Origin of the sequence: Pseudomonas sp. ANT_J12, from assembly GCF_008370045.1 — a bacterium.
Lineage (GTDB): Bacteria > Pseudomonadota > Gammaproteobacteria > Pseudomonadales > Pseudomonadaceae > Aquipseudomonas.
The window spans coordinates 1-44,409 of sequence record NZ_VOBN01000035.1 but is presented as its reverse complement, the minus strand read 5'-3'; the positions used below and the strand labels follow the sequence as shown (position 1 = coordinate 44,409).

General features: G+C 60.0%; 45 protein-coding genes and 1 pseudogene. 28 read left to right on the top strand and 18 right to left on the bottom strand.

Annotated elements, in window-relative coordinates:
* Window positions 1–755: 755 nt before the first annotated feature.
* Together FQ192_RS32990 and FQ192_RS32985 are read left to right on the top strand one after the other, a co-directional pair.
* Window positions 756–1,292 (top strand): sterol desaturase family protein, encoded by a 537-nt coding sequence (locus tag FQ192_RS32990; RefSeq protein WP_149662152.1) that lies wholly within the window; start codon window positions 756–758, stop codon window positions 1,290–1,292.
* A 121-nt stretch (window positions 1,293–1,413) separates the two neighbouring features.
* The gene (locus FQ192_RS32985; protein ID WP_149662151.1) at window positions 1,414–1,713 is read left to right on the top strand and encodes a hypothetical protein; all 300 of its coding nucleotides are present in this window, start codon (window positions 1,414–1,416) and stop codon (window positions 1,711–1,713) included.
* Between the two features lie 109 nt (window positions 1,714–1,822).
* Here the strand turns inward: FQ192_RS32985 and FQ192_RS32980 are convergent, their stop codons facing one another.
* Window positions 1,823–2,032: a hypothetical protein gene (locus FQ192_RS32980; RefSeq protein WP_149662150.1), complete on the bottom strand. Its 210-nt coding sequence runs from the start codon at window positions 2,030–2,032 to the stop codon at window positions 1,823–1,825.
* 142 nt (window positions 2,033–2,174) lie between these two features.
* Window positions 2,175–2,366 carry a hypothetical protein gene (locus FQ192_RS32975; RefSeq protein ID WP_149662149.1) on the bottom strand — a complete coding sequence of 64 codons (192 nt, stop codon included), beginning with the start codon at window positions 2,364–2,366 and terminating at the stop codon, window positions 2,175–2,177.
* 513 nt (window positions 2,367–2,879) lie between these two features.
* On the opposite strand from FQ192_RS32975, the gene FQ192_RS32965 reads away from it, so the two are divergent.
* A complete protein-coding gene (locus FQ192_RS32965) occupies window positions 2,880–3,077 on the top strand; it encodes a hypothetical protein (protein ID WP_149662147.1) in 198 nt (65 codons plus the stop codon).
* 58 nt (window positions 3,078–3,135) lie between these two features.
* Here the strand turns inward: FQ192_RS32965 and FQ192_RS32960 are convergent, their stop codons facing one another.
* Window positions 3,136–4,113 (bottom strand): acyltransferase, encoded by a 978-nt coding sequence (locus FQ192_RS32960; protein WP_149662146.1) that lies wholly within the window; start codon window positions 4,111–4,113, stop codon window positions 3,136–3,138.
* Window positions 4,114–4,305: 192 nt separating this feature from the next.
* On the opposite strand from FQ192_RS32960, the gene FQ192_RS32955 reads away from it, so the two are divergent.
* Window positions 4,306–4,515 carry a hypothetical protein gene (locus FQ192_RS32955; RefSeq protein WP_149662145.1) on the top strand — a complete coding sequence of 70 codons (210 nt, stop codon included), beginning with the start codon at window positions 4,306–4,308 and terminating at the stop codon, window positions 4,513–4,515.
* A gap of 123 nt (window positions 4,516–4,638) precedes the next feature.
* Here the strand turns inward: FQ192_RS32955 and FQ192_RS32950 are convergent, their stop codons facing one another.
* Together FQ192_RS32950 and FQ192_RS32945 are read right to left on the bottom strand one after the other, a co-directional pair.
* A complete protein-coding gene (locus FQ192_RS32950) occupies window positions 4,639–4,836 on the bottom strand; it encodes a YbdD/YjiX family protein (protein WP_054050768.1) in 198 nt (65 codons plus the stop codon).
* On the bottom strand, window positions 4,826–6,886 hold the full coding sequence (locus FQ192_RS32945; protein ID WP_149662144.1) for a carbon starvation CstA family protein: 2,061 nt from the start codon (window positions 6,884–6,886) through the stop codon (window positions 4,826–4,828). Before FQ192_RS32945 ends, FQ192_RS32950 begins: the two co-directional genes overlap by 11 nt.
* A gap of 278 nt (window positions 6,887–7,164) precedes the next feature.
* Here FQ192_RS32945 and FQ192_RS32940 point away from each other — a divergent pair, with 278 nt between their 5' ends.
* On the top strand, window positions 7,165–8,538 hold the full coding sequence (locus FQ192_RS32940) for a cache domain-containing protein (protein WP_149662143.1): 1,374 nt from the start codon (window positions 7,165–7,167) through the stop codon (window positions 8,536–8,538).
* Window positions 8,538–9,170 (top strand): response regulator transcription factor, encoded by a 633-nt coding sequence (locus FQ192_RS32935; RefSeq protein WP_149662142.1) that lies wholly within the window; start codon window positions 8,538–8,540, stop codon window positions 9,168–9,170. Before FQ192_RS32940 ends, FQ192_RS32935 begins: the two co-directional genes overlap by 1 nt.
* 62 nt (window positions 9,171–9,232) lie before the next feature.
* Here FQ192_RS32935 and FQ192_RS32930 read toward each other — a convergent pair whose 3' ends face one another.
* Window positions 9,233–9,448, bottom strand: coding sequence for a molybdopterin-binding protein (locus FQ192_RS32930; RefSeq protein ID WP_034150404.1), 216 nt, complete (start codon window positions 9,446–9,448; stop codon window positions 9,233–9,235).
* Between the two features lie 226 nt (window positions 9,449–9,674).
* Here FQ192_RS32930 and FQ192_RS32925 point away from each other — a divergent pair, with 226 nt between their 5' ends.
* The 3 genes from FQ192_RS32925 (at window position 9,675) to FQ192_RS32920 (ending at window position 11,569) form a co-directional block, all read left to right on the top strand.
* Window positions 9,675–10,628 (top strand): aliphatic sulfonate ABC transporter substrate-binding protein, encoded by a 954-nt coding sequence (locus tag FQ192_RS32925; RefSeq protein WP_149662141.1) that lies wholly within the window; start codon window positions 9,675–9,677, stop codon window positions 10,626–10,628.
* 135 nt (window positions 10,629–10,763) lie between these two features.
* The gene (locus FQ192_RS34155; protein WP_178129306.1) at window positions 10,764–10,925 is read left to right on the top strand and encodes a hypothetical protein; all 162 of its coding nucleotides are present in this window, start codon (window positions 10,764–10,766) and stop codon (window positions 10,923–10,925) included.
* On the top strand, window positions 10,922–11,569 hold the full coding sequence (locus tag FQ192_RS32920; RefSeq protein WP_149662140.1) for a helix-turn-helix domain-containing protein: 648 nt from the start codon (window positions 10,922–10,924) through the stop codon (window positions 11,567–11,569). Before FQ192_RS34155 ends, FQ192_RS32920 begins: the two co-directional genes overlap by 4 nt.
* Window positions 11,570–11,787: 218 nt before the next feature.
* Here the strand turns inward: FQ192_RS32920 and FQ192_RS34780 are convergent, their stop codons facing one another.
* From FQ192_RS34780 to FQ192_RS32900, 4 genes are all read right to left on the bottom strand, one after another.
* Window positions 11,788–12,297 carry a hypothetical protein gene (locus tag FQ192_RS34780; protein WP_256672434.1) on the bottom strand — a complete coding sequence of 170 codons (510 nt, stop codon included), beginning with the start codon at window positions 12,295–12,297 and terminating at the stop codon, window positions 11,788–11,790.
* Between the two features lie 276 nt (window positions 12,298–12,573).
* On the bottom strand, window positions 12,574–13,557 hold the full coding sequence (locus tag FQ192_RS32910) for an ABC transporter substrate-binding protein (protein WP_149662139.1): 984 nt from the start codon (window positions 13,555–13,557) through the stop codon (window positions 12,574–12,576).
* A complete protein-coding gene (locus tag FQ192_RS32905; RefSeq protein ID WP_149662138.1) occupies window positions 13,550–14,329 on the bottom strand; it encodes an ABC transporter ATP-binding protein in 780 nt (259 codons plus the stop codon). Before FQ192_RS32905 ends, FQ192_RS32910 begins: the two co-directional genes overlap by 8 nt.
* 1 nt (window position 14,330) lies before the next feature.
* Window positions 14,331–15,203, bottom strand: coding sequence for an ABC transporter permease (locus tag FQ192_RS32900; RefSeq protein WP_149662137.1), 873 nt, complete (start codon window positions 15,201–15,203; stop codon window positions 14,331–14,333).
* A gap of 363 nt (window positions 15,204–15,566) precedes the next feature.
* On the opposite strand from FQ192_RS32900, the gene FQ192_RS32895 reads away from it, so the two are divergent.
* From FQ192_RS32895 to FQ192_RS32885, 3 genes are all read left to right on the top strand, one after another.
* Window positions 15,567–16,655 (top strand): LLM class flavin-dependent oxidoreductase, encoded by a 1,089-nt coding sequence (locus FQ192_RS32895; protein ID WP_149662136.1) that lies wholly within the window; start codon window positions 15,567–15,569, stop codon window positions 16,653–16,655.
* A 115-nt stretch (window positions 16,656–16,770) separates the two neighbouring features.
* Window positions 16,771–17,097: a hypothetical protein gene (locus tag FQ192_RS32890; RefSeq protein ID WP_149662135.1), complete on the top strand. Its 327-nt coding sequence runs from the start codon at window positions 16,771–16,773 to the stop codon at window positions 17,095–17,097.
* 52 nt (window positions 17,098–17,149) lie between these two features.
* Entirely contained in the window at window positions 17,150–18,097 is a 948-nt protein-coding gene (locus tag FQ192_RS32885) for a Dyp-type peroxidase (RefSeq protein ID WP_149662134.1), read from the top strand.
* 67 nt (window positions 18,098–18,164) lie between these two features.
* On the opposite strand, the gene FQ192_RS32880 is transcribed toward FQ192_RS32885, so the two are convergent.
* Window positions 18,165–18,959 carry a class II aldolase/adducin family protein gene (locus FQ192_RS32880; protein ID WP_149662133.1) on the bottom strand — a complete coding sequence of 265 codons (795 nt, stop codon included), beginning with the start codon at window positions 18,957–18,959 and terminating at the stop codon, window positions 18,165–18,167.
* A 119-nt stretch (window positions 18,960–19,078) separates the two neighbouring features.
* Complete coding sequence (locus FQ192_RS32875) at window positions 19,079–19,984, bottom strand: LysR family transcriptional regulator (RefSeq protein ID WP_149662132.1); 906 nt, start codon at window positions 19,982–19,984, stop codon at window positions 19,079–19,081.
* 230 nt (window positions 19,985–20,214) lie between these two features.
* Here FQ192_RS32875 and FQ192_RS32870 point away from each other — a divergent pair, with 230 nt between their 5' ends.
* The 12 genes and pseudogenes from FQ192_RS32870 to FQ192_RS32805 all read left to right on the top strand — a co-directional run.
* Window positions 20,215–20,823, top strand: coding sequence for a cysteine dioxygenase (locus FQ192_RS32870; RefSeq protein WP_123508742.1), 609 nt, complete (start codon window positions 20,215–20,217; stop codon window positions 20,821–20,823).
* A complete protein-coding gene (locus FQ192_RS32865; protein ID WP_149662131.1) occupies window positions 20,820–22,403 on the top strand; it encodes a rhodanese-related sulfurtransferase in 1,584 nt (527 codons plus the stop codon). Before FQ192_RS32870 ends, FQ192_RS32865 begins: the two co-directional genes overlap by 4 nt.
* Before the next feature lie 98 nt (window positions 22,404–22,501).
* Entirely contained in the window at window positions 22,502–22,996 is a 495-nt protein-coding gene (locus FQ192_RS34775) for a TonB-dependent siderophore receptor (protein WP_256672433.1), read from the top strand.
* Window positions 22,997–23,017: 21 nt separating this feature from the next.
* A complete protein-coding gene (locus tag FQ192_RS34770; protein ID WP_256672432.1) occupies window positions 23,018–23,620 on the top strand; it encodes a hypothetical protein in 603 nt (200 codons plus the stop codon).
* 1,030 nt (window positions 23,621–24,650) lie between these two features.
* The gene (locus FQ192_RS32840; protein WP_149662130.1) at window positions 24,651–25,613 is read left to right on the top strand and encodes an ABC transporter substrate-binding protein; all 963 of its coding nucleotides are present in this window, start codon (window positions 24,651–24,653) and stop codon (window positions 25,611–25,613) included.
* Window positions 25,614–25,629: 16 nt separating this feature from the next.
* The gene (locus FQ192_RS32835; RefSeq protein WP_149662129.1) at window positions 25,630–26,976 is read left to right on the top strand and encodes an LLM class flavin-dependent oxidoreductase; all 1,347 of its coding nucleotides are present in this window, start codon (window positions 25,630–25,632) and stop codon (window positions 26,974–26,976) included.
* A complete protein-coding gene (locus FQ192_RS32830; RefSeq protein WP_149662128.1) occupies window positions 26,973–27,656 on the top strand; it encodes a peroxiredoxin-like family protein in 684 nt (227 codons plus the stop codon). Before FQ192_RS32835 ends, FQ192_RS32830 begins: the two co-directional genes overlap by 4 nt.
* A 13-nt stretch (window positions 27,657–27,669) precedes the next feature.
* Window positions 27,670–28,680 carry an ABC transporter substrate-binding protein gene (locus tag FQ192_RS32825; protein ID WP_149662127.1) on the top strand — a complete coding sequence of 337 codons (1,011 nt, stop codon included), beginning with the start codon at window positions 27,670–27,672 and terminating at the stop codon, window positions 28,678–28,680.
* 224 nt (window positions 28,681–28,904) lie between these two features.
* Window positions 28,905–30,092 carry an acyl-CoA dehydrogenase family protein gene (locus tag FQ192_RS32820; protein ID WP_149662126.1) on the top strand — a complete coding sequence of 396 codons (1,188 nt, stop codon included), beginning with the start codon at window positions 28,905–28,907 and terminating at the stop codon, window positions 30,090–30,092.
* A complete protein-coding gene (locus FQ192_RS32815; RefSeq protein WP_149662125.1) occupies window positions 30,089–31,048 on the top strand; it encodes a D-isomer specific 2-hydroxyacid dehydrogenase family protein in 960 nt (319 codons plus the stop codon). The genes FQ192_RS32820 and FQ192_RS32815 overlap by 4 nt, the downstream gene beginning before the upstream one ends.
* Before the next feature lie 43 nt (window positions 31,049–31,091).
* Complete coding sequence (locus FQ192_RS32810) at window positions 31,092–31,580, top strand: GFA family protein (RefSeq protein ID WP_149662124.1); 489 nt, start codon at window positions 31,092–31,094, stop codon at window positions 31,578–31,580.
* 391 nt (window positions 31,581–31,971) lie between these two features.
* Window positions 31,972–32,106: pseudogene (locus FQ192_RS32805) on the top strand (MipA/OmpV family protein); the annotation flags it as partial.
* Between the two features lie 153 nt (window positions 32,107–32,259).
* On the opposite strand, the gene FQ192_RS32800 reads toward FQ192_RS32805, so the two are convergent.
* The 3 genes from FQ192_RS32800 to FQ192_RS32790 form a co-directional block, all read right to left on the bottom strand.
* Window positions 32,260–33,546 (bottom strand): ATP-binding protein, encoded by a 1,287-nt coding sequence (locus FQ192_RS32800; RefSeq protein ID WP_149662122.1) that lies wholly within the window; start codon window positions 33,544–33,546, stop codon window positions 32,260–32,262.
* The gene (locus FQ192_RS32795) at window positions 33,547–34,254 is read right to left on the bottom strand and encodes a winged helix-turn-helix domain-containing protein (RefSeq protein WP_149662121.1); all 708 of its coding nucleotides are present in this window, start codon (window positions 34,252–34,254) and stop codon (window positions 33,547–33,549) included. It lies immediately after the preceding gene.
* 298 nt (window positions 34,255–34,552) lie between these two features.
* A complete protein-coding gene (locus FQ192_RS32790) occupies window positions 34,553–35,161 on the bottom strand; it encodes a tRNA-(ms[2]io[6]A)-hydroxylase (RefSeq protein ID WP_054047466.1) in 609 nt (202 codons plus the stop codon).
* A 159-nt stretch (window positions 35,162–35,320) separates the two neighbouring features.
* Between FQ192_RS32790 and FQ192_RS32785 the strand changes: the two genes are divergently transcribed.
* On the top strand, window positions 35,321–36,184 hold the full coding sequence (locus tag FQ192_RS32785) for a universal stress protein (protein ID WP_149662120.1): 864 nt from the start codon (window positions 35,321–35,323) through the stop codon (window positions 36,182–36,184).
* Window positions 36,185–36,311: 127 nt separating this feature from the next.
* On the opposite strand, the gene FQ192_RS32780 is transcribed toward FQ192_RS32785, so the two are convergent.
* Window positions 36,312–36,782, bottom strand: a complete 471-nt coding sequence (locus tag FQ192_RS32780; protein WP_149662119.1) for a DUF1289 domain-containing protein — start codon at window positions 36,780–36,782, stop codon at window positions 36,312–36,314.
* A 408-nt stretch (window positions 36,783–37,190) separates the two neighbouring features.
* Between FQ192_RS32780 and acnB the strand changes: the two genes are divergently transcribed.
* Window positions 37,191–39,800: a bifunctional aconitate hydratase 2/2-methylisocitrate dehydratase gene (gene acnB / locus FQ192_RS32775; RefSeq protein ID WP_149662153.1), complete on the top strand. Its 2,610-nt coding sequence runs from the start codon at window positions 37,191–37,193 to the stop codon at window positions 39,798–39,800.
* 59 nt (window positions 39,801–39,859) lie between these two features.
* Here acnB and FQ192_RS32770 read toward each other — a convergent pair whose 3' ends face one another.
* Window positions 39,860–41,539: a SulP family inorganic anion transporter gene (locus tag FQ192_RS32770; RefSeq protein ID WP_149662118.1), complete on the bottom strand. Its 1,680-nt coding sequence runs from the start codon at window positions 41,537–41,539 to the stop codon at window positions 39,860–39,862.
* Window positions 41,540–41,779: 240 nt separating this feature from the next.
* On the bottom strand, window positions 41,780–43,060 hold the full coding sequence (locus FQ192_RS32765) for a serine/threonine transporter (RefSeq protein ID WP_149662117.1): 1,281 nt from the start codon (window positions 43,058–43,060) through the stop codon (window positions 41,780–41,782).
* Window positions 43,061–43,328: 268 nt separating this feature from the next.
* Between FQ192_RS32765 and FQ192_RS32760 the strand changes: the two genes are divergently transcribed.
* Window positions 43,329–43,712: a tautomerase family protein gene (locus tag FQ192_RS32760; protein ID WP_149662116.1), complete on the top strand. Its 384-nt coding sequence runs from the start codon at window positions 43,329–43,331 to the stop codon at window positions 43,710–43,712.
* Between the two features lie 33 nt (window positions 43,713–43,745).
* Window positions 43,746–44,363 (top strand): TetR/AcrR family transcriptional regulator, encoded by a 618-nt coding sequence (locus FQ192_RS32755; protein ID WP_149662115.1) that lies wholly within the window; start codon window positions 43,746–43,748, stop codon window positions 44,361–44,363.
* Window positions 44,364–44,409: the final 46 nt, after the last annotated feature.

Below are 44,409 nucleotides of genomic sequence, written 5' to 3'. Positions count from 1 at the left end.
AGAGGTACACTTTTTCAACGCTGGCATTGGGACGCATCATGGTGATGGACTCCTGATGGAAATCGGGAGCACAGCATCAGCCGTCAGCTATCCGCTTGGAATGTGGGGTTCATGGAGCGGATACGTTCAACGAGCCCCCCACCAGAAAGACAGCCAGCCAGCCCGACGTCGATCTGGCGCGTGTATTCGAATTGAATGATGAAAAACGGCTGACAATAATAAAGTTCGGACCCGGACTGATGACCGCCATGATGTAAATCAGTGCAGCTGTAACCATGAATACTCCAAATTGCAAACAAGCAGCCGCGCAGCGGCAGTCCTTTTGTTACAGCAATAATGAAAAGCGATGATGTTTACCCACCCGGATTAATGACGGATGAACGTTATCGAAGCCCTCACCGCATAGCGCTAGTCAGGCCAGGGCAACTGCACGCTATATCTCAGGCCGCGAGGTGCAAGTATCGGGTTCAAAGGTGTCGTTAGTGGCAGAAGGCATGCTGTTTGTAATCGGGAGCGTTGCTGTTGTGCATTGACAACCTAGCAGTAAAACCGACCGGTATCGCAGACCATTAAAGAACAGGCTTATAACTTTTATTGGATCCAATCATTAAGCAGCACATGGGATTAATACTCGCGCAGCCAAGAAAGTGAGCTGTCGAAATATGCAATCCAAGGCGCTTATGTTAGCTTTGCCGCGCTTTACCTCATCGACTCACAAATTGATGCCCATCGGGCACACCAAGGAATCCTTGCGCATGGCTGCGTCCAACAAATGGCTGATGTCATCGGCTGCGTATTACCTCGACTTCTTCACCGTTCCGCTGTTTGTCGTCCTTGCCCTGTGCATCGCTCCCTTTCATCTCGGTCAGGCACTCGCCGGTCTGCTGGCCTGGTCGTTGGTTGAGTATCTGGTGCACCGTTTCCTGTTTCATTCGCTGTATCGCCGGGAGCACTGGACCCATCATCTCGATGTGCTGGCTTTCATCGGCATTTCCAGCTGGAAGACCAGTTCAGCCTATGCCGGTCTTTTGGTGCTCGCTTGGTTGACTGGCCTGACGTCGGTTTTCATCGGTGTGATCGTCGGCTACTTCTTCTACATCTCGCTGCACTACGTGATGCACCGTCCGGAACACTGGGCCTACCGTTTTGTTTCCGGGTTGGCGACCAATCATGACCTGCATCACCGCAAGGGCATCGAGAAGAATTTCGGCGTGTCCTCGCCGCTCTGGGATCACGTGTTCGGCACCTATGTCCGGGTCCAGGCGCTCAACACGGTCGAGGAGAACACCTGAAACAAGTCACGGCGGGCAAGCCTCAACCCCCCACCTGACCACCACTCGTCCGCTCCTCAGCACCTTTGCAATTCCCATTCTTCCAATATTGTGTCAATCACTTTTACGGAAGACTGGGACCATGAAAAACACATTTGCAGTGCTCACCCTCGCCGGCCTGTTATCCACCTGCTCGCTTTATGGCCTGGCTGCCGAGAAGACGACCGAAGGCTCTGCCCTTCCGCCGGGTACCGCGCAGCCGCAAGGTAATGAAACGAACAGCGTCGGGACGGGCACGGACGGTGGCAAGTCGGCCACGGGCATTGATGGCACGACGGGCTCCATGTCCAATGGCGCCGACGCAGGCACCACCGATAACGGCCCTACTCCTGCTGGAGGTTCAAAAGGGGGTGGTGAGGGTAAAGGGGGTAGCGGTTCTTGAAGCTGAACCCGGTCTAGTGCCTGATGCAGTCATCAGGCCTGACACCAAACCTGTGGCGAGAGAGCTTGCTCCTTCGCCACACGTTAAACACCGCTCACTCATCTCTTGACTAACTGGCATCGGCCGGATCGGCGCCATCGCGATTGTTGATAAACGTATTCCAATGTACATAGGCATCGTGCTGGCGCTTGACGGCCTCCTCCCATGCCGGCCCTGAAACCGAACGTGCGGAAACCAGCTGCATCATTTGCGCGGTGGCTGCATCGAGATCCATCAGCAGTGCGTGGGACTTGATTCTGAAATCGTCGACTGACGTCATTGCATTCACCTTCATTGACCCGGCCAAAAAAAAGAAGCAACGGCTTCAGGATCATTGAGCCGGCATTCGGCGAATGATTCACGCCAGCCGATCACCGGTATCTCGTGCCAATGAAAAGCCCAGCGCGATGGCTGGGCTCTGGTTATTTGCGGTGTTCGAGCATTTTGTCGGCGAGTGCCTTGGCCCGTTCAACCAGCAGGTTCTGCCGGTCTTCGTGGGTGGTCTCTCCCACAATCGGTGCTGTCAGATGGCTCTCTGCAATCAACGCAGCGCAGAAGTACCGATCCCAGACTCTTTGCTCCGACGTTTGCTTGCTCACTTGGTCGGCGTCCATGTGCGGCTCCTCTTTAAGAAGTGCATGGCCAATTTACGCCCCCATTTCACACGCTAGCCGGGGATATTAAGGAAGGCGTTCCAGCGTTCGTACGCGTCGTGGTGTCTTTTCGTGGCCGCGTCCCATTCCGGCCCTGAAACGCGTTTTGATGTCACCAACGTCATCATCCCCATCGTAGCGGCATCCAGCTCGATCAAGAGCGCGTGTGATTGGGTTCTGAAATCTTCGAACGATGTCATTAAGTTGCCTCAGCGCGGAGTTCACCACCATCGAGGAACAATTGCCCCTCGATCAATGGAGTCCGGGCATGGCCGATAATTCAAGCTGGCTGACGGTCGGTGTGCTTCCAGCAGGCCCCAGGGTTCACCATTCGTCGCCTATAAAAACTGGCGCGTAATGCCCGAGTCTGTCTGGCGTGAGGATTGCAAAGGCCCGTCTAGCAGCCCCAGAACGACGTAATTCTGACGCGGCAGCAATCACAATCAGCTTGGTCAGTCACCCCGGAGATGTAACGTGTCAACTCTCAATGAAATCGCAGCGAACCACGCGAGAATGGCTATGGCAAAGGCAGAAGAGTCGACCGGACTGAGTGAGCGACATCTCCAGATAATGGGGCATTTCGAAGTCTCCTGCGTCGAGGTACTGCCAAACGTGCCGGCGCACCTGCTCACCGCCGCGCAAGACAATCAGCTCGGCCAGGCCTGCGTCTGACCCACCCCACTTGCCGCCCGCTGGATGACTCGACATTCAGCATGCGGCAAGCCTCGCCTCAAACAGTGCTTGCACGACCCACTCCAAATTTCGCGCCCTTGCGCAGCGCGTGACGGAGTTTCAACGCCGGTCGTTCGACAAAGTAGTACGACACGCCGCTCAGCAAAAACGAGAGCAACAGCATCGTCGTGACCGTGAAGGTAAACGGCCAGAATCCCCGCAGGAAATAGATCACCGCAAAGTGGTTCAGAAACACGCCATAGCTGATATTGCCCAGCAACTCATCGATGCGGTGGTATTTCAGCCGGCTCAGCAGGAAGACGGCCGGCACGCCCAGGGCAATGCCGGCGGTCACCTCGGCGTTGAAGGGGCGTCGAGGAATCATCCCCACGGCAATGGCCACGAACATCAGCCCGGCAAAGATCGCGGTGGCGGCAATCACCATCGCGGCCCTGGCCCGCATCCGGTACATGTAGCTGCCGCACAGAAAGATAAACAGCACGCCCGGCAGCAGTCGGTAACCGTAGACGTCAGTATTGATGTAACCCAGGGAAGCGACCATGAACACCGCCACCGACAGCACAAATGCCAGGCCCCGCAGCTTGTACACGATCAGGAATGGAATCAGCAGGTAGAAACACATTTCGAGCCCCAGCGACCAGGCGGCCGGCAGGACCTCGGGAATGGTGAAGCCGAACATGTAGAGATCCAGCGGAACGATCGTCAGGCTCAGGGCGATGTTCTTGACCGTCAGCGCCGCCGCTTGCGGCGTACCGGGCAACAGGCAGTAAATCACCACGCAGGAGGCGGTGAAGTAGAGCAGAAACTGCGGGTAGAGCCTCAACAGCCGATCCACGTAAAACAATGGAAATTGCTCCGGGGCGTTGTAGTTCCTTTCGATCAGGGACGTCATCACAAAGCCGCTGATGAGCAAAAAGGAAATCACCGCAACCACGCCGGGATTGAGCCCCGCAAACGTCACGCCCATATGTGAAATCGCCACCAGCACCGCCAGCAGCAGTCGAAAAGCCCCCACGCGCATCTTCCTTAAACGTCTAATTATTTTGCGCGCTAAGTTACGTGGCTTTTGGCTAGCAGGACAGTGCTTTCAGATCGTGGCCAGGAATCAGCCGGATCGATGCTGGCAACAACCCGTTTCCTCAACTAGTGTTTCTACCTCATCGAACAGCGCCCACCTCACGGCGGGTGCCTAATCAAGGAGAGATAGATGACCCCCGTTCGTATAACCGAGCAAACCTATCGCGCCTGGTCCAGCCCAATTCTGCTTGAACTCAAGGAGCGTGAGCATCAACTGGATCCGACGGCACGCCAGGCGCTTCAGAATGTTCTGCTGGAAAGAAGGCTTGTGAACCTCGGCAACCCCGATGGCCCGGAACGGCGCAACGCAGATCCGGCGAAAGGCGACAAACTCTGGTAACGGGGGGAGCGATGGATTGCCGCGATTGCCGGATGTGGCCTATCACCTGTTGTGTAGAAGCAAGACTTGCCCGCGATGGCGTCCGAAAGATCGCCATCGCGGGCAAGCCATGCTCCTACAAGTTCAACAACACTTCGGCCCAGCCTTACTCCCGTAACGCGCCTCCTGACGCTCCCGGAAGAACATCTCGTAATCCATCACCGGTTTGTCCGGGTGCTTGGTTTGCATATGCTCGACGTAGTTGTCGTAGTCGGGCATGCCGACCATCAGGCGCGCGGCCTGACCGAGGTATTTACCGAGGCGACTCAGGTCATTGAACATTGGGCACAGCCTGGAACGGCGATTCTTTATCCGTACGCTCTTTTGTACCCCAGGCGGCGATGCCGACCTTGAGCGCATAAAACAGGATGCTGAACACCACGAACAGGAACAGCCCGGTCAACGTAGCGTTGGTGTACGCGTTCCAGATCACGTGCTGCATCTGGTCGATGCTCTTGGCCGGGGCGAGGATCTGACCGTTGGCCAACGCGTCGCTGTATTTCTTGGCCAGGGACAGGAAGCCGATCGCAGGATTCGCGTCGAACAGCTTGATGAAGCCCGCCGTCGTGGTGCAGATCAACAGCCACACGGCTGGCAGCATGGTCACCCAGATGTAGCGTTGGCGTTTCATTTTGATCAGCACCACCGTGGCGAGCATCAGCGCGATACCGGCGAGCATCTGGTTGGAGATGCCGAACAGCGGCCACAAGGTGTTGATGCCACCAAGCGGATCGATCACCCCTTGATAGAGCAAGTAACCCCACATCGCCACGCAACCGGCGGTGGCGATCAGGTTGGCGGTCCAGGATTCCGTGCGTTTGAGCGCCGGGACGAAAGAGCCGAGCAAGTCCTGAAGCATGAAACGTCCGGCCCGGGTGCCAGCATCGACGGCGGTCAGGATGAACAGCGCTTCGAACAGGATCGCGAAGTGGTACCAGAACGCCATGGTGTTTTCACCTGGCAGGACACTGTGCAGGATTTGCGCAATGCCGACCGCCAACGTTGGCGCACCGCCGGCACGGGCCAGCACGGTGGTTTCACCAATGTCATGGGCCACTGCTTGCAGGGCTTCCGGGGTAATTGCAAAACCCCAGCTGCTGACGGTTTGTGCCACTTGAATCACGTCACCACCGACCACGGCAGCTGGGCTGTTCATGGCGAAGTAGACGCCTGGCTCGATCACCGAAGCGGCGACCATCGCCATGATGGCAACAAAGGATTCCATCAGCATGCCGCCGTAACCGATGTAACGGGCATGGCCTTCACTGGCGAGCAGTTTCGGCGTGGTGCCGGAAGCGATCAGCGCGTGGAAACCCGAAACCGCGCCGCAAGCGATGGTAATGAAGAGGAACGGGAACAAGCCGCCCTTCCACACCGGCCCGGTGCCGTCGATGAACTGGGTCAGCGCCGGCATTTTCAGCTCGGGCATGGTGATCAGGATGCCGACCGCCAACGCCAGGATGGTGCCGATTTTCAGGAAGGTGGAGAGGTAATCGCGCGGCGCCAGGATCAGCCACACCGGCAATACCGCCGCGACAAAACCGTAGCCGATCAGCATCCAGGTGATTTGCACACCGGTAAAGCTGAAGACCTTGGCCCAAGCCGGATCAGCCGCAATCTGCCCGCCGACGAAGATCGAACCGAGCAGCAACGCCACGCCGATCACCGAGATTTCGCCAATGCGGCCCGGGCGGATGTAGCGCATGTACACGCCCATGAACATCGCGATCGGAATGGTCGCCATCACGGTGAACATGCCCCACGGGCTATCGGCCAGGGCTTTGACCACGATCAGCGCCAGCACCGCGAGGATGATGATCATGATCAGGAAGCAGCCGAACAGCGCGATGGTGCCCGGGATGCGGCCCATTTCTTCACGGACCATGTCGCCCAGGGAGCGGCCATTACGGCGGGTGGACATGAACAGGACCATGAAGTCCTGCACCGCGCCGGCGAACACGACGCCGGCAATCAGCCACAGCGTACCGGGCAGGTAGCCCATCTGTGCCGCCAGCACCGGACCGACCAGAGGCCCCGCGCCAGCAATGGCCGCGAAGTGGTGACCGAAGAGGATGTGTTTGTTGGTCGGCACATAGTCCAGACCATCATTGTTGAGTACGGCGGGAGTGGCTCGGTTGGGATCGAGTTGCATCACCCTGTTGGCGATGAACAGGCTGTAATAGCGGTAGGCAACGAGGTAGATGGCGATGGCGGCGACGACGATCCAGAGGGCGTTGATCGCTTCGCCGCGGCGCAGGGCCACGACACTCAGCGCAATCGCTCCAATGACAGCCACGACAAACCAGGCGAGGTGTTTAACCAGACGGGTCATTGCGTGTCTCCTGCCGGCAGTCCGATAGGCCGCGGCGATAATTTTTATAATGGTGCCCGTTATGCGAGCCCGCCTAATATCCGCGCATGTCGCCGACAGCGGAATCCGCAGTACTACGTAAGGCCCGTCTACGTAGTACTACGCAGACCGCTTTCATCCATTAGTCCGACGCCGCTTTGCGCTGGCGAAGTGCAGGTCTTTTTGGCCTATCATGCCCCCACCACGACACCCGCCAACGGCCCTGCCGCACCGTCGCCCGGTCTGGACAGGAGTAGAACATGCAGCTCAAACACAAAATCGTTGCCCTGGGCATCCTGCCGCTGATCCTGGCGATTGCAGTGATTTGCGCCCTGGTGATGTTCCAGAACCGACAACTGGGCGAGCAGCAGGCGCAGTTGATCGAAGACAGCATTCTCGCCAGCAAACGCGCGGAGCTGAAAAACTACGTGGAAATGGCCAAGAGCCTGATCGAGCCGTTGTATGACGATGGCCACGGCGACGCCGTGGCCCAGCAGCGGGTGCTCGAAGAACTGCGAAAACTCAGCTTTGGCGTCGACGGCTATTTCTTCGTCTACGACCGCCAGGGCCGCAGCCTGATGCATGCGCGGCAATCCGAACTGGTGGGCAAATACCTGTGGGACATGACCGACCCTCACGGCCTGCCGGTGATTCAGGCTTTGCTGAAAAGCGCCGAATCCGGCGCCGGTTTCCAGCGCTACGCCTGGAAAAAACCTTCCACCGGCGCGATCACCGACAAGCTCGCCTACGTGGTGATGCTGGATCGCTGGGGCTGGATGCTCGGCACCGGCATCTACCTCGAAGACGTTGAACAGGCCACGCAACAAGCCCGGGATGAAGTCGCCCACGGCATCCACGGCACCATGCTCGCGATTGCGGCGGTGGCGTTGATTGCCGTGCTGCTGGTGTTTATCAGCGGCATGACCCTGAACGTCAGCGAACATCGCCTGGCCGACAAAAAACTCCAGCGCCTGAACCAGCGCATTGTCAGCTTGCAGGAAGAGGAGCGCTCACGGGTTTCCCGGGAATTGCATGACGGCATCAGCCAGTTGCTGGTGTCGATCAAGTTTCAGTTCGAACTGGCCAGCCATTTGATCGAGGCCGGGCGCGACAATGGCCTGAACATTTTGCGCGAAGCCACCGAGCGCCTCGGCAGTGCCATCGGCGAGGTGCGGAGCATTTCCCATGACTTGCGCTCATCGCTGCTCGACACCCTGGGCCTGCCCGCCGCCATCGGCCAGTTGGCTGCCGAGTTCCAGCAGCGCAGTGGTTTGCAGGTCAATTATGAAAGCAACCTGACCGACTGCGATCTGGTGGACGGTGCGGCGGTGGCGGTGTTCCGTATCGCCCAGGAAGGGTTGACTAATATTGAACGTCACGCCCAGGCCAGCACGGTGTCGATCACCTTGCAGGGTTCGCCGCAGGCATTGCGCCTGATCGTCGTTGATGATGGCATCGGCTTTAACGTCAATCGGGTCGACCGCCTGAACGCCGGTATCGGCTTGCGCAATATCCGTGAACGAGTCGAGCATTTCGGTGGCCGACTCGAACTGCATTCAACGCCGGGTCGCAGCGAGCTGAATGTGCTGCTGCCCTTGAGCGAGACAGCCCACACAATAAGAGAAATGACTTGATGAGCCTGCCCGTCCCGATCCGTGTCGCCCTGGTCGACGATCATTCCCTGGTGCGCGACGGCATTCGCGCCTTGCTGGCGGTGGTGGATTTTCTTGCCATCGTCGGCGAGGCGGACAGCGGTGCGAGCGCGATTGAAATGGTCGCCCGGACCCAGCCCGATTTGCTGCTGGTGGACATTGGCCTCAAGGACATGAACGGCCTGGAACTGACCCGCGTGCTGCGGCGTGACCACCCGGCGATCAAGATCCTGATCCTCAGCATGTACGACAACAACGAGTACGTCAGCGAGTCAGTACGCTCGGGCGCCAGCGGCTACGTGCTGAAGAACTCCCCCTCCCGTGAAATCATCGCGGCCATCGAGGCGATTGCCAGTGGCGGGACGTTCTACAGCGCCGAAATCGCCCGCAAGCTAGCGGCTGACCGGCCGACCGACAACGAGCTCACCCCGCGTGAGAGCGAGGTGCTGTGCAAAATGGTGCTGGGACTGAACAACAAGGAAATGGCGCGCGAACTGGACATCAGCGTGCGCACGGTGGAAACCCATCGGCTGAGCATTCGCCGCAAACTCAACATCGACAAACCGGCGGCGCTGCTTAACTACGCGATTGAGCGTGGGTTGATCTCACGCTGATCTCGCAAACCTTGCGAGAAACCTGTGGCAAGCCCCCTCGCCACAGGGAACGGCGACCCCATTCAGAGCTTGGCAATCGACACTTCAGTCGACTTCACGAACGCAATCACTTCACTGCCAATCTTCAATTCCAGATCGCGCACGGAACGGGTAGTGATCACCGATGTGACGATGCCGGACGCGGTTTGCACGTCGATTTCCGAAACCACTTCGCCTTCCAGGATTTCCTTGATAACGCCTTTGAACTGGTTACGAACGTTGATCGCTTTGATGGTCATATTGAGGCTTCCTGTCTGATGTGAGGCAAAACCGCACTGAGGTGCAGGCCTTCAAAATGCACCGGCGCAAGCGATAACAAAAGGAATAAATAACGATTTATATATTCCTTAAATGCATATGCAAACACCTTAAGCTAAGACCTAAACATTATTTAAAGAATAATTCTTAGAACTCTATGCTCATGACAGATAGCCACCTTCTCCTTCGCTTACTGTCGAGTTCGCCATGTCAAAACCCATCAAAAACGCAGTCGTTACCAGCCTGATTGTCGCACTGGCCTTGTCCTTCACACTGACGGCGCAGGCCCGGGAGACCGTACGTATCGGCTACCAGAAGTCATCGACCCTCATCACCCTGCTGAAAACCCAAGGCACCCTGGAAAAGACCCTCGCGCAGAACAACATCGACGTCACCTGGCATGAGTTCTCCAGTGGCCTGCCGCTGCTGGAGGCGTTAAATGTCGGCAACGTCGATATCAGCGCCGATGTGGCCGATACCGTGCCGATCTTCGCCCAGGCCGCGCAAGCCAAACTGACCTACTTTGCCGAGGAAGCGCCCTCGCCTTCGGCCCAGGCGATTGTCGTGCGCAAGGATTCACCGTTGCAGCAACTGGCGGATCTGAAAGGCAAGAAAGTCGCGGTGACCAAAGCCGCCGGTTCGCACTACCTGCTGATTGCCGCGCTGAACAAGGCCGGCTTGAAGTTTTCCGACATTGAGCCGGCCTACCTGTCACCGGCCGATGGCCGCGCCGCCTTCGAGAACAACAAGGTCGACGCCTGGGTCACCTGGGAACCCTTCCTCAGCGGCGTGCAACGCCAACTGCCGACCCGCACCCTGGCGGACGGCACCGGCCTGGCCAGTTACAAGCGCTACTACCTGACCAGCAACACCTACGCCAAAGAGCACCCGCAAGTCCTGAAACTGGTTTACGAGCAACTGCACAAGGCCGGCGCCTGGGTAAAGCACAACCCGCGTGACGCCGCACAAGTACTCGGCCCGTTGTGGGGCAACCTGGATGTGGAAACCGTCGAGACGGCCAATGCTCATCGCAGTTACCAGGTGCAACCGGTCAAAGCCGATCAGTTGGGCGAACAGCAAAAAATCGCCGATGCTTTTTTTGCCGAGGGTTTGTTGCCCAAAGCGGTGGATGCCAAGGACGTCGAGATCTGGAAACCCTAGTGCCCGCTGCCTCTCTTTCAGTCAGCCACAAAAGAACCAAAACGAATTACCAAATACAAAATCAGTATTTATAGTTATAAAAAATTCCGAGTATTGTCAGCTCATCCCGTCATTCATTACACAGTGAAGTGCCCCATGAATCCGACTAATAACGTCATCGACTTCGCCAGCTACCGTAAACGCAAACAGGCTCAGCAACGGGCACGGGCCATGTGGGAAATGTACGCACGCAATGCCGGCTTGCAGGCCTACCAATGGGTGCAAGCGGTCAAGTCTTCCGAGACGCGTCACGCGTGAACGTGCAGCAACCCTCGCGCTTTCTGGCGAGCGCCGACGAACCTGGGCTGGATTTGAATAACCTGGAATCCCTGGAAGAAGACCCGATCTGCGAGCGTGTCGCGCAGAACCTGCAACGCCTGCGTGGCAAGCGGCATCTGTCCCTCGATGCCCTCGCCCGTCAGTGCGGTGTGAGCCGGGCGATGCTGGCGCAGATCGAATCCGGGCGCAGCGTGCCGTCGATCAAAGTGCTGTGCAAAATCGCCAAGGGTTTGAAGGTCTCGGTGGCCGCGTTTCTTGAGCATCGGGCCTTCGAAGGCGTGGCGGTGCTGTCGGCAAGCCAGAGCAAACGTCTGGTCAGTGCCAGCGGTGCGTTTGTCAGCCGTGCACTGTTTCCATTCGACGTGGCGCGCCAATCGGAGTTTTACGAACTGCGCCTGAGCCCATTGGGCGAGGACATTTCCGAGGGTCATGGTCCCGGCGTGCAGGAGAACCTGGTGGTGTCGCAAGGCGTGCTGGAAATCAGCGTCAATGACGAACGCTATCTGTTGTCGACCGGCGATTCGATCCTGTTCTATGCCGACCAGCCGCACCGCTATCGCAACCCCACCGACAGCGAGGCGGTGGCGTATCTGGTGGTCACTTACCCCGAACGCCTGGACTGACAAATACCGAACCTGGTCTGACAAACACCGAATCTGCTTTGACAAACACCGAACCTGTAGGAGCCAGGCTTGCCGGCGAAGGGGCCCTCAAGTACGCCTTCGCCGGCAAGCCTGGCTCCTACGAAAGGCAAAGGCAAAGGCAAAGGCAAAGGCACAGCAAAAGCACACAAAAAAGCCCGGCCAATTCGCATTAGCCGGGCTTTTTCAATGGCAATGGATCAGCAGGTGCGGCACATCAACGGCATGCCGTTGCAGCTCATCATCATTGGCATGCTGCAGTCGTTCATCATTTTCATCATCAGGTTGCAGCAGTTTTTCATCATGTCCATGTTCATGCCGGCCATCGGCATGATTTTGCACATCATGCTGTCGTCCATCATCGTGCATTCCATCACGCACTTCATCGATGGCATCGGCATGCCCATCATCGGCATTGGCATCATCATGTTCATCATCGGCATGGCCATGGCCGACTGGGACATGCACATCATGCTCATGTTGCCGCAATGCATCATCATCGGCATGCCGCAGTTCATCATCATCTGCATCATTTCAGCGCTGTTCTTGAACATCGCCATGTCCATGCCAGCGGCCGGCATCATCTCGCACATCATGCCGTCGTCCATCATGTCGCAGGTCATGGTCGCCATCATCATCGGCATGCCCATCATCGGCATCATTGGCATATTGGCGTTCATCGGCATTTGCATCTGCATGGCGTTCATCATGGTGGTGTTCCCTAAAGGTTCGATAGGTGGACGAAGCTGATGGGGAGGATTCTAAGGATTGACCAACACGCAGCAAGATGGCGATCAAACAGCCGGAATGCATGCTCAAGCGACTTTAAACAGGTGGATGGAACGGGATTATCTGCTGCTGCGAACCTTCAGCTTTCATTGCAGATGCGATGCAGACTGGAGCGCGTTTCTGTCGGTTATCGATATGCGATGCAAGACTATATAAATAACCGAAAGAAATAATCGATCTAACGCTGGCGCAGATTCTTACTGACTGGAAAACACCTGCGCATCGGTGAACTTCTCCACGTCGACGCGATGGGGAAAGATCTTCTTCTCCACGAATAAATCATCAACCTGCTGCAACGCCTGAACGTCACGCGCCTCGATCGGCAATAGCGACTCATCACCCCAGCTGCGCAGCCGCTGCGAGACGTCCAGCGACACATCGTTGGCCTTGGCGAACACCCGCGCGTATTCATCGGGATTCTGCCGCGCCCACTCGAAGGCCTTGGCGAAACGCTGCAACACATCGCTGAGGGCCTGGCGCTTGAGCTTGTCGGTCAGCACTTCATCGGAGGCAGTGATAAAGGTCAGCCCGGTGTTAATCCCTTCGCCGCTGATCAGCACCCGGGCGCCCTGCTGCTCGGCAAATGCCTGGTAGATGCCGAACGTGGCCCAGGCTTCGATCTTGCCGGCATTGAACGCCGCCAGGGCGTCGGTAGGCAGGACGAAGCCGACGTTGACGTCCTTCTCATCGACCCCGGCATTGGCCAGTGCGCGAATCAGCAAGTACTGGGAGATGCTGCCCCGGGCCGACGACACCACCACGTTGCGCCCTTTCAAATCGGCGACGCTGTGAATCGGTGAGTCGTGCGGGACGAGAATCGCGATCCCCCGGGATTGGCTGCGCCGCACCGCGACAATGCGCAACGGCGTGCCACCGGTTGCTGCAGCGAGCACCGGCGTATCACCCGCCGGCCCCAAATCCACAGCCCCGGCGCGCAAGGCTTCGAACAGCGGCGCGGCGCCCTGAAAGTTGGCCCACTGCACCTTGTACGCAATGCCCTCCAGCGCATTGGCGGCCTCGACCACCGTGCGCAGGCCCTTGGCTTGATCACCGAGGATCAGCGTGACACTGGACAGATCCGCCTGGGCTTTTGACTCGATGGCATCACCGCAGCCGCTGAGCAACAGCGCAGCACCTGAAAGCAACACCATCGCCGATTGCCATAGACGTCGATCACGCATGGGCAAACCGCCGGATCGCAGACTGACGCTCAACCACCGCCGCCGTTTCCACTTCGACACCCAACAGGCTCAGCAGCCGTGCGCGAATCGCCTGGAAACCGTCCTGCCCGGTGTCGCGGCTGCGGGGCAAGTCGATGGTCAGTTGCTCGGCAATCTTGCCGTTGGCCAGCACGATCACCCGGTCGGCGAGCAGGATCGCTTCGTCCACGTCGTGGGTCACCAGCAGCACCGCCGGCGTGTGTTTGCGCCACAACTCGATGATCAGCCGATGCATCTTGATTCGGGTCAGGGCATCGAGGGCGGCGAAGGGTTCGTCGAGCAGCAACAGCTTGGGTTCGCGCACCAGGCCACGGGCCAGGGCTACCCGCTGGGCTTCGCCGCCGGAGAGGGTCGCCGGGTAGGCTTCCAGCCGATGGGCCAGTCCGACTTCGGTCAGGGCTTGCACGGCGCGGGCCTTGGCGTCGGGGATGTGCAGGCCGAGGACCACGTTTTTCCAGGCGCGTTTCCACGGCATCAAGCGCGGCTCCTGAAACACCGCCGCCCGGGCCTTGGGTACGCGCAACTGGCCGCTGTCGATGCTGTCGAGCCCGGCCAGGCTGCGCAACAACGTGGTCTTGCCGGAACCGCTGGCCCCGAGCAGCGCGACGAATTCGCCGGGTGCGATGTCCAGGTCCAGGCCATCGATGACCCGTTGCTGACCGAACTGGCGCACCACGTTTCGCAGTTGCACCGGTGCTTCTGATTGCAGGTTTTTTGCCGTGAGCGTCGACATGTCAATTCCTCACAAAAGATGGGCGCCAGGCCAGGGCGAAACGCTCCAGCGTGCGGATCAGTCCGTCGATCAACAAACCGAGGACGCTGTAAATCAACAGGCAGATCACGATCACGTCAGTGCGCATAAAGTCCCGGGCATCACTGGCCAGAAAGCCGATGCCGGCGGTGGTGTTGATCTGCTCGACGAACACCAGGGCCAGCCAGGAAATGCCCAGGGAATAACGCAGGCCGACGAAGAACGAAGGCAAGGAACCCGGCAGGATCACGTGCCAGATCAGCTCGCGACGATTCAGGCCCAGGGTGTTGGCGGCCTCGATCAGCTTGGGGTCGATGTTGCGGATACCGGAGAACAAATTGAGGTACACCGGGAAGGTGGTGCCGGTGACGATCAGCGCGATCTTGGTGAACTCGCCGATGCCGAACCAGAGGATGAACAGCGGCACCAGCGCCAGGGAAGGAATGGTGCGCAGCATCTGCATCGGTGAGTCGAGGATCACCTCGCCGCGCTTCGACAGCCCGGTGATCAACGCCGCGACGACACCGATACTGACGCCGATGCTCAAGCCCAGCAGCGCGCGTTGCAGGGAAACCAATAGATGTTTGCCCAACTCACCGGAGATGATCATCGCCCAGAGCGTGCCGCCAATCTGCGACGGTGCGGCGATGATGCGTTGCGGGATCAAGCCAAATTGTGAGGCCAGTTCCCACAACAACAGCAAGGCGATCGGGCTGAGCAGGCGCAGCAGGACTTCGGGGGTTCGCCAGTTGCGCAGCCAGTTGGGGAGCAGCCTTGAAGCCTCGGGGCGATCAACCGCCTTACTGACTGAAAACGAGCTGCTGGCGCTCTGTGTATCGAAGGTCTTTTCGGTCATCAGGCTTCCTTCCTCATCAAGAACATGGCTTCGGATTTATGCTATTCGTATAAGAAACGCCAGTGAAAGGCTTTTTCGGAATAACCTAATATGATTAAAAATCAGATAGAAGATCATCCAGATAAATTATTTGCATAATTAAAGGGCTCAGGCCGCAGCCTCTGCGGCGCCTGCCTATTCCCCCGCTATAAAATGCGTATTACTGATATCTACAATTTCATATGATTCATTAAATTAATAATTAACTTAGAACAAATCGGCATTTCACAGCCCTGCCCTGCTGCGCCTACTTTCGACACCACGGACCGACCCCCTGCCCGGTGGAGGCTTGAATCACGCCTATCCAAAGACAAGGAACTCAGCATGAGCATCGAATTTATCGGCTACATCGGCGGCCATCATTCTTCGGAAATCCACCCGCGCAGCGGCCCGGTGTTGCAACCCGACTATGTAGAAACTGTCGCCCGCGCCCATGACGAGGCCGGGTTCGACCGCGCCCTGGTGGCGTTCCACTCCAACAGCCCGGACAGCACGCTGATCGCCTCCCACGCCGCCAGCGTGACGAAAAACCTGAAGTTCCTGATTGCCCATCGCCCGGGTTTCGCCGCACCGACGCTCGCCGCGCGGCAATTCACCACCCTGGATGTATTCAATGGCGGGCGCACCGCCGTGCACATCATCACCGGCGGCGATGACCGTGAACTGCGCGCCGATGGCAGCTACATCGGCAAGGACGAGCGCTATGCCCGCACCGATGAATACCTCGACGTGCTGCGCCAGGAGTGGACCCGCGAAAAGCCCTTTGACTATCAGGGCAAGTACTATCAGGTCGAGGGTGCGCACTCGTCGGTGAAGTCACCGCAGCAACCGCACATCCCGCTGTATTTTGGCGGCTCATCGGCGGCGGCCATTGAGGTGGCGGGCAAGCATGCGGACGTCTACGCGCTGTGGGGTGAAACCTATGAACAGGTGCGCGAAGTGGTGAACCAGGTGCGCGCCGAGGCCGCCAAGCATGGGCGCAGCATTCGCTTCAGCTTGTCGTTGCGCCCGATTCTGGCGGAGACCGAAGCGCAAGCCTGGGAGCGTGCCGAACGGATTCTGCAACAGGCCACGGCGCTGGCGGAACAGAATGGCTTTGTGCGGCGCGAACCACCGAATGAAGGTTCACGACGTCTGCTGGCGGCGGCGGCCCAAGGCACGCGGCTGGATAAGCGACTGTGGACCGGCATCGCCGGGCTGCTGGGTGCACAGGGCAATTCGACCTCGCTGGTTGGCACGCCGGAACAGGTGGCGGAAGCGTTGCTCGATTACTACGACCTGGGTATTACCACGTTCCTGATTCGTGGTTTTGATCCGCTGAATGACGCCATCGATTACGGCAAGCGCCTGATCCCGCTGACCCGGCAACTGGTGGCCGAGCGGGAGCGGCAGGCGGCGGAAAAAGTCGCCTGATGCCGGCGCACACGACAAAGGGGCTTACCTTGCGGCAAGCCCCTGTTTTTTTGTCGTGACACTCAACCTGTGGCGAGTGGGACCTTTGCTGACGCAATCCCAGGACCCCGCCGCAATGATGGACGCCTACACGGCCGCCTTCCGCGCGGCACTGGAAAACGACAATCGCATGTGCCTGTGCGGGATCCTCGCCGCCGAGCATCACGATCTTCCGGCCGAAGTGCGGGTCGAGGTGGACGGATTCACCGACGCCAATGTGCGGTGGCTGGGCAAGGTGCTGGCGCTGAAACAACCCGAGGCTCAACCAGAGTCGCTGCAACGCCAGGCGCTATCGGTGTTTGCCGCCATTCAAGGGGCGCAACTGGTGTCCCGTGGGCGCAACGACATCACGATCTATGACCAAATGATCGAGTCCTACCGAGCGGCGGGCTTGATCCCCTGAGGGCGGAATCTGCTACTGTCTTGGCACTTTTTATCAATGACGATCTACGCCCATGACCCAGCCAACGCCTGATCCTCAAGCCGTCTGCGCCCCGATCACCAAAAGCGCGATTTTCATTGTCGCCACCGTGGCGCCCGGCAGCGATGCCGCAGAAAAAGTCCGCGGCTGGTGCGGTGACATCGCCGCCCTCACCCGCTCCGTCGGCAAGCGTGTGCCGACCGGTTACCTGTCCTGCGTCTGCGGTTTTGGCTCCAGTGCCTGGGACACGCTGTTCGGCGGCCCGCGCCCGGCGTCACTGCACGCCTTCCGCGAATTAGGCGATGAAGGTCGCCGAGCGCCGGCAACGCCGGGGGACATTCTGCTGCACATTCGTGCGGACCAGATGGACCTGTGTTTCGAACTGGCCACACAGTTGCTCTCGGCCCTGGGCGATGCGGTAGCGGTAGTCGATGAGGTCCAGGGTTTCCGTTATTTCGACATGCGCAGCATCATCGGTTTTGTCGACGGCACGGAGAATCCGGATGATCGGCACATGGCCAGGTTCACGCTCATTGGTGATGAAGACCCGGCGTTTGCCGGCGGCAGCTACGTGCTGGTCCAGAAGTATCTGCACAAGATGGACGCGTGGAACGGGCTGTCCGTCGAGGCTCAGGAACGCGTTATCGGCCGTACGAAACTGTCCGATATCGAACTGGGTGACGCGGTGAAACCGACCAATTCCCACAGTTCTTTGACCACCATCACCAAAGACGGCGAGGAGGTAAAAATCCTCCGCGACAACATGCCGTTCGGGCGGCCAGGCGCTGGCGAATTCGGCACCTACTTCATCGGCTATGCCCGTTCGCCGGAACCGATTGAACTGATGCTGGAGAACATGTTTGTCGGCAGGCCGGCGGGCAACTATGACCGCTTGCTGGATTTCAGCACGGCGGTCACGGGTGGGTTGTTCTTTGTGCCTTCGGCGGATTTGCTTGAAGAATTGGCGGATCGCGCGCCTTAAGCAAGGCCTTAAAAAGGGGACACCCATTAGCCTTGACTGGAGACCGGCTAATGGGTGTCCCCTTTTTTCATTCTTTGTACGCCGTATCCGTGCGCTCCAACTGCCGGATCAACGCATTCCAATGCCGCGCCACACCCGGCCCGTCGCCACTTTTGAACACTTCGGCCTGTTTCTCGACCTTGGCCACCACCTCGGCCGGCGGGAAGATCAGCTCGGCATTGCCGCCGGCCTGAGCGGCGATCTGGATATTGCACGCCCGCTCCAGGCCGTGCAGTTGCTGGAATGCGTGCTCAACGCTGACGCCGGCGGTCAGCAGACCGTGGTTACGCAGGATCAGTACACTCTTGTCCCCGAGGTCCGCCACCAACCGTTCCCGCTCGTCCAGGTCCAGGGCGACGCCTTCGTAACCGTGGTAAGCCACGCGCCCGGAGAAACCGATGGAATGCTGGGAGATCGGCAGCAACCCGTCACGCTGGGCCGACACCGCGATGCCGTCGCGAGTATGGGTATGCAGCACCGCTTGCAGATCCGGCCGCGCGCCGTGGATGGCACTGTGGATGACGTAGCCTGCATAGTTGATGCCCAGGCCTGTCGGGTCGTCGACGATTGTGCCGTCGAGGTCGACCTTGACCAGGTTGGAGGCGCTGATTTCATCAAACAACAGGCCGAAGGCATTGATCAGGAAATGCTCATCGGGCCCCGGCACCCGGGCGGAAAAGTGCGTGTAGATGTGGTCGGTCCACTTGAACAGCGCTGCCAACCGATAGGCCGCCGCCAGCTTGACCCGCACATCCCATTCTTCGGGGGTGACGCGCTGGCGAACATTTTTCGAGACGCTGGATAACGGGCTGACGCTGCTCATGGCAAAACTTCCTGGATGGCCTTAAGAATTGCAGCCAGCCTAGGGGAAGCGAAAAAATAATAAAAAGCACATTTTAATCTAAGCTAATTATCATTTTTTTTTATGTCTTGAGACGTTCCTCATGCCGCACTCTTGATCTTCTGCAGCGACCCGGCGACCAGTTTGCCAAAGGCATCCACCGGCCCTTGCAGGTTGCCGAGAAAGTGCGGGTAGATCAGCCACAGGTCCATCACCGGTTTGAAGTCCTTGAGCGGCACCACCGCCAACTGCTCGAAATGCGCGCTGCGCTCCAACAACGGGCGCGGCACCAGTCCGAGGCCCAAACCATCGGCGACCAGCCCCAGTTGCAACTCGGTGCCGAAGGTTTCCAGGTTGACCCGCAGCGCCAGTCCTTGATCCGACAAGGTGCGTTGCAACCCGGCGCGGAAACCACAACCGTCGGGATTGAGAATCCAGCCACTCTGGTAGACGTCGGCAAGTTTGCACGGGCGCTTCGGCACTTGTGCCTTGGCACAGACCACCACCAATTCCATTTTGCCGATGGACTGGCCGACGATGTTGTCCGGGAAAATCTTCCCCGCCGGGAATAGTGCGGCGGCCGCGTCCAGTTCACCGCGCTCGATCTTGCCCACCAATTGGCTGCCCCAACCCGTTGCCACCTGGGCGCGCAACTCGGGGTATTCAACGCGCAGATGCTTGAGGGCATCGAGCAACACCACATCGCCGATGGTTTGCGGCACGCCCAGGCGCAGCAGGCCGGTGGGCGGCGCGTCGGTCGCCACCAGCTCGCGCAGCGCGTCCATTTCCCGAAGGATCAAACGGCACTGTTCATACACCCGGGTTCCGATCAAAGTAGGCTTGAGCGGTTTGGTATTGCGGTCGAACAATTCCACGCCCAGGGCTTGCTCAAAGTTCTGCACGCGCCGGGTAATGGCGGGTTGGGTCAGCTGCAACGACTCGGCTGCGTGACTGATGGACTGGCAACGAATCACTTCGACGAAGGCATCGATATCATCAATTTTCATTTGGCCCGCACATAGAGAACAGTCAATAAGATGTCTGAAAAGCATAGTTCTATTGCTGAAATCTGGATAGCCCGAAGCTTGAAGCGTCCAGATCGATAACGATTAACGCTATTCAATCGAGTTCTAAATTCCCTTCAGCTATAAGCTAATCATTTAAAAATTGCATATTAAGCCAAATCATTATGCTTAGATAACCCACATCAACCTTCGAAACCAACGATGGAATCGCCATGACCCAGGCCCGACACCCGGAGAGACTCAGAGCATTCATAGGCGCCCTGGCGGAATTGATCGACAGCAACCCGCGCGAGGGAGACCTGCTGCATCGCGGCGGCAAGCTGCTCGGGCAGTTGGTCAGCCATGACGACTGGCTGCCGGAAGACTTCGCCCGCCCCGACCCCGAGCGTTATCAGCAATTCCTGCTGCATGCCGATTCCCGGCAACGCTTCAGTGTGGTCAGTTTTGTCTGGGGGCCGGGGCAACGCACGCCGATCCACGATCATCGGGTCTGGGGCCTGATCGGCATGTTGCGCGGCGCGGAATATTCCCAAGGGTTCGCCCGCCACACCGATGGCACGCTGGTGCCCGAGGGCAACCGGATTCAACTGCAACCCGGCCAGGTCGAGGCCGTGTCGCCGAAGATTGGCGACATCCATCAAGTCAGCAACGCGTTTGACGACCAAGTGTCCATCAGCATTCATGTGTACGGCGCCAACATCGGTGCCGTGCGCCGCGCGGTGTATCAGCCCGACGGCAGCGAGAAACTGTTTATCTCCGGTTATTCCAACGCCTTTCTCCCCAACATCTGGGATCTGTCCAAAGAGAGCCAAGCCCTATGAGTATCGAACTGACCCGCTCCTTCGCTGATATTCGAAAGGCCCTGCTGAACAAGGAAGAACTGGCCCTGGTGGATGTGCGTGAAGAAGCGCCATTCGCTGAGGCGCATCCTTTGTTCGCGGCCAACATCCCCTTGTCGAAACTGGAACTGGAGGTGTATTCGCGGATTCCACGGCTCGATACCCCCCTGACCGTCTACGACAACGGCGAAGGCCTGGCACAGATTGCTGCGCAGCGCTTGCAGGGCCTGGGCTATGTGAATGTGGCCCTGTTGGAAGGTGGCCTGGACGGATGGCGCCGCGCCGGCGGCGAGTTGTTTATCGACGTCAATGTGCCGAGCAAGGCCTTTGGCGAACTGGTGGAAAGCCAGCGCCACACGCCATCCCTGGCGGCGGAAGAAGTCCAGGCGTTGCTCGACAGCGAGGCCGACGTGGTGGTGCTCGATGCCCGGCGTTTCGATGAATACCAGACCATGAGCATTCCCACCGGGATCAGCGTTCCGGGCGCCGAGCTGGTCTTGCGCGCCCGGGAACTGGCGCCGGACCCGACGACGCGGATCATCGTCAACTGCGCCGGGCGCACCCGCAGCATCATCGGCACGCAGTCGCTGATCAACTCCGGCATTCCGAACCCGGTTTCCGCCTTGCGCAACGGCACCATCGGCTGGACCCTCGCCGGTCAGAAACTGCAACATGGCCAGTCGCGCCGATTTGCGCCGACCAGCGAAGAGCATCGGCACATCGCGGCCAAGGATGCCCGTCGGGTCGCCGATAAGGCGCTGGTAGGGCGCGCCACTCTGGCTGATCTTCAGCGCTGGCAGCAGGAATCGACGCGCAGTACTTATCTGTTCGATGTGCGTACGCCGGAAGAATTTGAACAAGGTCACCTGCCCACCGCCCGCTCGACCCCCGGCGGCCAACTGGTGCAGGAAACCGATCACTTCGCCAGTGTGCGCGGTGCACGTTTGGTGCTGGTGGATGACGACGGCGTGCGCGCCAATATGTCGGCGTCCTGGCTCTCGCAACTCGGTTGGGAGGTGCATGTGCTGGATGACGTGCAGCCTGCGCATTTCAGCGAAACGGGGACTTGGCAGGCGCCGGTGCCTGCGTCGCAGCAAGCCGAGGAAATCAGCCCCGAAACCCTGGCCGAATGGCTGGCTCATGGCGACAGTGTGGTGCTGGATTTCACCAGCAGCGCCAACTACGTCAAACGCCACATCCCCGGTGCCTGGTGGACGCTGCGCGGGCAATTAAGCGAAGCGCTGAACAACGTACCGACCGCGCAACGCTATGTGCTGACCTGCGGCAGCAGCCAATTGGCGCGGCTGGCGGTCGCCGAAGTCGAGGCCTTGACCGGCAAACCGGTGTTCCTGCTCAAGGGCGGCACGGCCAGTTGGGTCGCCGCGCAACTGCCGCTGGAGGATGGCGAAACACACCTCGCGTCGCCGCGCATCGACCGCTATCGCCGCCCCTATGAAGGCACCGACAGCCCGCGTGAAGCCATGCAGGCGTATCTGGATTGGGAATATGGTTTGGTCGCGCAACTGGCCCGCGATGCTACCCATGGCTTCTTCGTGATCTGAATAATCCGCGCTCCTGGCCTTGCAGGCATAGGGGCAAACCCACCGACATCCGACCCCTCTCCAGGTGGAGGCTGCACCCACCTGGAGAGGATTTACCCATGCCCGCCGCCTTGCGCACCGACGCCTATTACGCCGCAGCAGCCCTGAGCCTGCTCGCCATCAGCCTCCACGCCCACGCCGAAAACACTGAGCCGGATAAAACACTCAGCACCGTGGTCGTCACCGGCAACCGTGGCAATCAACCGCGCACCACCACCGACAGCCCCTCGCCCATCGATGTGATCAGCGCCGAGCAATTGCAGGCCAGTGGCAAGGTCGGGCTCAAGGAATTGCTCTCGCGCCTGCTGCCTTCCTTCAACCTGCCGGCGATCAACGGCGGCGGGACGTCCTGGTCGGTGCGCGACGTGACCATGCGCGGGCTGTCCGGGGATCAGGTGCTGGTGCTGGTCAACGGCAAGCGCCGGCACAACACCACGCTGATCAACAACCTGGCACGCATCGGCACGGCGGCGGTGCCGGTCAACCTTGACCTGATTCCGGTCTCGGCGATCGATCACATCGAAGTGCTGCGCGACGGTGCCTCGGCGCAATAAGGCTCGGACGCCATCGCCGGGATGATCAACATCATCCTCAAGGAAAACGACAGCGGCGGCAGCGCTGAAACATCGTTCGGACGCTACGGCAGTGGCGACGGCGACACCGTGCACCAGACGTTCAACTACGGCCTGGCACTGCCCAATGACGGCTTCGCCAACCTGGCGCTGGACAGCAAGGAACAGGAACCCTTCGCCCGCACCGGCAGCGCCACGGGCAACCTGTATTCTTCACCCGGTTTCCCTGACAGCCGCGACCAGACCGTCAACCGCCACGGCTGGAACCCCAGCTATGGACTGGGCCGGGAAAAGGTCACCAACGCCAGCTACAACCTCGAACTGCCGATTCAGGATGACCTGACGTTCTATTCCTTTTCCACCGCCAGCTACATGGAAACCACCAAGGTCACCGGCAACTATCGACCCAACGACATCACCTCCCTGGCTGGCGACCCGGACACGCCCTACCCCGACGGCGTACACGCCCAGCGCCGCAACCGCACCATCGACTTCCAGTTCGCCGGTGGTTTCAAGGGCGAGGTCGGTGGCTACAAATACGGGCAGTTTTCGCCGTTCGGCTTTGGCGGGGCGTATTACTACACGCGGTTGGCGTACAACTTCTGATCCCCGCATGATCGTTCCCACGCGGGGCATGGGAACGACCATGCACACCACCAACCTGTAGGAGCGAGGCTTGCCCGCGAAGAACGATGACACGGCATACCTGAAAAATCGCGCCGTCTGCTTCGCGTGCAAGCCTCGCTCCTACAGGTTATCGATCGTTCCCACGCTCTGCGTGGGAATGCCTCAACGGACGCTCCGCGTTCGGCTCTGAATGGGACGCGGAGCGTCCCGGGGTGCATTCGCACGCGGGGCATGGGAACGATCATGCACACCACCAACCTGTAGGAGCGAGGCTTGCCCGCGAAGAACGATGACACGGCATACCTGAAAAATCGCGCCGTCTGCTTCGCGGGCAAGCCTCGCTCCTACAGGTTATTGATCGTTCCTACGCTCTGCGTGGGAATGCCTCAACGGACGCTCCGCGTTCGGCTCTGAATGGAACGCGGAGCGTCCCGGGCTGCATTCCCACGCGGAGCATGGGAACGATCATGTACACCACCGACCTGTAGGAGCGAGGCTTGCCCGCGAAGAACGATGACGCGGCATACCTGAAAAATCGCGCCGTCTGCTTCGCGGGCAAGCCTCGCTCCTACAGGTTATTGATCGTTCCTACGCTCTGCGTGGGAATGCCTCAACGGACGCTCCGCGCTCGGCTTTGGAAGGGACGCGGAGCGTCCCGGGCTGCATTCCCACGCGGAGCATGGGAACGATCATGCACACCACCAAGCCTCGCTCCTACAGGTTATTGATCGTTCCTACGCTCTGCGTGGGAATGCCTCAACGGACGCTCCGCGTTCGGCTCTGAATGGGAGGCGGAGCGTCCCGGGCTGCATTCGCACGCGGAGCGTGGGAACGATCAGCGCACGACTTAAATGCATTTATTTCATATTGAACATCGTGATAATCAGCTTACTTAATAATTAGCATATAACCATAAAGACTTTCCCAACGGCTTTTTATAGAGATAACGTCAACCCCAGACCGACCCCTTCTCCAGGCGGAGGCCACACGAACCCGCCTGGAGCTTGTCATGTCACTCAAACCGCTGTTGTTGAGCCTCTTCTGCACCCTGGGCTTCACCGCCATCAGCCATGCCGCCGACCTGCAACCCTTGCTGGTAGCCAATCAAAAATCTTCGATCAAGGTGCTACTGGACGTCTCCGGCGAATTGAAGGATGTGCCTTACGAGATCCAGTTCTCCGAATTCCCCGCCGCCGCGCCGCTGGGCGAAGCGCTGAACGCTGGCGCCGTGGACATCGGCGCCCTCGGTGATGCGCCTTACGTCTTCGCCCTCGGCGCCGGTGCGCCGCTCAAAGTCGTCAGCATCATCCATGCCGAGGGTCGCTACACCACGGCCATTCTCGCGCTCAAGGATTCGCCGCTGAACAACGCCAGCGACCTCAAGGGCAAGCGCATCGTCACCACCCGCGGTTCCATCGGCCATTTCCTGGCGATCAAGGCCCTGCGCAGCGTCGGCCTGAGCACCCACGACGTGCAGTTCATCTACCTGATGCCCAGCGAATCGAGAATCCTGCTGGACAACGGCAGCGCCGACGCCTGGTCGACCTGGGACCCTTACACCACGATTTCCACCACCCAAAGCCAGGCCAAGGTCCTGGCCAGCGGCGACACCCTGCTGACCAACCATTTGTACCTGGCCGCCACCAGCCAGGCGATCGCCGGCAAGCGCCAGCAACTGGACGATTTCGTCGCCCGGGTCGACCGCGCCTACCGCTGGACCAACGCCCACCCCGAGGAATACGCCGCCGCCCAGGCCAAGGTCACCGGCCTGCCGCTGGCTGTGCATGTCGCGGTGAATAAAGGCACGCACATGCAACCGGTGACGATTGACGACACGGTGATCAGCGGCCTGCAAACCACCGCCGACATCTATCAGGAAGAAGGCATTCTCACTAAACACATCGACGTCTCCCAAGGCTTCGACAAGCGCTTCAACGCCCAGCGTGCCCCGATCAGCCAGGCATCGCGCTAATTCAGGAGTAAGAACCATGAGCAAACAACGTCAACTGAAACTCGGTGCGATGGTCCATGGCGTCGGCCACGGCTGGGGCGAATGGCGCCACCCGCAGGCTCAGCCCAACGCCAGCGTGAATTTCGACTTTTACAAGCAGCAGACCCAACTGGCCGAAGGGGCGAAATTCGACTTCGTGTTTATCGCCGACAGCCTGCACATCCACGAAAAATCCAGCCCGCACTACCTCAATCGCTTCGAGCCGCTGACCATCCTTTCGGCGCTGGCGGCGACCACACAACATATCGGCCTCGTGGCGACCGTCACCGTCAGCTACACCGAACCGTTCCAGGTCGCGCGTCAGTTTGCGTCCCTGGACCACATCAGCGGCGGTCGCGCCGGTTGGAACGTGGTGACCTCCTGGCTCAGCGGCACCGCCGATAACTTCGGCAAGGCCGAACACCCGCCCCACGCCGTGCGCTACCGCATCGCCAAGGAACACGTGGAAGTGGTCAAGGGTTTGTGGGATTCCTGGGAAGACGACGCCTTCGCCTACAACAAGCACAGCGGCGAGTTTTTCACCCCCGGCAAACTGCATGCGCTGGAGCACAAGGGTGAGTTTTTCTCAGTCAAAGGGCCGCTGAATATCGCTCGTTCACAGCAAGGCCAACCGGTGATTTTCCAGGCTGGCACCTCGGAGGCCGGGCGCAATTTCGCGGCCGAGAACTCCGATGCGATTTTCGTCAGCCCCGAAACCTTCGATGAAGCCAAAGCCTACTACCAAGACCTGAAACAACGGGCCAGCGGCTTCGGCCGGGATGCGCAGAAGCTGTCGATCCTGCCGGGCATCCGCCCCATCGTGGGCCGCGACGAAGCGGAAGTGGAAAGTCGTTATCAGCAAGCGGTGGAACTGGTCAGCATCGAAGACGCGATTGTCGCCCTCGGCCGGCCATTCAATGACCATGATTTCAGCCAGTACCCGCTGGATGCGCCGTTCCCCGAATTGGGTGATTTGGGCGCCAACAGCCAGAAAGGCGGGTCCGACCGGATCAAGCAACTGGCCAAGGACGAAGGCCTGACCTTGCGTCAGGTGGCCCTGCGTTTCTCCCGGCCACGCCGGGATTTCGTCGGCACGCCCGAGCAGGTTGCCGACGCCCTGCAAACCTGGTTCGAGGCCGGTGCCGCCGACGGTTTCATCATCAATTCCTTGCTGCCCGATGGCTTGCAGTACTTCACCGAGCTGGTGGTGCCGCTGTTGCAACAACGGGGCCTGTTTCGCGAGGAGTACAGCGGCAACACCCTGCGCGACAACCTGGGTCTGGACGTCCCTGCCAACCGTCACGCCGCCCTTCAAACCGAAGAGAAAAGCGAGGCCGTGGCATGAGCGAATCCCTCAATCAATTGCTCGCGGATCTGCACGCCGAACGCCTGGCGACCTGGGAGCCGGCGGCCCTGCAAGTCAATATCGATCAGCGTCAACGCCTGGTCGATGAGGCTCGAACCGAGGACTTCGTCAAGGTCGGCGACACCCTTGAGCCTTTCACGCTGTTGAAGGTTGAAGGCGGCGAACTGAGCCGCGACGAATTACTCGCCAACGGTCCGGCGGTGCTGATTTTCTTCCGCTTCGCCGGTTGCCCGGCCTGCAATATCGCCCTGCCCTGGTACCAGCGGCGGCTCTATCCGCAACTGCACGCGCTAGGGGTTCCGTTGGTGGCGGTCAGCCCGCAGGTGCCGGAACGCCTGGTCGAGATCAAGACCCGGCACAGCCTGGAACTGCAAGTGGCCAGCGACCCGGACAACCAGCTCGGCCGGCGCCTGGGCATTCTCTACAGCTTCGATGAAGCCTCGCGCAGAGCCTCGCTGGCCAGGGGCGCCGGCATCGGTGAAATCACTGGCACCGGCACCTGGGAATTACCGCAACCGACTGTGGTGGTGATCACACAGGACGGCACCGTGGCCTTCGCCGAAGTCAGCCCGGACTGGCTGGTACGCACCGAAGCCGACCCGGTGTTGCGCGCCGTTGAACAACTGCTCGGGCAACTCCCCGCGCGAATCGCTATCTGACCAGAGCCTGACCATGACGAAAAACATTCAACAGGGACAGTTCAATCGTCGCGGCTTCCTGACGGCCAGTTCGATTGCCGTAGGTGCGTTGGGGCTGTCTTCCCTGGGCCTGGGCGCCCGCGCCTTCGCGCAAAACACCTCGCTGTCGGACCTGACGCTGGGCGTCGCCACCTACCGTGGCCAGGAGTCGTACTTCACCGAAGACGCCGGTACCGCCAACCGCCCATATAAGGTCGATTACGCGGAGTTCGCCGGCGGCAACCTGATCGTCGAAGCGCTGGCCTCGGGCAGCCTGGACATCGGTTCCATGAGCGAGATCCCGCCGATCTTCTCGATCCAGAGCCATCGCCAGCCGAAGCTGATCGCGGTGATTCAAGGCGATGTGAACAACCAGGTGTTCCTGATCCCCAAGAACTCGACCCTCGAATCCGTCGGGCAATTGAAGGGCAAACGGGTCGGCTATGTGCGTTCCACCACCTCGCACTACTTTCTGATCAAGGCCTTGAAGGAACAGGGCCTGACCATGAAGGACATCACCGCTGTGGCCCTCACACCGCAGGACGGCTTCAGCGCTTTCCAGAGCGGCCAGCTCGATGCCTGGGTGATTTATGGCGTGTTTATCCAGTTGGCGAAGTTTCGCAGCGGCGCCCGGGTCCTGAAGACGGCCCAGGGCTATTTGTCCGGCAACTATTTGATGGCGGCACGCCCCGCCGCCCTGGAAGACCCGCTGCGCAAACAGGCGATTCAGGATTACTTGCAGCGCACCGCGCGCACCCTGGAATGGATCAACAACAACCCCGAGCCTTGGGCCACCAAATCGGCGCAGTTGCTGGGCGTTGATAAAGCCGTGTTCCTCGACATGTACAACAGCCGCAGCCAGCCGTGGAAAGTCCTCGAAGTCGACGACCAAGCGATCGCCTCGCAGCAGGAAGTGGCGGATCTGTTCTTTGATGCGGGGGTGTTGAGTGAGCGGCTGGATGTGGGGCCGTTGTGGGACAGGCAGTTCAGGTTGTTGCCGTTATGAATTTCATGGCCGAACACCCACCCCCTGTGGCGAGGGGGCTTGCTTGTGGCGAGGGAGCTTGCTCCCGCTGGGTCGCGAAGCGGCCCCCGCTTATCCCTGAAAAGCAGGGGACTGCTGCGCAGTCCGGCGGGAGCAAGCTCCCTCGCCACAGGCAAGCCCCCTCACCACATTTGACCTCATTGAAGCAGCTACCGGCTCTCACCTTTTGATCGAGTGAACCCACCATGAGTCTTTCCTCTCAACACGCTTCAACCCTGCGCTCCATCGAAGCAGCCAATGTCGAAGCGCTGCTGGAAACCCTCGGCGCACAACTGGCCGCCACGGCCCACGTCTATGACGAAAGCGGTGCGTTCCCTCAGGACAATTTCAACGTGCTGCACGAGCACGGCCTGGTCGCGCTCACCGTGCCCAAAGCCCTTGGCGGTGGCGGCGCGAACCTGAGCCAGGCGCGCAAGGCGATCAGCGCGATTGCCAAGGGCGAACCCTCGACGGCGTTGATCCTGGTGATGCAATACCTCCAGCACGCACGTCTGCAAGACAGTAAATCCTGGCCCGAGGCCCTGCGTCTGCAAGTGGCCCGGGACGCGGTCGAGCACGGCGCATTGATCAACGCCCTGCGGGTCGAGCCCGACCTTGGCACTCCGGCCCGTGGCGGTTTGCCGGCCACCGTTGCCCGACGCACTGCCGCCGGTTGGCGCATCAGCGGGCGCAAGATCTATTCCACCGGCAGCCATGGCCTGACCTGGTTCAGCGTCTGGGCGCGCAGCACCGATGAAGATCCGCTGGTCGGTGCCTGGCTGGTGCACAAGGACACGCCGGGCATCAGCATCATTGAGGACTGGGATCACCTGGGCATGCGCGCCACGTGTAGCCATGAAGTGGTGTTCGACAATGTGCTGGTGCCGCTGGATCACGCGGTCAGCGTCAGCCCTTGGAGCGCACCGCAACCCGAGCTGGATGGCGATGGGTTCCTGTGGATGTCGGTGTTGTTGTCATCGGTCTACGACGGCGTCGCCCAAGCGGCCCGCGACTGGTTGGTCGGTTGGCTGGAACAACGCAAGCCGTCCAACCTCGGCGCGGCACTGTCGACCCTGCCCCGGTTTCAGGAAACGGTCGGCCACATCGACACGCTGTTGTTCGCCAACCGCAGCCTGCTGGATGCCGCCGCCGAAGGGCGCACGCCATCGAGCAACGCCGCGCAACTGAAATACCTGGTGACCGGCAACGCCATCCGCGCCGTCGAGCTGGCCATTGAAGCCTCCGGCAACCCCGGCCTGTCACGCCACAATCCGCTGCAGCGGCACTACCGCGATGTGCTCTGCAGTCGCGTCCATACACCGCAAAACGACGCCGTGCTGCAAGGCGTCGGCAAAGCCGTTTTCGCCCAGCGCCAACCGAAGGAACGCCCATGAGCCAGCTCGTGATTGCCAGTCAACTGGATGAAGACTTCAACGATGTGATCCGCCAGCGCCTCGCGCACACCCACCCCGGCGCCGAGGTCCTGGACGTGCCAATTGGCGTGCCCAGCGACCTGCCCGCCGAAGTCAGTATTTTGCTGGCGCGTCCGATCAATGTGCGCGGCTACCTGGCGCCGGACACGCCGCCACCGGGCTGGCCTTATGGCTTGAAGTGGATTCAAGTGGTGTCGTCCGGTATCGACTTCTACCCCACATGGCTGTTCGACGGCCCTCCGGTGAGCACGTCCCGGGGCAGCGCCGCCGAGAACATCGCCGAGTTTGCCTTGGCCGCGATCTTCGCCGCCGCCAAGCATCTGCCGGATATCTGGGTGCATGACTCACACTGGAATTTCACCGCGCTGACACCGCTCAAGGGCACGACGTTGGGGATTCTCGGCTTCGGTGCGATTGGCCGCAGCCTGGCGGCGAAGGCCCACGCCCTGGGCATGCATGTCGTGGCGCTACGACAGAGCCAGGCGCCCTTCGAGGTTGAAGGCGTCGAGGCCGCGCGGGATATCCACGAGTTGTTTACCCTGTCCGATCATTTGGTGCTGGCCGCGCCGTTGACCGCTGCGACCCGGCACATCGTCAATAGCGCGGTGCTGGCCAGCGCCAAACCCGGTCTGCACCTGATCAACATTGCCCGGGGTGGTTTGCTCGATCACGGGGCGTTGCTGGAAGCGCTGGACAGCGGCGCGATTGGCCTGGCTTCGCTGGACGTGACAGAGCCCGAGCCGCTACCTGATGGGCATCCACTCTACGCCCATCCAAGGGTGCGTCTGTCGCCGCATACGTCGGCGATTTCCAGTAACAGCCGGCATGAGATTGCCGACAGTTTCCTGGCCAATCTTGAGCGTTTCCTGAATGGCTTGGCGCCGGAGAACCTGGCGAACGTACAGCGCGGGTATTGATCTAGGCTGTCTTGAACCCATTCAAGAACAGCCGGAGGTTGTCATGCAGCTCGAAGGTTCCTGCCATTGCGGCGCGGTGTCGTTCAGTCTGACCAGCGCCCACCCCTACCCTTATCAGCGCTGCTACTGCTCGATCTGCCGAAAGACCCAGGGCGGGGGCGGTTATGCGATCAACCTCAGTGGCGATGCGGACAGCCTGAAGGTCAACGGGCGCAAGCACATCGCGATCTACCATGCGCGGCTCAAGGAGGAAGGCGACAAACGCGCCCACCGCAGCACCGCCGAACGGCATTTCTGTTCGGTGTGCGGCTCGGGGTTATGGCTGTTCAGTCCTGAATGGCCGGAGCTGATTCACCCGTTTGCCTCGGTTATCGACACGCCGTTGCCGGTGCCGCCGCGGAACACGCATTTGATGCTGGGTTCGAAAGCGTCGTGGGTGGAGGTCGAGCTGAAGCCTAAGGATCAGGAGTTCGAGGTCTATCCCGAAGAGTCCATCGCTGATTGGCATAAACGCCTCGGTTTGGAAAAGTGAACAGATCTGCAGTGGTGAGGAAACTCAATTGTGGCGAGAGGGCTTGTCGGAATACCGCATCACCCCGTTCGGTTGCGCAGCAGTCGTAATTCCTGCTCGCGTGGTGTGACAGGAGGAATGCCGGGGCCGCTTCGCGACCCAACGGGGGCAAGCCCCTTCGCCACAACGAACGCCTTGCCACCGGTTATTCGCCGCACCACAGAACCCCTTCACAGTCTTTGACAGTTTCCCGACAAAGCTCTCAAAGATCGCTGGCCACCCGCCGCCTAGCATGGGCGCATCCAAATTCCCTCGGGTGCTCCCATGTTTCGTTCCATGTGTTTATCGCTGACTTCGCTGTGCCTGCTCGTGTACATCGGCGCGAGTGATGTGCGCAAGGACCGCAAGACCGTTGCCGATTGATGAGCGCTGGCGTTTGACCACGGTGCTGGCGGTGCAGTATCTGGCGAGCGAGGCGGCGGACAGCCCGATTGTCGAGCGACGGTTGCAGACGTCGTTGGCTGGGCAGGTGGTTTATGCCTTCTAAGATCGTTCCCACGCTCTGCGTGGGAATGCAGCCCGGGACGCTCTGCGTCCCATTGGAACGCGGAGCGTCCCTTGAAGCATTTCCCACGCTCTGCGTGGGAACGATCATCCGTAGGAGCGAGGCTTGCCCGCGAAGGCGTCCTCAAGAACGACACTAATCCAAATGCGCCCACGTCATGCGAAACGACGCCCCACCCCACGGCGAATCCGCCACTTCCACCTGCCCACCGTGGGACTGCGAAACCCGCCGCACCAACGCCAGGCCCAAGCCAAACCCACCGGTACGCCGATCCCGACTGGCGTCCAGCCGCGAGAACGGTTCGAAGATCTTTTCCCGCCCGTCCATCGGCACGCCCGGCCCGTCATCGTTGACCTGCACTTCGTAGCGATCATCGTTGCGCACCAGCGACACCTCGACGCGCCTGTCGGCATAACGAATGGCATTGCGCAGGAGGTTGATCACCGCCCGGGCCATGAAGCGCGGTTCGATCCGCACCTCATCAATCTGGCACTCGACAATCAGCAACTGCACCCCCGCCGCTTCCGCCTCCAGCGCCACACTGCCGACCACGCTGTCGAGCCAACTGCTGGCCTGGATATTCTCGCGGTTGATCACCGTGGCGCCACGCTCAAGGCTGGCGTAAGTCAGCAGTTCAGAGACCATTTCTTCCAGTTCGCCCAGGTCGGCGTACATGTCGGCGATCAGCTCGCGGTTCTGGGTCGGATCGGGTTGTTGCTTGAGCTGATCGAGCTCGAACGACAACCGCGCAATCGGTGTACGCAGTTCATGGGACACCGCGTTGGTCAGCTCGCGCTGATTGGCGATCAGGCCTTCAATGCGCGCCGCCATCAGGTTGAAGTGTTCGGCCAGGTCGCGGATGTTCGAGCGCTTGGACAGCTGGATCCGCGACGACAGATCGTTATCGCCAAAGCGCTCGGCGGCCAGGCGCAGTTTCTCCAGATCCCGCCAGTGCGGCCGCACCCAGAAAAACAGCACGATACCGATCAAAACCGCCAGCATCAGGTAGGCCGCCGCGATATAGAACGGCATCAGGCTGGGTTCCGCCGGGAGCTTGATGCTCAGCAGTTGCGAGCCGCCATCAATGGTGGAAATGAACTGCGTGTATTTCTCCCGAATCACCAGCATGCCGTTGGCCAACAGGGCTTTTTCCTGGTCATCGAGGGCCAGTTGATCAGCCTCGACCAGCGTCAGCCCCAAGCCATAATGCGGACGCAAGGCCTCCAATTGCTGCTCACGCCCCGGCCCTTCCAGGCCGCGCAACTGCTCCACCAGCGAATACGCCTGACCGCGCACGGCTTCGCGGTTGTAGGCCTGCATCTGGTTGTCGAGCAGTGCGTTGAAGGTGTGTTCGACCGTCTGCAACGCCAGCACCAGCCCCACGGCCAGCATCAGGTACAAACCCAGAAATAACCGCAGCATCTATAGCTCCCACGCGAACGGATTGAACAGGTAACCCTTGCCCCAGACGGTCTTGATGCACACCGGTTCCCGGGGGTTGTCCTTGAGTTTGGCCCGCAGTTTGCTGATGTAGACGTCGACGCTGCGGTTGAGGCCGTCGAAGGCGATGCCGCGCATGCGGTTGAGGATGTCGTCGCGGGACAGGATCTTGCCGGCGGCGCTGGCCAGCAGCCACAGCAGCTCGAATTCCATGGTGGTCAGCTCGATGCCCTCGCCCGCCAGGCGCACTTCGCGGCAGCTGCGGTCGATGCTCAAGTGGCCGAATTCCAGGGCGCTGCACACGCTGGTGTCCGGCGACTGCCGACGTTGCAAGGCGCGCAAACGGGCGAGCAGCACCGGGGGCTTGATCGGTTTGATCACGTAGTCGTCGGCGCCGGATTCCAGGCCGAGGATATGATCGAGGTCGTCTTCCTTGGCGGTGAGGATCACGATCGGCGTGTCGGACACGCTGCGAATCTCGCGGCACACGTGCAGGCCGCTCTGACCCGGCAACATCAGGTCGAGCACGACGATTTTCGGTTTGAATTCCAGAAATGCGGCCAACGCCAGGTCGCCGCGGTGCACCGCCCGGACCTCGAAGCCATGTTGGGACAGGAAATGCGCAATCAGCCCGGCGAGCTTTTCGTCGTCTTCCACCAGCAAAACTTTGCCAAAACCCAGGTTATCCATAACGACCGCGTGCCAACCCTTGTTTGAAGTGGACGGCATTATGGCGGCAATCAGTGACGAGACGGAGATGGCAGGCAGCAAAAACCGGCCGTGGGGGCCGGTTTTGGGTGATGTTTCATACTCTTAAGAGTTTTTAACAATATTGAATCAAAACATCACAGCCTGCGGATGACGTCGTTTTTGTAGGAGCGAGGCTTGCCCGCGAAGGCGGTGTGTCATTCGACATTGATGTTGGATGATACGACGCCTTCGCGGGCAAGCCTCGCTCCTACAAGGGGATATGCGGCGGTTGATTGGGTTATGCGGCCGTCGGGATACCGCTGTGGAAACGGAATTCCACGTCCGGCGATTCGATCAGCTCTTGCTCGGCAGCGCGAACCCGGTCGATGACCTGGGCGATGTCCTTGGCGTCGCCGTACTGATAAGCCAGTTTCAGGTAACCCTGAAAATGCCGCGCCTCGCTTTTGAGCAAGCCAAAGTAGAACTTGCCCAGTTCTTCATCCAGATGTGGCACCAGCGCCTCGAAACGCTCGCAACTGCGGGCTTCGATGAAGGCGCCGACCACCAGGGTATCCACCAGTTTCACCGGCTCGTGGCTGCGCACCACTTTGCGCAGGCCCGAGGCATAGCGCCCGGCGGAGAGCTGGCGCAGCTCGATCTTGCGCTTTTTCATCAGGCGCATGACTTGTTCGTGGTGCACCAGCTCTTCCCGGGCCAGGCGCGACATCAGGTTGATCAGATCCACGTGGGAGTGGTACTTGGCGATCAGGCTCAACGCCGTGCTGGCGGCCTTGAATTCGCAGTTCTTGTGGTCGATCAGCAAGGTTTCCTGATCGGCCAGCGCGGCCTGGACCCAGCCGTCAGGGGTGCGGCAGCCGAGGAACTCGTGAATTTCGGGAAGGATCATGGGGCTCACGGATAAAAGGTTCAAAACGAAGGGCGCCGATTATACGGGCTTGTCGGCAGACCACCAGTCGCCGCCATTGATATGCATCAAGTCCCGTATTCCCGAGCAGCAACTATAGTTGTCCAACGCAGTGTTCTTTACTTCCTGGAGATCCCGACCATGCAAGCCATCCGCAGCATCCTGGTGGTCATCGAACCCGAACACTCGGAAAGCCTGGCGCTCAAGCGCGCAAAGTTGATCGCGGGCGTAACCCAGGCGCATTTACACCTGCTGGTGTGTGATCGAAAGCATGACCACAGCGGCATGCTCGGCGTGCTCAAGGCTGCGCTGGTGGAGGACGGCTACAGCGTGACCACCGAGCAGGCCTGGAACGAGAGCCTGCATGAAACCATCGTCGACGTGCAGCAAGCCGAAGGCTGTGGGCTGGTGGTCAAGCAGCATTACCCCGACAGCCCGCTGAAAAAGGCCCTGCTGACCCCGGCAGACTGGAAATTGCTGCGCTACTGCCCGACGCCGGTGCTGCTGGTGAAAACTTCGAAACCCTGGGCCGGCGGAGTCATTCTGGCGGCCATCGACGTTGGCAACACCGACGGTGAGCACCGTACGCTGCACGCATGCATTGTCGATCACGGCTACGACATCGCCAGCCTGGCCAAGGCCCAGTTGCACGTGATCAGTGCGCACCCGTCACCGATGCTGTCGTCGGCGGACCCGGTGTTTCAGTTGCGCGAGACCATCGAGGCCAAGTATCGCGAGCAGTGCAAGGCATTCCAGGCCGAATTCGATATTGACGACGAGCACCTGCATATCGAGGAAGGCCCGGCGGATGTGCTGATTCCGCATATGGTGCACAAGCTGAACGCGGCAGTGATCGTGATTGGCACCGTAGCGCGGTCCGGGTTATCGGGGGCGCTGATCGGCAATACGGCGGAGGTGGTGCTGGATGCGGTGGAGAGCGATGTGCTGGTGCTCAAGCCGGATGAGATCATGGATCATCTGGAAGAGGTTGTGACGCGGCATTGAGGGGTGTGGTGTCAGTAATGACGCCTTCGCGGGCAAGCCTCGCTCCTACAGGGATCGTGTTGATCACAAATGTTGTGTACGACACATACCCTGTAGGAGCGAGGCTTGCCCGCGAAGCTTTTAAGCTTTAGTTGCCAAAGGCGTCCTTGAGGAACCCCGGCGCGATATAGCGCTGGTAATGCGCCTCCGACAGCAGGAAAAACTCCCGATCAATGGCATCGCGCAATTGCGGCAGGTTCCAGTCGCGAAACTCCGGCATCAACACCATCCCGTAGGCTTCCAGATTGTTGATCACCCGCGCCCCGCGAGCGATCAACTGGTAGGCCCAGCAATATTCCGACTGGTGCGGTACAAAGCGGATTTTGCGCTGTTCAAGCTGCAACCGCAGGCGCTGCGGGTCGAAAATCTCCAGCTTGCTGGCCATCACCTGGGACAGCAGTTGCTCAAGACGCAGCCATACCGCGCGTTTTTCTTCCTCGTTGTAACCGTTCCAGTTGATCACTTCGTGGTGGAAACGCTTGCAGCCACGGCACACCAGGTCACCGTAAACGGTGGAACAGAGGCCGACGCAGGGAGTCTTGATGGTTTGATTGGGCATAGGTAGGCAAAACACGGGAAAGCAGAACAGGTCGGCATGTTAGCCCTTTGTCTAACATTGATCACCCCTCAAAGTTAAAGGGCTAACTTACGTTTATATTTTTTTTGCCGTAGAATCAGCCAGCCTTTTAAGGCGCCAATGTCCGTTTGAAGCTGTTTTCAAAGCGTCACGAGCACAGTCGTTCCTTCAGAGCGGAGTTGGCGAAGGGTTTTTCCAGCGGGGAAAAGCTCTACGCCAACCCTCATCAGCTCCCCGTTCTGCAGGCGTAAAACTTTGAAAGCAGCTTCTGTAAGGAATGGTCGGTAATTCTGGCTAAGTGGCCCACAACGCCACGCAGCGCATGAGTACGGCCATTTCGGGATGAGCGTCCCGGACACCCATTTGGGACCACTGATGAGGGTAATAACTGTGCTTGAAGCCTACCGCAAACATATCGAAGAGCGTGCAGCACTGGGTATCGTTCCCCAGCCGCTTAACGCCGAACAAACTGCAGGCCTGGTCGAGCTGCTGAAGAATCCCCCGGCTGGCGAAGAAGCTTTCCTCGTTGACCTGATCACCAATCGCATTCCACCTGGCGTGGACGAAGCAGCCTATGTAAAGGCTGGTTTCCTGTCTGCCCTGGCCAAAGGCGAAGCAACCTCCCCCCTGATCGACAAGAAGCGCGCGGTTGAACTGCTCGGCACCATGCAGGGCGGCTACAACATCGTGACCCTGGTTGACCTGCTCGACAGCGCCGAACTGGCCCCGGTCGCTGCCGCTCAACTCAAGCACACCCTGCTGATGTTCGATGCGTTCCACGATGTCGCGGAAAAAGCCAAAAACGGCAACGAACACGCCAAAGGCGTGCTGCAGTCGTGGGCTGACGGCGAGTGGTTCAAGAACCGCCCTGTCCTGGCCGACAAGATTAGCCTGCGCGTGTTCAAGGTCACCGGCGAAACCAACACCGACGACCTGTCCCCTGCCCCGGACGCCTGGTCCCGCCCGGACATCCCGCTGCACGCCCTGGCCATGCTGAAAATGGCCCGTGAAGGCATCGTGCCTGACGCCCAAGGCGTGACTGGCCCGATGAAGCAGATCGAAGAAATGCGCGGTCAAGGCTTCCCTATCGCTTACGTCGGTGACGTGGTCGGTACCGGTTCGTCGCGTAAATCGGCAACCAACTCGGTCCTGTGGTTCTTCGGCGACGACGTGCCTAACGTGCCGAACAAGCGCGCTGGCGGTTTCTGCTTCGGCAGCAAAATCGCTCCAATCTTCTACAACACCATGGAAGATGCCGGCGCACTGCCAATCGAGTTCGACGTGACCAACATGAACATGGGCGACGTGATCGACCTGTACCCGCATGCTGGCAAAGTCTGCAAACACGGCACCGACGAAGTCCTGACCACCTTCGAAATGAAGACTCCGGTACTGTTGGACGAAGTGCGTGCCGGCGGCCGTATCCCGCTGATCATCGGCCGTGGCCTGACTGACAAGGCTCGCGCCGAACTGGGCCTGGGCCCTACCGATCTGTTCAAACTGCCTGAAGCACCTGTCGACACCGGCAAGGGCTACACCCTGGCACAGAAAATGGTCGGCAAGGCGTGCGGTTTGCCAGAAGGCAAAGGCGTTCGTCCTGGCACCTACTGCGAACCGAAGATGACCACCGTCGGTTCCCAGGACACCACCGGTCCGATGACCCGTGATGAACTGAAAGACCTGGCGTGCCTGGGCTTCTCGACCGATCTGGTGATGCAGTCCTTCTGCCACACCGCGGCTTACCCTAAGCCGATCGACGTGACCACCCACCACACCCTGCCAGACTTCATCATGACTCGCGGCGGTGTTTCCCTGCGTCCGGGCGACGGCATCATCCACTCGTGGTTGAACCGTATGCTGCTGCCGGACACCGTCGGTACCGGTGGTGACTCCCACACCCGTTTTCCGATGGGCATTTCGTTCCCGGCCGGTTCCGGTCTGGTGGCGTTTGCTGCTGCTACCGGCGTTATGCCGCTGGACATGCCGGAATCGATCCTGGTTCGTTTCAAAGGCAAGATGCAACCGGGCGTTACCCTGCGTGACCTGGTTCATGCCATTCCTTACTTCGCGATCCAGGCTGGCCTGCTGACCGTTGAGAAGAAAGGCAAGAAGAACGCGTTCTCCGGCCGCATCCTGGAAATCGAAGGCCTGGACAACCTGAGCATCGAACAAGCTTTCGAGCTGTCCGACGCCTCGGCTGAACGTTCGGCTGCCGGTTGCACCATCAAGCTGTCGAAAGACTCCATCACCGAGTACCTGAACTCCAACATCACCCTGCTGCGCTGGATGATCGGCGAAGGCTACGGCGATGCACGTACTCTGGAACGTCGCGCTCAAGCGATGGAAGCCTGGGTTGCCAACCCTGAGCTGATGGTGGCCGATGCTGACGCCGAATACGCTGAAATCATCGAAATCGACCTGGCTGACATCAAAGAGCCTGTGCTCTGCGCGCCAAACGATCCGGACGACGCCCGTCTGCTGTCCAGCGTTGCTGGCGAGAAGATCGACGAAGTGTTCATCGGTTCGTGCATGACCAACATCGGTCACTTCCGCGCTGCCGGTAAGCTGCTGGATCAGGTCAAGGGTCAGCTGCCAACCCGTCTGTGGCTGTCGCCGCCGACCAAAATGGACGCTCACCAACTGACCGAAGAAGGCTACTACGGCATCTACGGCAAGGCCGGCGCTCGCATGGAAATGCCGGGTTGCTCGCTGTGCATGGGTAACCAGGCACGTGTAGAGCCGAACTCGACTGTTGTGTCGACGTCGACCCGTAACTTCCCGAACCGTCTGGGTGACGGCGCGAACGTTTACCTGGCTTCGGCTGAGTTGGCGTCTGTTGCTTCCATCCTGGGTCGCCTGCCGACCGTCGAGGAGTACATGGAATACGCTGGCAAGATCGACAGCATGGCGGCTGATGTTTACCGCTACCTGTCCTTCGACCAGATCGCCGAGTTCCGTGAAGCTGCTGCGAACGCCAACATTCCGGTCGTTCAAGCCTAACGCTGCAACGCAATAGAAAACGCCGCCCATCGCGAGATGAGCGGCGTTTTTTTATGCCTCTATGGCGAGGGAGCTTGCGGCTCGGGCGGATTCAGGGCTTGCTGCACCGCGCCGTCGACACTCAACCCGCTGAGAATCACCTGCTCCAGTTCCTGCGCCGGCAACGTCGAGAGCACCGCTTTGGCCTCGTGCTTGAGCCGCGCCAGAATCAGCAATTTATCCTCGGCCCGCACCTGCAAAAAGAACCCTTCCAGCACTTCGATGCTGGTGCCGTCCAGATCCGGGGATTCTTCCAGACTGAGAATAATCGTATGCACCGGCGGCTCCGCATGGCGGGCCAGTCGCAGCGCGCCACCCAGGATGCGTTCCACATTGGCGAAAAACAGTGCCTCGCTGGGCCGTACGATCAGCACCCCGGGGATTTGCCGGGCGTCCGGATGACGTTGCACATCGACGTAATCGTGACCATCGCCCATCTGCCCCAGCACTTGAATATCCGCCGAGGACATCTGCTTGAGCATCAGCACCACGCTGATCACCACCGCCACCAGCAAGCCGTCCAGCACGCCCAACACCAGCACCGCCGCCACCGCACAGATCACCAGCACCCGATCGCGGCGCCAGATGAAATAGCGGCCCAGGGGTTGCAGGCTCAAGCCGCGCGCCAGGGCATGAATGACGATGGCCGCCAGCACCGGCTCGGGCGTCAGGGCGATGTAGGGCAACATCGTCAGGACGATCAGCAACACCACCAGCGCCGCGACGACGCCGGACAGCCGTGAACCGGCACCGGCCGCCTCGTTGGCCGAGGTCGCGGAGTAACCGGCGCCCGCCGGCATGCCATGGAACAGGCCCGACAACAGGTTCGCTGCGCCGAGGGCCAACAGGTCGCGGTTCGACGACACCCGGTCGCCATGCTTCAAGGCGAAGGAACTGATCGAGCCGTAGGATTCGGCATACAGAATCATCACCATGGCGAACGCCAACTCGCCCAGGCGCAACCAGTCAGCAAACGGCAACACCGGTAGTCGGGGCACTTCGAGGCTCAGGTCGATGACGCCGATCAGGTCCACGCCATAGGCCGGCAAGTTCAGCCAGTGACTGGCCGCGATACCGAGCGCCACCACCAGCAAACCGCCCGGCACCCGACGGAATCGTGCGCACACCGCCAGCACCAGCAGCGCCACGGCCGCCACCAGCAAACCGACCCGATTCCATTGCGGCCACTGTTCCAGCAGTTGCGGGACGAAACGGATCAGGTTGCCATTGCTCAAGTGCACGTCAACGATGCTCGCGACCTGCTTGAGAATGATCGTCACCGCCAGCCCGAACGCGAACCCGCGCAGCACCGGTTTGGCAATGAACGAGGTCACGCTGCCGAGTTTCAACAGACCGGCCAACAGGAAGAATCCGCCCGTCACCAGCACCAGGCCGATCGCCAGCGACAGGCGCAGGGCCGAATCGCCATTGGCCAGGGTGGCAGTGGCGGCGGCGAGCACGGCGGCAGAGGATGAGGTTGCAGACACAATGGCAAAGCGGCTGGTGCCCAACAACGCGTAGCACAGCAAACCGGCAAACAACGCAATCACCCCGGCCTGGGGCGGCACCGCGGCGATGCTGGAATAAGCCACGGCCTCAGGCAGCAGCAAACCGGCAATAGACAGCCCGGCCAACAGGTCCTGCCAACGGTTGGGGGTATCGGCACGGGGTTGCACCGAGGCGCCTTGAGCACGAGCCATGCAGCGTCTCCAGAGAAAGATCAACAGGCCGTCCAAGACGCGTCCTTGAGGGCTCTAGGGTAGTCGTTTATCCGCTGGGATGCGTGCGCTGGGTCAGGTGCGTTGCAAGGATTGGGCGTGATCGTTCCCACGCTCTGCGTGGGAATGCAGCCCGGGACGCTCCGCGTCCCTTTTTACAGCTGGAACGCGGAGCGTCCCTTGAGGCATTCCCACGCAGAGCGTGGGAACGATCATGTGTTATCAGACGGTCAGCGAATAGATCAACGCCGAAATCGCCACCAGGCCCACCGCGGTCACGAAGACGTTGGACGCCTGGCCGCGATATCGCGCCATGGCCGGTACTTTGCGGATCGCGTACATCGGCATCAGGAACAGGATGGCCGCGATGACCGGTCCACCGAGGGTTTCGATCATGCCGAGGATGCTCGGGTTCCAGGTCGCGACGATCCAGCACACCACCAGCATGAAGGCAGCGGTGATGCGGTCCAGGTTTTTAGGCGACGGGCGTGCACCAGATTTGGCGATCAGGCCTTTGAAGCCTTCGCTGGCGCCGATGTAGTGGCCCAGGAACGACTTGGAAATGGCCACGAAGGCAATCAACGGCGCCGCGAAGGCGATGGTCGGGTTGCTGAAGTGGTTGGCCAGGTACGACAGGATCGACAGGTTCTGATCCTTGGCTTCAGCCAGTTGCGCCGGGGACAGGGTCAGCACGCAGCTGAAGACGAAAAACAGCACCATGACCACCATCAACAGGTGGGCACGGGACAGGATCTGCGAGCTGCGCTCTTCGGCGTGATCGCCGTAGCGACGCTTCTGGTCCACCGCGAACGCCGAGATGATCGGTGAGTGGTTGAACGAGAACACCATCACCGGGATCGCCAGCCACAGGGTGCGCAACAGCGCCGACGGCTCCGGCAGCGTGGACGCGGTGCTGAGAATGCCGCCGTTCCAGTGCGGAATCAGGAACACCGCGAGGAACAGCAGCGCCACGATAAACGGATAAACCATCAGGCTCATGGCCTTGACGATCATTTGCTCGCCACAGCGCACCACACCCAACAGGCCGAGGATCAGCACGAGCGACAGCAACCACCGGCGTGGCGGCTCAATGTGCATTTGATGCTCAAGGAAACTGCCCACGGTGTTGGTCAGCGCCACGCTGTAAATCAACAGGATCGGGAAGATCGCCAGGAAGTACAGCAAGGTGATCAGCGCACCGGCACTGATACCAAAGTGCTCTTCCACCACTTCGGTGATGTCCGCGCCTTTGCGGCCGGACAACACGAAACGGGTCAGGCCACGGTGGGCGTAGAACGTCATGGGGAACGCCAGCACCGCCAGGACCATCAACGGCCAGAAGCCGCCCAGACCCGCGTTGATCGGCAAAAACAACGTACCCGCCCCGATCGCCGTGCCAAACAGGCCGAGCATCCAGGTGGTGTCATGGCGATTCCAGCTTTCGAGGGTCGCTGGTGTCGCCGCTACATAGCGTTCGTCGACGCTATTGGCCTGATCATTCATCCGGTGGGATCTCCGCATTCCGGTCAGTTGCTACCCGGTCAGGACGAGTCGGAAAAATCCGACAGGCAGCGCCCTGGCCGAAACAGGGGCGCGATTGTCCGGGATTAATGAGCAGAAGCAAAGACTTAGCTGAGGAGCGGTTGTGCGGATCAGATGCGCCGAAGGACCTGCACCCGGCCCCGTGTCAGGCACACAGGCAAATTTCAGTTTTTTAAAGTTCAAATGTCATGTATTTTTAATCGACCTTCAGTCCGTCCGGAGTCATCCCATGCCACTGGTTCGTGTCGACATCAAAAAGCATCAGGATCCCACTTTCGCCAAACGCGTCGGCCAGCTGATTTACGCCGCCATGCGCGGCACCATCAATGTGCCGGAACACGATAATTTCCAGATTCTGGCCGAGCACGATGAACAGCATTTCATCTTCGACACCGAATACCTGGGTATCCAGCGTACCGACAGCCTGGTGGTGATCCAGATCACCCTGAATGAAGGCCGCACCCTTGAGCAGAAAAAACGCCTCTTCAAAACCATCGCCGAAAGCTTGAATACCGAACTGGCGATACGCCTGGAAGATGTTTTCATTAATCTGGTGGAAGTGAAGAAAGAGAACTGGTCGTTCGGCAACGGGATTGCCCAATACGCCGTTTGATGCCGCCCCGCCCCCTCTACCTGTGAGCCGCTGATGCCTCGAGTCTCCCGCAAACAAGCCGACCTCAACCGCGAAATCATCGTCGAGGCCGCCACACGGCTGTTTCGCGAGCGCGGCCTGCATGGCATCAGCGTCGTCGATGTGATGGGCGCCGCCGGCCTGACCCATGGCGGGTTCTATGGGCACTTCGAGTCCAAGGAAGCCCTGGCGCAAGAGGCCTGCAGCCGGGCATTCAGCCATTCGCTGGAACGCTGGAAGCAGAAAATCGACGACAGCGGCGACCAACTCTCCGCTCGCGCCAGCATCATCACGCCTTACCTGTCGGCGGCCAATCGTGACAATCCTGGGGAAAGCTGCCCGGTCACGGCGTTCGCCGGCGACATGTGCCACGAAGCCACTGAAAGCGGTTTACACCAGACCTACACCCAGGGCCTCGAAGCATTGTTGCAAATGCTCACCCCACTGATGGGCGCGGATCAGCCCGAAGCCAATCGGCAACGAGCGTTGGTGGACTACTCGCTGATGGTCGGCGCCCTGACCCTGGCCCGCGCCACCCGCGGCGATGCCCTGTCCGATGAAATCCTCGATGCCGCGCGGGCGTTCCTGACGGTCGACGACACCACTCAGAAACCGGTAACGCCGACCCTGTAGGAGCAAAGCTTGCTCGCGATGGCGTCCTTATAATCGCCATCGCGAG

Coding starts and splice junctions, on each gene's coding strand:
- FQ192_RS32945 (WP_149662144.1), bottom strand. CDS start 6,886: ATGACCCGTCTGGTTAAACACCTCGCCTGGTTTGTCGTGGCTGTCATT.
- FQ192_RS32780 (WP_149662119.1), bottom strand. CDS start 36,782: ATGCCCAATCAAACCATCAAGACTCCCTGCGTCGGCCTCTGTTCCACC.
- FQ192_RS32825 (WP_149662127.1), top strand. CDS start 27,670: ATGACGAAAAACATTCAACAGGGACAGTTCAATCGTCGCGGCTTCCTG.
- FQ192_RS32940 (WP_149662143.1), top strand. CDS start 7,165: ATGCAGCTCAAACACAAAATCGTTGCCCTGGGCATCCTGCCGCTGATC.
- FQ192_RS32950 (WP_054050768.1), bottom strand. CDS start 4,836: ATGTTCAATGACCTGAGTCGCCTCGGTAAATACCTCGGTCAGGCCGCG.
- FQ192_RS32885 (WP_149662134.1), top strand. CDS start 17,150: ATGACCCAGCCAACGCCTGATCCTCAAGCCGTCTGCGCCCCGATCACC.
- FQ192_RS32760 (WP_149662116.1), top strand. CDS start 43,329: ATGCCACTGGTTCGTGTCGACATCAAAAAGCATCAGGATCCCACTTTC.
- FQ192_RS32830 (WP_149662128.1), top strand. CDS start 26,973: ATGAGCGAATCCCTCAATCAATTGCTCGCGGATCTGCACGCCGAACGC.
- FQ192_RS32835 (WP_149662129.1), top strand. CDS start 25,630: ATGAGCAAACAACGTCAACTGAAACTCGGTGCGATGGTCCATGGCGTC.
- FQ192_RS32840 (WP_149662130.1), top strand. CDS start 24,651: ATGTCACTCAAACCGCTGTTGTTGAGCCTCTTCTGCACCCTGGGCTTC.
- FQ192_RS32785 (WP_149662120.1), top strand. CDS start 35,321: ATGCAAGCCATCCGCAGCATCCTGGTGGTCATCGAACCCGAACACTCG.
- FQ192_RS32955 (WP_149662145.1), top strand. CDS start 4,306: ATGACCCCCGTTCGTATAACCGAGCAAACCTATCGCGCCTGGTCCAGC.
- FQ192_RS32895 (WP_149662136.1), top strand. CDS start 15,567: ATGAGCATCGAATTTATCGGCTACATCGGCGGCCATCATTCTTCGGAA.
- FQ192_RS32865 (WP_149662131.1), top strand. CDS start 20,820: ATGAGTATCGAACTGACCCGCTCCTTCGCTGATATTCGAAAGGCCCTG.
- FQ192_RS34775 (WP_256672433.1), top strand. CDS start 22,502: ATGCCCGCCGCCTTGCGCACCGACGCCTATTACGCCGCAGCAGCCCTG.
- FQ192_RS32870 (WP_123508742.1), top strand. CDS start 20,215: ATGACCCAGGCCCGACACCCGGAGAGACTCAGAGCATTCATAGGCGCC.
- FQ192_RS32880 (WP_149662133.1), bottom strand. CDS start 18,959: ATGAGCAGCGTCAGCCCGTTATCCAGCGTCTCGAAAAATGTTCGCCAG.
- FQ192_RS32770 (WP_149662118.1), bottom strand. CDS start 41,539: ATGGCTCGTGCTCAAGGCGCCTCGGTGCAACCCCGTGCCGATACCCCC.
- FQ192_RS32875 (WP_149662132.1), bottom strand. CDS start 19,984: ATGAAAATTGATGATATCGATGCCTTCGTCGAAGTGATTCGTTGCCAG.
- FQ192_RS32900 (WP_149662137.1), bottom strand. CDS start 15,203: ATGACCGAAAAGACCTTCGATACACAGAGCGCCAGCAGCTCGTTTTCA.
- FQ192_RS32980 (WP_149662150.1), bottom strand. CDS start 2,032: ATGACGTCAGTCGACGATTTCAGAATCAAGTCCCACGCACTGCTGATG.
- FQ192_RS32890 (WP_149662135.1), top strand. CDS start 16,771: ATGATGGACGCCTACACGGCCGCCTTCCGCGCGGCACTGGAAAACGAC.
- FQ192_RS32975 (WP_149662149.1), bottom strand. CDS start 2,366: ATGGACGCCGACCAAGTGAGCAAGCAAACGTCGGAGCAAAGAGTCTGG.
- FQ192_RS32765 (WP_149662117.1), bottom strand. CDS start 43,060: ATGAATGATCAGGCCAATAGCGTCGACGAACGCTATGTAGCGGCGACA.
- FQ192_RS32795 (WP_149662121.1), bottom strand. CDS start 34,254: ATGGATAACCTGGGTTTTGGCAAAGTTTTGCTGGTGGAAGACGACGAA.
- FQ192_RS32985 (WP_149662151.1), top strand. CDS start 1,414: ATGAAAAACACATTTGCAGTGCTCACCCTCGCCGGCCTGTTATCCACC.
- FQ192_RS34770 (WP_256672432.1), top strand. CDS start 23,018: ATGATCAACATCATCCTCAAGGAAAACGACAGCGGCGGCAGCGCTGAA.
- FQ192_RS32790 (WP_054047466.1), bottom strand. CDS start 35,161: ATGATCCTTCCCGAAATTCACGAGTTCCTCGGCTGCCGCACCCCTGAC.
- FQ192_RS32935 (WP_149662142.1), top strand. CDS start 8,538: ATGAGCCTGCCCGTCCCGATCCGTGTCGCCCTGGTCGACGATCATTCC.
- FQ192_RS32930 (WP_034150404.1), bottom strand. CDS start 9,448: ATGACCATCAAAGCGATCAACGTTCGTAACCAGTTCAAAGGCGTTATC.
- FQ192_RS32800 (WP_149662122.1), bottom strand. CDS start 33,546: ATGCTGCGGTTATTTCTGGGTTTGTACCTGATGCTGGCCGTGGGGCTG.
- FQ192_RS32910 (WP_149662139.1), bottom strand. CDS start 13,557: ATGCGTGATCGACGTCTATGGCAATCGGCGATGGTGTTGCTTTCAGGT.
- FQ192_RS32815 (WP_149662125.1), top strand. CDS start 30,089: ATGAGCCAGCTCGTGATTGCCAGTCAACTGGATGAAGACTTCAACGAT.
- FQ192_RS32990 (WP_149662152.1), top strand. CDS start 756: ATGGCTGCGTCCAACAAATGGCTGATGTCATCGGCTGCGTATTACCTC.
- FQ192_RS32820 (WP_149662126.1), top strand. CDS start 28,905: ATGAGTCTTTCCTCTCAACACGCTTCAACCCTGCGCTCCATCGAAGCA.
- FQ192_RS32905 (WP_149662138.1), bottom strand. CDS start 14,329: ATGTCGACGCTCACGGCAAAAAACCTGCAATCAGAAGCACCGGTGCAA.
- FQ192_RS32810 (WP_149662124.1), top strand. CDS start 31,092: ATGCAGCTCGAAGGTTCCTGCCATTGCGGCGCGGTGTCGTTCAGTCTG.
- FQ192_RS32925 (WP_149662141.1), top strand. CDS start 9,675: ATGTCAAAACCCATCAAAAACGCAGTCGTTACCAGCCTGATTGTCGCA.
- FQ192_RS32755 (WP_149662115.1), top strand. CDS start 43,746: ATGCCTCGAGTCTCCCGCAAACAAGCCGACCTCAACCGCGAAATCATC.
- FQ192_RS34780 (WP_256672434.1), bottom strand. CDS start 12,297: ATGATGAACGCCATGCAGATGCAAATGCCGATGAACGCCAATATGCCA.
- FQ192_RS34155 (WP_178129306.1), top strand. CDS start 10,764: ATGAATCCGACTAATAACGTCATCGACTTCGCCAGCTACCGTAAACGC.